General features: G+C 72.3%; 48 protein-coding genes and 2 pseudogenes (1 of these 50 only partly in view). 17 read left to right on the top strand and 33 right to left on the bottom strand.

Going from position 1 to position 56803, the window contains the following annotated elements:
• Nucleotides 1-169, top strand: partial view of a transcriptional repressor gene (locus ABZZ79_RS02235; RefSeq protein WP_356685503.1) — the 3' end only. Its footprint begins 245 nt before the window's first position; only the last 169 of its 414 coding nucleotides appear in the window; the start codon falls outside the window, past its left edge; the stop codon is at nucleotides 167-169.
• 76 nt (nucleotides 170-245) lie between these two features.
• On the opposite strand, the gene ABZZ79_RS02230 is transcribed toward ABZZ79_RS02235, so the two are convergent.
• Complete coding sequence (locus ABZZ79_RS02230) at nucleotides 246-1079, bottom strand: isoprenyl transferase (RefSeq protein ID WP_356685501.1); 834 nt, start codon at nucleotides 1077-1079, stop codon at nucleotides 246-248.
• 19 nt (nucleotides 1080-1098) lie between these two features.
• Nucleotides 1099-1845: a DNA repair protein RecO gene (recO, locus tag ABZZ79_RS02225; RefSeq protein ID WP_356685499.1), complete on the bottom strand. Its 747-nt coding sequence runs from the start codon at nucleotides 1843-1845 to the stop codon at nucleotides 1099-1101.
• Between the two features lie 422 nt (nucleotides 1846-2267).
• Here recO and ABZZ79_RS02220 point away from each other — a divergent pair, with 422 nt between their 5' ends.
• The 7 genes from ABZZ79_RS02220 (at nucleotide 2268) to ABZZ79_RS02190 (ending at nucleotide 10889) form a co-directional block, all read left to right on the top strand.
• Nucleotides 2268-3764, top strand: coding sequence for an alpha/beta hydrolase (locus ABZZ79_RS02220; protein ID WP_356685497.1), 1497 nt, complete (start codon nucleotides 2268-2270; stop codon nucleotides 3762-3764).
• A gap of 159 nt (nucleotides 3765-3923) precedes the next feature.
• Nucleotides 3924-4112, top strand: coding sequence for a hypothetical protein (locus ABZZ79_RS02215; protein WP_356685495.1), 189 nt, complete (start codon nucleotides 3924-3926; stop codon nucleotides 4110-4112).
• 146 nt (nucleotides 4113-4258) lie between these two features.
• A complete protein-coding gene (locus ABZZ79_RS02210; RefSeq protein ID WP_356685493.1) occupies nucleotides 4259-5845 on the top strand; it encodes an ABC transporter substrate-binding protein in 1587 nt (528 codons plus the stop codon).
• A 4-nt stretch (nucleotides 5846-5849) separates the two neighbouring features.
• Nucleotides 5850-6812 carry an ABC transporter permease gene (locus tag ABZZ79_RS02205; protein WP_356685491.1) on the top strand — a complete coding sequence of 321 codons (963 nt, stop codon included), beginning with the start codon at nucleotides 5850-5852 and terminating at the stop codon, nucleotides 6810-6812.
• Nucleotides 6809-8947 (top strand): dipeptide/oligopeptide/nickel ABC transporter permease/ATP-binding protein, encoded by a 2139-nt coding sequence (locus ABZZ79_RS02200; protein ID WP_356685489.1) that lies wholly within the window; start codon nucleotides 6809-6811, stop codon nucleotides 8945-8947. Before ABZZ79_RS02205 ends, ABZZ79_RS02200 begins: the two co-directional genes overlap by 4 nt.
• Nucleotides 8947-9966 carry an ABC transporter ATP-binding protein gene (locus ABZZ79_RS02195; protein WP_356685487.1) on the top strand — a complete coding sequence of 340 codons (1020 nt, stop codon included), beginning with the start codon at nucleotides 8947-8949 and terminating at the stop codon, nucleotides 9964-9966. Before ABZZ79_RS02200 ends, ABZZ79_RS02195 begins: the two co-directional genes overlap by 1 nt.
• Nucleotides 9963-10889 (top strand): dihydrodipicolinate synthase family protein, encoded by a 927-nt coding sequence (locus tag ABZZ79_RS02190; RefSeq protein WP_356685485.1) that lies wholly within the window; start codon nucleotides 9963-9965, stop codon nucleotides 10887-10889. Before ABZZ79_RS02195 ends, ABZZ79_RS02190 begins: the two co-directional genes overlap by 4 nt.
• 15 nt (nucleotides 10890-10904) lie before the next feature.
• Here ABZZ79_RS02190 and ABZZ79_RS02185 read toward each other — a convergent pair whose 3' ends face one another.
• The 6 genes from ABZZ79_RS02185 to leuA form a co-directional block, all read right to left on the bottom strand.
• A complete protein-coding gene (locus tag ABZZ79_RS02185; RefSeq protein ID WP_356685483.1) occupies nucleotides 10905-12092 on the bottom strand; it encodes a sialidase family protein in 1188 nt (395 codons plus the stop codon).
• Between the two features lie 123 nt (nucleotides 12093-12215).
• A complete protein-coding gene (locus ABZZ79_RS02180; RefSeq protein ID WP_356685481.1) occupies nucleotides 12216-12881 on the bottom strand; it encodes a response regulator transcription factor in 666 nt (221 codons plus the stop codon).
• Nucleotides 12878-14044 (bottom strand): histidine kinase, encoded by a 1167-nt coding sequence (locus ABZZ79_RS02175; protein WP_356685855.1) that lies wholly within the window; start codon nucleotides 14042-14044, stop codon nucleotides 12878-12880. Before ABZZ79_RS02175 ends, ABZZ79_RS02180 begins: the two co-directional genes overlap by 4 nt.
• 125 nt (nucleotides 14045-14169) lie before the next feature.
• Complete coding sequence (locus ABZZ79_RS02170) at nucleotides 14170-16239, bottom strand: MMPL family transporter (protein WP_356685479.1); 2070 nt, start codon at nucleotides 16237-16239, stop codon at nucleotides 14170-14172.
• 161 nt (nucleotides 16240-16400) lie between these two features.
• Nucleotides 16401-17099, bottom strand: a complete 699-nt coding sequence (locus ABZZ79_RS02165) for a TerB family tellurite resistance protein (protein WP_356685477.1) — start codon at nucleotides 17097-17099, stop codon at nucleotides 16401-16403.
• Nucleotides 17100-17307: 208 nt separating this feature from the next.
• Nucleotides 17308-19029: a 2-isopropylmalate synthase gene (gene leuA, locus ABZZ79_RS02160; RefSeq protein ID WP_356685475.1), complete on the bottom strand. Its 1722-nt coding sequence runs from the start codon at nucleotides 19027-19029 to the stop codon at nucleotides 17308-17310.
• Nucleotides 19030-19495: 466 nt separating this feature from the next.
• On the opposite strand from leuA, the gene ABZZ79_RS02155 reads away from it, so the two are divergent.
• The 3 genes from ABZZ79_RS02155 to ABZZ79_RS02145 are packed head-to-tail and all read left to right on the top strand — an operon-like array spanning nucleotide 19496 to nucleotide 22230.
• Nucleotides 19496-20566 (top strand): M4 family metallopeptidase, encoded by a 1071-nt coding sequence (locus ABZZ79_RS02155; RefSeq protein WP_356685473.1) that lies wholly within the window; start codon nucleotides 19496-19498, stop codon nucleotides 20564-20566.
• A 20-nt stretch (nucleotides 20567-20586) separates the two neighbouring features.
• Complete coding sequence (locus tag ABZZ79_RS02150) at nucleotides 20587-20853, top strand: protealysin inhibitor emfourin (RefSeq protein WP_356685471.1); 267 nt, start codon at nucleotides 20587-20589, stop codon at nucleotides 20851-20853.
• A gap of 45 nt (nucleotides 20854-20898) precedes the next feature.
• Complete coding sequence (locus ABZZ79_RS02145; protein ID WP_356685469.1) at nucleotides 20899-22230, top strand: GH1 family beta-glucosidase; 1332 nt, start codon at nucleotides 20899-20901, stop codon at nucleotides 22228-22230.
• A gap of 104 nt (nucleotides 22231-22334) precedes the next feature.
• Here the strand turns inward: ABZZ79_RS02145 and ABZZ79_RS02140 are convergent.
• Together ABZZ79_RS02140 and era are read right to left on the bottom strand one after the other, a co-directional pair.
• Nucleotides 22335-22637, bottom strand: a pseudogene (locus ABZZ79_RS02140) (NAD(P)-dependent oxidoreductase); the annotation flags it as partial.
• A 166-nt stretch (nucleotides 22638-22803) separates the two neighbouring features.
• Nucleotides 22804-23757, bottom strand: coding sequence for a GTPase Era (era, locus tag ABZZ79_RS02135; protein WP_356685467.1), 954 nt, complete (start codon nucleotides 23755-23757; stop codon nucleotides 22804-22806).
• 174 nt (nucleotides 23758-23931) lie between these two features.
• Here era and ABZZ79_RS02130 point away from each other — a divergent pair, with 174 nt between their 5' ends.
• The gene (locus tag ABZZ79_RS02130; protein WP_356685465.1) at nucleotides 23932-25257 is read left to right on the top strand and encodes an ammonium transporter; all 1326 of its coding nucleotides are present in this window, start codon (nucleotides 23932-23934) and stop codon (nucleotides 25255-25257) included.
• Nucleotides 25254-25592: a P-II family nitrogen regulator gene (locus tag ABZZ79_RS02125; protein ID WP_356685463.1), complete on the top strand. Its 339-nt coding sequence runs from the start codon at nucleotides 25254-25256 to the stop codon at nucleotides 25590-25592. Before ABZZ79_RS02130 ends, ABZZ79_RS02125 begins: the two co-directional genes overlap by 4 nt.
• A gap of 106 nt (nucleotides 25593-25698) precedes the next feature.
• Here the strand turns inward: ABZZ79_RS02125 and ABZZ79_RS02120 are convergent, their stop codons facing one another.
• The 7 genes from ABZZ79_RS02120 to ABZZ79_RS02090 form a co-directional block, all read right to left on the bottom strand.
• The gene (locus ABZZ79_RS02120) at nucleotides 25699-26052 is read right to left on the bottom strand and encodes a cytidine deaminase (RefSeq protein ID WP_356685461.1); all 354 of its coding nucleotides are present in this window, start codon (nucleotides 26050-26052) and stop codon (nucleotides 25699-25701) included.
• 85 nt (nucleotides 26053-26137) lie between these two features.
• Nucleotides 26138-26497, bottom strand: coding sequence for an MmcQ/YjbR family DNA-binding protein (locus ABZZ79_RS02115; RefSeq protein WP_356685459.1), 360 nt, complete (start codon nucleotides 26495-26497; stop codon nucleotides 26138-26140).
• Nucleotides 26494-27795, bottom strand: a complete 1302-nt coding sequence (locus tag ABZZ79_RS02110) for a hemolysin family protein (protein ID WP_356685457.1) — start codon at nucleotides 27793-27795, stop codon at nucleotides 26494-26496. The genes ABZZ79_RS02115 and ABZZ79_RS02110 overlap by 4 nt, the downstream gene beginning before the upstream one ends.
• A 16-nt stretch (nucleotides 27796-27811) precedes the next feature.
• Nucleotides 27812-28309, bottom strand: coding sequence for an rRNA maturation RNase YbeY (ybeY, locus tag ABZZ79_RS02105; RefSeq protein ID WP_356685455.1), 498 nt, complete (start codon nucleotides 28307-28309; stop codon nucleotides 27812-27814).
• A 13-nt stretch (nucleotides 28310-28322) separates the two neighbouring features.
• Nucleotides 28323-29390 (bottom strand): PhoH family protein, encoded by a 1068-nt coding sequence (locus ABZZ79_RS02100; RefSeq protein WP_356685453.1) that lies wholly within the window; start codon nucleotides 29388-29390, stop codon nucleotides 28323-28325.
• Nucleotides 29391-29725: 335 nt separating this feature from the next.
• Entirely contained in the window at nucleotides 29726-30826 is a 1101-nt protein-coding gene (locus ABZZ79_RS02095; protein ID WP_356685853.1) for a PfkB family carbohydrate kinase, read from the bottom strand.
• Nucleotides 30827-30963: 137 nt separating this feature from the next.
• On the bottom strand, nucleotides 30964-32259 hold the full coding sequence (locus ABZZ79_RS02090; RefSeq protein WP_356685452.1) for a glucarate dehydratase family protein: 1296 nt from the start codon (nucleotides 32257-32259) through the stop codon (nucleotides 30964-30966).
• Nucleotides 32260-32356: 97 nt separating this feature from the next.
• On the opposite strand from ABZZ79_RS02090, the pseudogene ABZZ79_RS02085 reads away from it, so the two are divergent.
• A pseudogene (locus ABZZ79_RS02085) lies at nucleotides 32357-32897 on the top strand (MFS transporter); the annotation flags it as partial.
• 70 nt (nucleotides 32898-32967) lie between these two features.
• On the opposite strand, the gene ABZZ79_RS02080 reads toward ABZZ79_RS02085, so the two are convergent.
• The 10 genes from ABZZ79_RS02080 to hrcA all read right to left on the bottom strand — a co-directional run bounded on the left by ABZZ79_RS02080 (nucleotide 32968) and on the right by hrcA (nucleotide 44035).
• Nucleotides 32968-33957, bottom strand: a complete 990-nt coding sequence (locus ABZZ79_RS02080) for an adenosine deaminase (protein WP_356685450.1) — start codon at nucleotides 33955-33957, stop codon at nucleotides 32968-32970.
• Between the two features lie 46 nt (nucleotides 33958-34003).
• Nucleotides 34004-34912, bottom strand: a complete 909-nt coding sequence (locus ABZZ79_RS02075) for a ribonuclease Z (RefSeq protein ID WP_356685448.1) — start codon at nucleotides 34910-34912, stop codon at nucleotides 34004-34006.
• 6 nt (nucleotides 34913-34918) lie between these two features.
• Nucleotides 34919-35272: a histidine triad nucleotide-binding protein gene (locus tag ABZZ79_RS02070; protein WP_356685447.1), complete on the bottom strand. Its 354-nt coding sequence runs from the start codon at nucleotides 35270-35272 to the stop codon at nucleotides 34919-34921.
• 118 nt (nucleotides 35273-35390) lie between these two features.
• Nucleotides 35391-38621 (bottom strand): S41 family peptidase, encoded by a 3231-nt coding sequence (locus ABZZ79_RS02065; RefSeq protein ID WP_356685445.1) that lies wholly within the window; start codon nucleotides 38619-38621, stop codon nucleotides 35391-35393.
• Nucleotides 38622-38689: 68 nt separating this feature from the next.
• On the bottom strand, nucleotides 38690-39229 hold the full coding sequence (locus ABZZ79_RS02060) for a hypothetical protein (RefSeq protein ID WP_356685443.1): 540 nt from the start codon (nucleotides 39227-39229) through the stop codon (nucleotides 38690-38692).
• Nucleotides 39230-39291: 62 nt separating this feature from the next.
• The gene (locus tag ABZZ79_RS02055) at nucleotides 39292-39684 is read right to left on the bottom strand and encodes a VOC family protein (RefSeq protein WP_356685441.1); all 393 of its coding nucleotides are present in this window, start codon (nucleotides 39682-39684) and stop codon (nucleotides 39292-39294) included.
• Between the two features lie 16 nt (nucleotides 39685-39700).
• Nucleotides 39701-40438, bottom strand: a complete 738-nt coding sequence (locus ABZZ79_RS02050; protein ID WP_356685439.1) for a 16S rRNA (uracil(1498)-N(3))-methyltransferase — start codon at nucleotides 40436-40438, stop codon at nucleotides 39701-39703.
• On the bottom strand, nucleotides 40438-41523 hold the full coding sequence (locus ABZZ79_RS02045; RefSeq protein WP_356685437.1) for a nitronate monooxygenase: 1086 nt from the start codon (nucleotides 41521-41523) through the stop codon (nucleotides 40438-40440). Before ABZZ79_RS02045 ends, ABZZ79_RS02050 begins: the two co-directional genes overlap by 1 nt.
• A 358-nt stretch (nucleotides 41524-41881) precedes the next feature.
• Nucleotides 41882-43018: a molecular chaperone DnaJ gene (gene dnaJ / locus ABZZ79_RS02040; RefSeq protein ID WP_356685435.1), complete on the bottom strand. Its 1137-nt coding sequence runs from the start codon at nucleotides 43016-43018 to the stop codon at nucleotides 41882-41884.
• A complete protein-coding gene (gene hrcA / locus ABZZ79_RS02035) occupies nucleotides 43019-44035 on the bottom strand; it encodes a heat-inducible transcriptional repressor HrcA (RefSeq protein ID WP_356685433.1) in 1017 nt (338 codons plus the stop codon).
• Nucleotides 44036-44213: 178 nt separating this feature from the next.
• On the opposite strand from hrcA, the gene ABZZ79_RS02030 reads away from it, so the two are divergent.
• Together ABZZ79_RS02030 and ABZZ79_RS02025 are read left to right on the top strand one after the other, a co-directional pair.
• Entirely contained in the window at nucleotides 44214-44945 is a 732-nt protein-coding gene (locus tag ABZZ79_RS02030; RefSeq protein ID WP_356685431.1) for an MBL fold metallo-hydrolase, read from the top strand.
• A 94-nt stretch (nucleotides 44946-45039) separates the two neighbouring features.
• Nucleotides 45040-45846 carry a DUF3097 domain-containing protein gene (locus tag ABZZ79_RS02025; RefSeq protein ID WP_356685851.1) on the top strand — a complete coding sequence of 269 codons (807 nt, stop codon included), beginning with the start codon at nucleotides 45040-45042 and terminating at the stop codon, nucleotides 45844-45846.
• Between the two features lie 137 nt (nucleotides 45847-45983).
• On the opposite strand, the gene hemW is transcribed toward ABZZ79_RS02025, so the two are convergent.
• The 4 genes from hemW to lepA form a co-directional block, all read right to left on the bottom strand.
• The gene (hemW, locus tag ABZZ79_RS02020; protein WP_356685429.1) at nucleotides 45984-47216 is read right to left on the bottom strand and encodes a radical SAM family heme chaperone HemW; all 1233 of its coding nucleotides are present in this window, start codon (nucleotides 47214-47216) and stop codon (nucleotides 45984-45986) included.
• A gap of 188 nt (nucleotides 47217-47404) precedes the next feature.
• On the bottom strand, nucleotides 47405-49264 hold the full coding sequence (locus ABZZ79_RS02015) for a SpoIIE family protein phosphatase (protein ID WP_356685427.1): 1860 nt from the start codon (nucleotides 49262-49264) through the stop codon (nucleotides 47405-47407).
• 431 nt (nucleotides 49265-49695) lie between these two features.
• Nucleotides 49696-51570, bottom strand: a complete 1875-nt coding sequence (locus ABZZ79_RS02010; protein WP_356685425.1) for a long-chain fatty acid--CoA ligase — start codon at nucleotides 51568-51570, stop codon at nucleotides 49696-49698.
• Nucleotides 51571-51999: 429 nt separating this feature from the next.
• Nucleotides 52000-53868 carry a translation elongation factor 4 gene (lepA, locus tag ABZZ79_RS02005; protein ID WP_356685423.1) on the bottom strand — a complete coding sequence of 623 codons (1869 nt, stop codon included), beginning with the start codon at nucleotides 53866-53868 and terminating at the stop codon, nucleotides 52000-52002.
• A gap of 229 nt (nucleotides 53869-54097) precedes the next feature.
• On the opposite strand from lepA, the gene rpsT reads away from it, so the two are divergent.
• Entirely contained in the window at nucleotides 54098-54364 is a 267-nt protein-coding gene (rpsT, locus tag ABZZ79_RS02000; RefSeq protein ID WP_356685421.1) for a 30S ribosomal protein S20, read from the top strand.
• 424 nt (nucleotides 54365-54788) lie between these two features.
• On the opposite strand, the gene ABZZ79_RS01995 is transcribed toward rpsT, so the two are convergent.
• A complete protein-coding gene (locus ABZZ79_RS01995; RefSeq protein WP_356685419.1) occupies nucleotides 54789-55187 on the bottom strand; it encodes a nuclear transport factor 2 family protein in 399 nt (132 codons plus the stop codon).
• Between the two features lie 67 nt (nucleotides 55188-55254).
• Nucleotides 55255-56241: a DNA polymerase III subunit delta gene (gene holA / locus ABZZ79_RS01990; RefSeq protein WP_356685417.1), complete on the bottom strand. Its 987-nt coding sequence runs from the start codon at nucleotides 56239-56241 to the stop codon at nucleotides 55255-55257.
• Nucleotides 56242-56803 lie beyond the last annotated feature (562 nt).

The raw sequence follows: 56803 nt of genomic DNA, 5'->3' as shown, positions 1-56803 counted from the left end.
CGAACACCACCATCACCTGGTGTGCCGCTCCTGCGGCAAGGCCGTGGAGGTCGAGGGCCCGGCGGTGGAGTCCTGGGCGGAGGCCATCGCGGCGGAGCACGGCTTCGTGAACGTGGCGCACACCGTGGAGATCTTCGGCACCTGCGCCGACTGCGCGGCCAAGGACTGACCCGCGCCGGACACGACCGGGGGGCGCCCGCACCGGGCGCCCCCCGAGGCGTCTTCCGGCGGGCGCCCCGGGCGCCTCAGGAGAGCCTGCCCTCCATGGCACGCAGTTCCTCGTTCGGGATCGCCCCGCCGAACCGCCGGTCGCGGGAGGCGTATTCCAGACAGGCCCGCCACAGATCACGCCGGTCGAAGTCCGGCCACAGCACGTCCTGGAAGACCATCTCGGCGTAGGCGCTCTGCCACAGCAGGTAGTTGGACGTGCGCTGCTCGCCGCTCGGCCGCAGGAAGAGATCCACGTCCGGCATGTCCGGGTAGTACAGGTACTTGGCGAGGGTCTTCTCGTTGACCTTCGACGGATCGAGGCGGCCCGCCTTCACGTCCTCCGCGAGGGCCTGCGCCGCGTCGGCGATCTCCGCACGGCCGCCGTAGTTCATGCAGAAGTACAGCGTGAGCCTGTCGTTGTCCTTGGTCTGCTCCTGGGCGATCTGGAGCTCCTTGGCGACCGACTTCCACAGCTTGGGCATCCGGCCCACCCAGCGCACCCGGATGCCCAGCTCGTCGAGCTGGTCGCGGGTCTTGCGGATGAAGTCGCGGTTGAAGTTCATCAGGAAGCGCACCTCGTCGGGCGAGCGCTTCCAGTTCTCCGTGGAGAAGGCGTACAGGGAGATCGCGCCGACGCCCATCTCGATGGCGCCCTGGAGCACGTCGAGCACCCGCTCGGCGCCGACCTTGTGGCCCTCGGTGCGCGGCAGCCCGCGCTCCTTGGCCCAGCGGCCGTTCCCGTCCATCACGATCGCCACGTGGTTCGGGATCAGCTCGCCCGGCAGCTTCGGCGGGCGCGCACCGGACGGGTGCGGCTCCGGCGTCCTGTACTCGCGCCTCTGGCGCCCCAGGAACCCGCGTACGACCATGTTGCCTCTCGTCTCTCTCTTACTTTTCCACGTACCGAAGGGAACGCAGCCCGCGCTCCATGTGCCAGTGCAGATAGGCGGAGACCAGCCCGCTCCCCTCCCGGACGTACCGCGGTTCGCAGGCGTCCGCGGTCTCCCAGTCTCCCGTGAGCAGAGCGCCGAGCAGCACCAGCGTCTGCGGCGACGGCACGACGCTACCGGGCACCCGGCAGTCGACGCACACGGAGCCGCCCGAGGCCACCGAGAAGAAACGGTTGGGACCCGGCATCCCGCACTTCGCGCAGTCGCCGAAGCTCGGGGCGTAGCCGTTGACGGCGAGGGAGCGCAGCAGGAAGGCGTCGAGGACGAGGTGCGGGGCGTGCTCGCCCCGGGCGAGCGTGCGCAGCGCCCCGACCAGCAGCAGATACTGCTGCACGGCCGGCTCGCCCTCGTGGTCGGTGAACCGTTCGGCGGTCTCCAGCATGGCGGTGCCCGCGGTGTAGCGGGCGTAGTCGGTGACGATCCCGCCGCCGTACGGCGTGATGGTCTCGCTCTGGGTGCACAGCGGCAGCCCGCGGCCGACGAGCTCGCTGCCGCGGGCGAAGAACTGCACGTCCACGTGCGAGAAGGGTTCGAGACGGGCCCCGAACTTGGACTTGGTCCGCCGCACGCCCCGGGCGACGGCCCGCACCCGCCCGTGGCCGCGGGTGAGCAGCGTGATGATCCGGTCCGCCTCACCCAGCTTCTGGGTGCGCAGCACGATGCCGTCGTCGCGGAACAGACTCATGCGCTCATTCTCCCGTACGCGGACGGCCGCCGGGGCCCGGTGGGCGAAAGCCCGGTTCGGCACAGGCGGCAAGCCCGGGGCCGGCACGCGCGGCCGGGACGAAGCCCAGGTCGGCACGCGCGGCCGGCGGGCCCAGGCTCGGCACGGGCGGCCGACGGGCCCAGGCTCGGCACGGGCGGCCGACGGGCCCAGGCTCGGCACGGGCGGCCGGCGGGCCGAGGCTCGGCACGGGCAGCCGGGGCGAAGCCCGGGCCGGCGCGGGCGGCCGGCGGGCCCAGGTGGTGACGGTGAGTGCCCGCACCCGGGGAAGCCGCGTCACCGGTCCTGGGGGCGACCCCGAGGCCACTGCTGGGGTAAACCCCCCTGGAAAGTGGGTTGTTGCCCGGATGTGACGGGTGAGCGTGATCCACGAGGCTGGGGGCATGAAGAAGTCGACGCGCATCACCGGCATCGTCAGTCTGTCGGCGACCGCCTCCGCGGCGGTACTCGTCCTCGGACTCACCGTCCCCGCGACGGCGACGCCCTCGAAGGCCGCCGAGCCCCTGAAGTGGACGAGGTGCGAGGGCAAGGGCCTCGATCCCCGTCAGCAGTGCGCCACCGTGAAGGTCCCCATGGACTACGCCGACCCCCACGGCAGGCAGATCGACATCGCCGTCTCGCGGCTGTCCAGCGAGAACCCGGCCGCCCGGCGCGGGGCGCTGCTGCTGATCCCCGGCGGCCCCGGCGGGACGAGTATCGACCAGCCGTCGGAGAAGGCCGGGCTGCTGCCGAAGGAGGTCCGGGACGCCTACGACCTGATCGGGTTCGCCCCGCGCGGCATGGCACCCTCCAGCTCGGTCACCTGTGACCTGGAGCCCGCCGACCTCGCGGCGACCAAGCTGCGGCCCTGGCCGACGCCCGACGGCTCGGTGGACGAGAACATGACCGCCGCCCGCCGGATGTCCGAGGCCTGCGCCCGCAACGCCGACGACCTCATCCGGCACATCAGCACCCGTAACGAGGCCCGGGACCTGGACCGCGTGCGGGCCGCCCTCGGGGAGCACAGGATCTCGGCGTGGGGTATGTCGTACGGGACGTATGTCGGCGCGGTATACGGCGAGTTGTTCCCGCACCGCACCGACCGGTTCGTGCTCGACAGCAACGGCGACCCCGATCCCGCGCGGGTCGGCCGCGCCTGGCTCGCCGGGTTCGAGCGGGGCGTGGAGGACACCTTCCCGCGGTTCGCCGCGTACGCCTCGGCGCCGGGCACGCCGCACCGGGTGGCCGAGACCCCGGCCGAGGTGCGGCGCGTGTTCCTGGAGCTGGCCGCGCGGCTCGACCGGGAGCCGCTGCCGTGGCCCGGCGCCAACCCGCCCGTGCTGGACGGCAACGAACTGCGTCAGGCGATGCTCTCCAGCCTCTACGACCCCGACGACTACCCGGTCCTGGCCCAGCTGATCGACGCCGCCCGCGCGGGCGAGCTGCCGCCCGCTCCGGCCGTCCCGCCCGAGGATTTGATGCAGAACGGGACGGCGGTCGCGCTGGGGACGATCTGCAACGACGTGGCCTTCCCGCGCGAGGCCGCCGTGTACCAGAAGGACGTCACCGTCAGCCGGGCGAACTTCCCGCTCACCGCCGGCATGCCGCGCAACGCGATGGCGTGCGCCGCCTGGCCGTTCGCCCCGCAGGAGCCGCCGGTGCGGATCACCGGCCGGGGCCGCTCGTCCTTCCTGCTCGTGCAGAACGAGCGGGACGTCGCCACCCCGCTCAGCGGCGCCCGCAAGCTGCGCGAGGCACTCGGCCGGCGTGCCGTGATGGTCACGGTGAACTCCACCGGCCACGACGTCTACCTGGCCAACGGCAACGCCTGCGGCGACGCCGCGGTCTCCCGCTTCCTGGCGACCGGCGAGCGCCCGGACGGGGACCTGTACTGCCGCTGACGGGCACGGGGCAACTGCGGCGGGAGTCCCGGACGTCGCTGAAGGGTGGGAGATCATCCCGCATCGTGTGGGGCCCTCCGCCGAGGCGGTGGGCCCCCGCCGAGTTCAAGGATGTCGTCAATTACGCGGCCGCGGGCCGGGCTGCCTCCCACCGGGCGGGTGGCCGACAGGACGGGCGCCGGCGGCTACGGCACGAACGACGACGTGCGCATCGCCTGGACCGACCGCGGCGGCCCCCTGATCCTCGCCGTCCAGTCGACCCGGCCCGCCCGAGACGCACCTCGCGTCGACGCCCTGGGCGGCGAAACGGCGTCGCCCCTGGCCGAGACCGTTGTCCGGCCCTCTTGACGGCGCGCGGGACCGGCGCCGTACAGGGGTGGGCGTCGGTCCCGCGAAGCGGGCAGAAGCGCCCGTAACATGACGGACCGGAAGGAAACCGGACGCTTCACCCTCCCGCCGCACGCCCTGCTTCACCTCCCCCTGGAGGAGCCGACGTGGCCCCTGGTGTTCCGGCGCCGCGCCGCCGGTCGCTGCTGCAGTTCGCCGGTGCGCTCGGCGCGCTCGCGGCGGTGCCCGGGTGCGGTCCCGAGTCGACGATCGCCGTCGGCGGGGACGGGACGACGCTGACGGCGGTGATCGGGTACGGCAACGACGGCAGCTGGGACCCGACGCAGACGGCGTCCGCGTTCGCCATGGCGGCGAACAACCATCTCTACGAGGGGCTGGCCGACACCGATCCGGTGTCCCGCGCGCCCTATCCCGCGCTCGCCGTCGCCCTTCCCCCCGATCCCCGGGCCACCCGGTGGCGGTTCGATCTGCGGCCCGGCGCCGTGTTCCACGACGGGCGGCCCGTGACCGCGGACGACGTGGTGTTCGTCTTCGACCGCCTCCTGGACCCGGGCACCCAGACCCTCGTGAAGGGGTTCTTCGCCCCCTGGCTGCGGAGCGTGCGCGCGGTGGGCCCGCGCAGCGTCGAGCTGGTGCTCAAGTTCCCCTTCCCCGAAGGGCTTTCACGGCTCACCCTCGCCAAGGTCATGCCCCGCCACGTGTTCGCGCGGCCCGGTGCCTGGGACGAGGCGATCAAGGGACTCGCGGTCGGATCGGGGCCGTACCGGCAGACGGCCCACCACCCGAGGTCGAACACGGCCTTCGAGGCGTTCGCCGGCTACAACGGCCCGCTGCGGCCGGCGTTCCGCACGATGAACTGGCTGTCGATCGTGGACGCCGCCCCGCGAGTGGCCCGGATCTCCGGCGCGGGCGCGCAGATCGCGGACAACATCCCCTACGCCGACATCGGCCGGCTGCGCGACGACGGGCTGTCGGTGGCGGGCGGGTCCGGGATGAACAACCTGTTCCTTATGTTCAACACCCGGCACGAGCCGTTCGACGACGTACGGGTGCGGCAGGCGCTGCGCTACGCCGTCGACACCGACAAGCTCGTCGAGGTCGCCCTCAAGGGACACGGCACACCGGCGTCCTCGTTCCTGAACGAGGGGCATCCCGCGTACCGGCGGGCCCGCACCGTCTACACCCACGACCCCGACCGGGCCCGCGCCCTGCTCAGGGCGGCCGGGGTGAAGCGGCTCAAGGTCGACATCATGTCGGTGAACGTCAGCTGGGTCGTCGACTGCCTGCCCACGATCAAGGCCTCCTGGGACGCGATCGGGGTGCGCACGACGCTGTCGCCGCAGGAGACGACGGCCGTGTTCACCAAGCTGGACCAGCGGCGCGACTACCAGGTGGTCGCCGCGGCCTCCAACCCCAACCAGTTCGGCCTCGACGCCGACCTGATCATGCACTACAACCACGGCCCGCAGAACCTGTGGATGGGCTACGCCCGCTGGGCCGACGACCCGGTCGCGCGGGGTCTGTTCGCCGACATGGACCGGGCGACCCGCGAACCCGACCCGGAGCGCAAGAAGGCGATGATCCAGGACTGCATCGACGTCGTCGCCGAGCAGGGGGTGCTGTATCCGGTCGTCCACAACGAGTTGATGACCGCGTGGGACCCCCGGCGGCTGACCGGCCTGCGGGCCCAGCCGTACCCGGGGGTCAACCTCCTCCAGGCGAAGTGGGTCTGACCGCATGACGGCCGTCGTACGGATCCTGGCCCGCCGGCTCGCGCTGCTGGTGCCGCTGCTGCTGGGGATCGTGCTGTTCGTGTTCCTGGTGATGCGGTTCTCGGACGTGGACCCGGCGTCCGCGTTCTTCCAGGGCGCGAATCCGACATCCGAGCAGTTGCACGCCTTCCGCGAGGAGCACGGCCTGCTCGATCCGCTGCCGGTGCGCTACGCCCACTTCGTCGACGACCTCCTCCACGGCGACCTCGGCACCAGCGCGCTGACCGGGGCACCGGTGCTGGAGCTGGTCACGACCGCGCTGCCGCTCACCCTCCAGCTGACCTTCCTGGGCCTGGGCATCGCGATGGTGCTGGCGCTGCTCGGCGGAGTGGCCGCGGCCATCCACCGGGACCGGGTGCCGGACCAGCTGGTGCGGGCGGTGTCGCTGATCGGCGTGGCCGCGCCCGGCTTCTGGCTGGCGCTGCTGATGATCCAGTACCTGGCGGTTGAGCTGGGCTGGTTCCCCACCGGCGGTTACATCAACCCGGCCGACTCGGTCACCGGCTGGCTGAGCACGATGGCGCTGCCCGCGCTCGCCCTGTCCCTCCCTGTCGCCGCGCAGCTGACCCGCGTGGTGCGCACCTCGGTGGTGGAGGAGCTGGACAAGGACTACGTCCGTACGGCGATCGGCAGCGGGCTGCCGCCCCGCGTCGTGGTCGGCCGCAACGTGCTGCGCAACGCCCTGGTGAACCCGCTGACCGTGCTCGGCCTGCGGGTCGGCTATCTGCTGGGCGGCGCGGTCGTCATCGAGACGATCTTCGCGCTGCCGGGCATGGGCAAGCTGATGATCGACGCCGTGAAGAACGGCGACCCGGCCGTCGTGCAGGGCGTCGTGCTGACCACCGCGGCCGGGTTCGTGGTGGTGAACCTGGTCATCGACATCCTCTACCTGCTGGTCAATCCGCGACTGAGGGACGCCGGCCCGTGATCACGCGCAAGAGCCTCACCGAGGCGCTCATCCGGCCGGGCGGTGTCCGGCTGCGAGGCTTCAGGCGGCTGTCCGTGCCGTCGAGGGCCGCCGTCTGCCTGCTCGGCGTCGTCGCGCTGAGCGCGGTGTTCGCGCCGCTGCTCGCGCCGTACGACCCGCTCGACCAGCAGCCGCTCACCGACGGCAGCGGACATCCCTCGGCCGCGCACTGGATGGGCCAGGACAGCCTCGGCCGGGACATCCTGAGCCGGCTGATGTACGGGGCGCGCTGGTCGCTCGCCATCGGGCTGGGCGCGACGCTGCTGGCCCTGGTCGTGGGCGCGCTGCTCGGCGCTGTCGCGGCGACCTCCCGCAAGGGCGTGGACGAGACGCTGATGCGCTGCCTCGACGTGGTGATGGCGTTCCCGGGGATCGCGCTGGCGGCGGTCCTGGTCGCGGTGTTCGGCGGCGGCATCACCGTGCTGATCTGCGCGATCGCGTTTCTCTTCACACCGCCGGTGGCGCGGGTCGTGCGGGCGAACGTCCTCGACCAGTACGGCGAGGACTATGTGACGGCCGAGCGGGTGATCGGCGCCCGCACCCCGCACATCGTCGTCCGGCACGTGGCCGTCAACTGCCTGGCTCCCGTCCTGGTGTTCTGCACGGTGCAGGTCGCCGAGGCGATCGTGTTCGAGGCGTCCCTGTCCTTCATCGGCGCGGGGGTACGGCCCCCGGACCCGTCCTGGGGCAGCGTCATCGCCGACGGCAAGAACATGGTCCTGACCGGCGGCTGGTGGGCCACGGTCTTCCCGGGCCTGCTGATGCTCACGACCGTGCTCGCGCTGAACGTCCTGTCCGAGAGCGTGTCGGACGCGTGGGCGGCTCCGGCGGCGGACCGGGGGGTGAACGCCGAGACCGAGGGGAACTCCGGGAACACCGAGCCGCCACCGACGACGCCGGCCGGCCCCGGCCCCGGCCCCCTCTCCCCCCTCTCGCCTCCCTTGCCCCCGCCCCCGCCCCCGCCCCCGCCCCCGCCCCCGCTCCCGCAGAGCGACCGCACAGACCACCACCTCACTGACCACGACCTCACAGCCCACCACCTCACTGACCACACCGGCCTCCTCCCCCTCCCCGCCCTCAAAGCCGCCGCGCAACGGCTCCGGGCCCGCGCCCGCCCGCTCCCCACCGGCGACCCCGTCCTGGCCGTGCGGGACCTCGCCGTCCGCTTCGAGGGGCGGCACCGCGGCGTGGACGTCGTCGCGGGCGTCGGCTTCGAGGTGCGCCCCGGTGAGGTGCTGGGCCTGGTCGGCGAGTCCGGCTGCGGCAAGTCGCTGACGGCGCTCACCGTGATGGGTCTGCCGCCGAAGGGCGCCCAGGTGCGCGGCCGGGTCCTCTTCCAGGGCCGGGACCTGACCGCCGTACCGGCGAAGGCGCGGCGGCGGATGCTGGGCCACGACATGGCGATGGTGTACCAGGACGCGCTGTCCTCGCTGAACCCGGCGATGACCGTGCGGGCGCAGCTGCGGCAGGTGGTCCGGCGGGGCGGCCGCAGAAGCCCGGCCGAGCTGCTGACGCTCGTCGGTCTGGACCCCGGGCGCACGCTGCGCAGCTATCCGCACGAGCTGTCCGGCGGCCAGCGCCAGCGTGTCCTGATCGCGATGGCCCTCTCCCGCGACCCGAAGCTGATCGTCGCCGACGAGCCGACGACGGCGCTGGACGTGACGGTCCAGGCGCAGGTCATGAAGCTGCTGATGCGGCTGCGCGAGGAACTCGGTTTCGCCCTGATCCTCGTCTCGCACGATCTCGCGCTGGTCGCGGAGGTCACCGACCGGATCGTGGTGATGTACGGCGGGCAGATCGTGGAGTCGGGCGTGACGGCCGAGCTGGTCGCGGCACCGGCCCACCCGTACACGCGCGGGCTGCTCGGCAGTGTGCTGTCGCTGGAGTCCTCGGACGAGCGGCTGACCCAGATCAGGGGCGTCGTCCCGGCCCCGGCGGACTTCCCGGCGGGCTGCCGCTTCGCCGACCGGTGCGGGCGGGCCGACGAGCTGTGCCGTGCGACGGTCCCCGTCCCGGTGGGCCCGCCGGCGCACACGGTCGCCTGTCATCACCCCGCGGGGGACCCGACGGCCGTGGAGAGCGAGGCGTTGACCTGATGAGCGCGCTGGCGGAGTTGACGGACGTGCATGTCGTGCACCGGGCGCGCGGCGGCGGCCTGCTGCGCCGGGACCAGGTGTACGCCCTGACCGGCGCGAGTCTGTCGGTCGCGCCGGGCGAGACGGTGGGCGTGGTGGGCGAGTCGGGGTGCGGGAAGTCGACGCTGGCGAAGGTGCTGGTCGGGGTGGAGCGGCCGGTCGCGGGCACGGTGTCCTTCCGGGGGCGCGATCTGTGGGCGATGCCGGCCGCGGAGCGCCGGGCGACCGTCGGGCGGTCGGCCGGGATGGTGTTCCAGGATCCGTCGACCGCGCTGAACCGGCGGCTGCCGGTACGGCGCATCCTGCGCGACCCGCTCGATGTGCACGGGCACGGCGGCGCGGCCGGGCGGGACGCGCGGGTGCGGGAGCTGATGGCGCTGGTGGGCCTGGTGCCCGCGCTGGCGGACGCGCTGCCGGGGAACCTGTCGGGCGGTCAGCGCCAGCGAGTGGCCATCGCGCGGGCGCTGGCGCTGGAGCCGGGCCTGGTGGTGGCGGACGAGCCGACCAGCGCGCTGGACGTCTCGGTGCGCGCGCAGATCCTGAATCTGCTGCTGGATCTGAAGGAACACCTGGGCCTCGCGCTGGTGTTCGTCTCACACGACATCCAGACCGTACGGCGGATGAGCGACCGGGTGATCACGATGTATCTGGGCCGGATCGTCGAGGAGGCCCCGGCGGACCTGGTGGCCGACCGCGCCCGGCACCCCTACACCCGGGCCCTGTTCTCCGCCGCGCCGGGCCTGCTGGCGCCGGTCGAGCCGATCCCGCTGAGCGGCCCGGTGCCGTCGGCGACCCGGCCGCCCAGCGGGTGCCCGTTCCGCACCCGCTGCTGGAAAGCGGACGAGCTGTGCACAACGGTCATGCCGGACTTCTGCCACGCTTCCGGGACAGAACACCGCTTTCGGTGCCACCATCCAGTACAGGAGGACGAGTCGACCCGCGATCTCGTCGCCCAGATCCGCCCCAGGGAGCCCCGATGACCCTGCCCGCCCCGCTGTCCGGTGTCGTACCGCCCGTCTGCACGCCCCTGACCCCGGACGGCGAGGTGGACGTGCCCTCGCTGCGCCGGCTGATCGACCATCTGGTGGCCGGCGGGGTGCACGGCCTGTTCGTGCTCGGATCGACCTCGGAGGCGGCGTTCCTGACGGACCGGCAGCGCCGCCTGGTGGTGGAGACCGCGGTCGACCACGCGGGCGGCCGGATGCCGGTGCTGGCGGGCGCGATCGACATGACGACCGCGCGGGTGGCGGACCATGTCGCCTCGGCCGCCGCGGCGGGCGCGAACGGCGTGGTCGTCACCGCCCCGTTCTACGCCCGCACCCACCCGGCCGAGATCGCCCGCCACTACCGCCTGCTCGCGACCGCCTCCCCGGTCCCGCTCGTGGCGTACGACATCCCGGCCGCCGTGCACTCCAAGCTGCCCGCCGATGTGGTGCTGGAGCTGGCGGCGGAGGGCGTGCTGGCCGGGCTGAAGGACTCCAGCGGCGACCTGGGCGCCTTCCGCGAAGTCCTCACCGGGGCCCGTGGTCTGACCGGCTTCTCCGTGCTGACCGGGTCGGAGGTCGTCATGGACGCGGCCCTGGCGCTGGGCGCCGACGGGGCGGTGCCGGGCCTGGCGAACGTCGACCCGCACGGCTACGTCCGGCTGTACCGGCTGTGCCGGGCGGGCGACTGGGAGCGGGCCCGCTCGGAACAGGAACGGCTGTGCACCCTGTTCCGCATGGTCGGCGTCGGCGACCCCGCCCGGATGGGGCCCAGCTCCTCGGCGCTGGGCGCGTTCAAGGCGGCCCTGCATCTGCGGGGGATCATCGACTGCCCGGCGACGGCCGACCCCCAGATGCCGCTGTCCGAGGGCGAGGTCGAGCGGGTGGGCAAGGCACTGGCCGGGGCCGGGCTGCTGTGAGGGGCTGAGGGGTCCTCAGTACAGCAGCTCGGCCGGGAGCCTGCGGAACTCGATCGTCTCGTACGCGCTCGCCGTCCCCGTCTCGTACAGCACCCCGACCGTGCCCGCGTCGATCCGGACCAGGTCGGAGTAGGCGGCCTTGCGGTCGGACAGGGTGAGCACCTTGGCGAAGGTGCGCCCGCCGTCGGTGGAGCGCCACAGCGCCAGGGCCTGGCGGGTGGTGGGCACCGAGGGTCCGGCGAACAGCAGCGGGGCGCCGGGGTCGCCCAGTTGCAGCACGCTCGCCTGGACCACCGGCACGTCGTTCAGCGTGGGCTGGACGGCGTAGGGCCGCTCCAGGCTCTCGCCGCCGTCGGCGGAGTGGCTGTCCAGCCGGTTGCCGGTGGACAGGCCGTGCTGGTCACGGGCGGAGAAGTAGACCCGGCCGTCGGACAGTTGCGTCGCGCTGGTCTCGTTGGTGTTGGCGTAGCCGTCGTAGGTGTCGTCGACGAAGCCGAGCCGCCAGGTGGCGCCGCCGTCGTCGCTGTAGAGGGAGTGACCGCCGTAGTAGCGGGGCTCCTCACCGGTGTCGCCGGAGCCCGGGGGCGGGGCGGCCGAGTGGTTGGCGGGGACGACCAGACGGCCGGCGTGCGGGCCGCGGGTGAGGGCGACGGCGTGTCCGGGACCGGTGGCGTACCAGCGCCAGCCCGCCGGCTTCACCTGCGCGGTGATCTCCCGCGGCGAGCTGAAGCTGCGGCCGTCGTCCCGGCTGCGCTGCACGAACACCCGGCGGCTCTGCGCGTCAGTGACCTCGCCGCGCATGATCTGCTCCTCGGTCACGGCACCGCTGTTGTACGAGGTGACGAGGACGACGGCGCCGGTCCACGGGTCGACCACGGGCGCCGGGTTGCCCCGGGTGTCGCCCTCCCCCGCGGCCACGACCGCAAGGGGGCCCCAGGTGCAGCCGCCGTCGCGGGAGCGGCGCAGCACCACGTCGATGGTGCCGGTGTCGCCCGCTCCGTCCCGGCGGCCCTCGGCGAAGGCGAGGACCGTGCCGAGGTCGGTGGTGACGGCGGCCGGGACGCGGTAGGCGGCGTAGCCGCCCTGTCCGGCGACATAGGGGACGGACCCCGTGCAGGCGGTCGCGGCGGAGGCGGACACCGGCACCGAGATCGGGCCGAGAAGAACGGAGGCGACGAGGAGGGTACGGCTCAGACGGGTCATCCCTCTCCCTCACGGGTAGCCCAGTGCCCCGACAGGCAACGTTCGCCCCGGGCAAACGCTGCCTGCCGGGGCACTAGATCCCGATGATCGCACGACTCCTGACAGATCGTAGGATTTACCCCTTTATGACGTTCCCGGCGTCACCAGCCCCGACTCGTACGCCACGATGACCAGTTGTGCCCGGTCGCGGGCGCCCAACTTGCCCATGATGCGGCTGACGTGGGTCTTCGCGGTCAGCGGGCTCAGCCCCAGTGCCTCGCCGATCTCGGTGTTGTTCAGGCCGCGGGCGACCAGGGTGAGCACCTCGCGCTCGCGCTCGGACAGGCGCTCGGGGCCGCCCTCGGCGGGGGTGGCGGAGGGGCTGCGCAGGAAGCGGGCGATGAGCCGGGAGGTCGGTCCGGGCGACAGGAGGGCGTCCCCGCCGGCCACCGTGCGGATCGCCTCCAGGAGTTCGGCCGGACGGGTGTCCTTCACCAGGAAGCCGGAGGCGCCCGCGCGCAGCGCCTCGACGATGTGCTCGTCCGTGTCGTAGGTGGTGAGCACCAGGACCCTCACCCCGGCCAGGTCCTCGTCGGCGGCGATCAGCCGGGTGGCCTCGATGCCGTCGAGGTCGGGCATGCGGATGTCCATCACCACCAGGTCGGCGCGCTCGCTGCGGGCCAGTTCCACGGCCTCCCGGCCGTTGCCGGCCTGTCCGACGACCGCCATGTCCTGGGCGGACTCGACGAGCATGGCGAAGGCGGCCCGGACGAGGGTCTGGTCGTCGGCGAGCAGGACGCGGATCGTCACTGGACTCCTCCCAGCGGCAGGACGGCACTGACCTCGAAGCCCTCCTCGGGCAGCGGCCCGGCGTCCACGGTGCCGCCGACGCTGCGGGCCCGCTCGCGCATGCCGACCAGCCCGAAGCCGGGGGTGCCCCCGCCGGCGCCGGCCCCGTCGTCGGTGACGGTGACCCGCAGCGCGCCCTCCCCGGAGCGCACCCCGACCCGGATGCCGAGGTCCTCGCGCCCGCCGTGCCGTACGGCGTTGGTGAGGGCCTCCTGCACGATCCGGTAGGCGGCCGCGCCCACCGCGGGCGGCACGGCGTCGGCATCGACGGCGAGGTCGACCTTGGCCCCGGCGGCCCGCGCGGCCTCCACCAGGCCGTCCAGTCCGCCGAGGCCCGGCAGCGGCTCGCGCCCGTCGGGGATGCCGTGCTCGCGCAGCACCTCCAGGGTGGTGCGCAGTTCGCCGCGGGCGGTGCGGCAGGTCTCGGCGATGTCGTCCAGGGACCTGGCGACGGCCGCGCGGTCCAGGCGGCCGGGGTCGGCGTTCAGCACATGCGCGGCGACGGAGGTCTGCACACCGATCAGGGTGATGGTGTGGGCGAGCAGGTCGTGCAGGTCGCGGGCGATGCGCAGCCGTTCCTCGGCGACCCGGCGGCGGGCCTCCTCCTCACGGGTGCGCTCGGCGCGTTCGGCGCGTTCGACGACGGCGGCGACGTACTGTCGGTAGCCGCGCACGCTGATGCCCGCGAAGACCACGGCGATCAGCCAGCCGGAGACCTTCAGCAGTTCCAGCGCCTTGTGGGTGTTGACGGCCAGCATGATGCTGATCACCACCCCGAGGACCGTCGCGGTGATCAGCAGGGTGTTGCGGGGAGCGCTGGTGACGGCGACGGTGTACAGCGCCACGTACGCGGCCGCGGTCGGCGCCGCGTGGTTGAAGTCGAGGCCGTGGTAGGGCGCGATCAGCGCGACCACGGCGGTCAGCACCAGCAGCGGGTGGCGCCGCCGCCACACCACGGCGACCTGCGCGGCGAGCAGCAGCGTCCAGCCGAGGGCGTCGGGCTGTCGCCCGTCGTGGGTGGTCAGGGCGACGACGACGGCGTGGACGGCGGCCGTCAGCGCGAGGAGGGCGTCGTTGCGCAGGGCGTGCGGGGCCGTGAGCGGGTCACGGTTGATCGCCGCCATGATCCGCTCGCCGACGCGGGGTTTCGAGGCTGCTTCGGGCACGGTCACATCTTCCGTGAGGAAGGCGCCCCTCCGGCAGGCAGGGGCGCCTTCGGGTCATCCGCGGTGCCGCGGGGCGGGGCGGGTCACACGCGTTCCGGCTGGCGCGCGGCGGCCTCGGGCACGGGTGCCCTGGACATCGGCCCCGGCCACCACACCTTGCGGCCGAGGGCCACGCTCGCGCTGGTGACGAGGTAGGTGCGCACCAGGAAGGTGTCCAGCAGGACGCCGACCGCGATGACGAAGCCGAGTTCGACGAGCTGGACCAGGCCCATGTTCATCAGCACCGAGAAGGTCGCGGCGAGGACCAGGCCCGCCGAGGCGATGACCCCGCCGGTGGTGCGCAGCGCGGTGAGCGCGGCCGCCGCGGGTTCGGCGCCCGCCAGGGACTCCTCGCGCATGCGGTGCATCAGGAAGATGCCGTAGTCGACGCCGAGGGCGACCAGGAACACGAAGGACAGCAGCCCGAGTCCGGGGTCGGTGCCGTCGAAGCCGAACACCGGCCCGAACACCAGTCCGCCGAGGCCGAGGGCGGCGCCCCACACCGCGACCACGGCGGCCACCAGCAGCAGCGGGGCGACCAGGGAGCGCAGCAGGGCGATGAGGATGAGCAGGACGGAGACGAGGACGATCGGCACGACCACGAGCCGGTCGCGGGCGTTGGTGTCCTTCAGGTCGAGCTGCTGGGCACTGGGTCCGCCGACGTAGGAGCCGTCGAGCTTCTCGCGCAGTGCCTCGATCGTGCGGGTCTCCGCGGGGGTCTGCGGCGGGGCGGAGGCGAGGACGGAGATCTCCGTCCAGCCCTCGCCGGTGCGGCCCCTGGACGCGCTGTCGACGCCGTCGGTGGCGCGGATCGCGGTGACGGTGGCCTCGGCGCGCCCGGCCGGGGTCATCACGGTGATGGGCTGTGCGGAGCTCTCGGGGTAGGCGGCGGCCAGGGTCCGCATGGCGGCGACGGACTCCGGCCGGTCGACGAAGGAGTCCTCCTGCTTCAGGCTGCTGGGCAGGTTGAGGGCACCGAGGGCGAGCGCGCCGAGCGCCAGGGCGCCGGAGACCAGGACGGTCACCGGGCGGCGGCCGGCCGAGCTGCCCATCGCGGCGAACAGCGAGCGGCGGGCCGTGGGCGTGCTGCCGAAGGCCGGGACCAGCGGCCAGAACACGCGTCGGCCGAGCAGCACCAGGATCGCGGGCAGCAGGGTGAGCATCGCGACGAGCGCGCACAGGACACCCACGGTGCCGAGGGGGCCCATGCCGCGGTTGGAGTTCAGGTCGGCGGCCAGCAGGCACAGCAGTCCGGCGGCGACGGTGCCGGAGGAGGCGAGCACGGCGGGGCCGCAGCCGCGCAGGGCCGCCTTCATGGCCTCGTACGGCCGCTCGATGCGGCGCAGTTCCTCGCGGTAGCGGGAGACGAGGAGCAGGGCGTAGTCGGTGCCCGCGCCGAACACCAGGATCGTCATGATGCCGGAGCTCTGTCCGGAGACGGAGGTGCCGAAGGCCTGGTTGAGGCCGTAGGCGACGCCCATGGACAGATAGTCGGCGACACCGGCGACGACCAGGGGGACCAGCCACAGCACGGGGCTGCGGTAGATGAGGATCAGCAGGACGGCGACGACGCCGACGGTGGTGTAGAGCAGGGGGCCGCCGAGGGAGTCGTAGACCTTGGCGGCGTCGGTGTTCAGTGCGCCGGGGCCGCCGACCTCGACGGTGAGGCCGTCCGCGGAGTGCGCGCTCTCGCGGACGTCCTCGACGAACGCGTCGCGCAGGTCCTCGTCGGAGCCGGGCTCGTTGGTGGCCATGGGGTACATGAGCGTCGCGCCGTCCCCGGCGGGCACGCTCCGCGGGGCGGCGGTCAGCTCGTGCTCGCCGGCGATCCGGGCGACCTGCCGTTCGGCGGTCTCGCGGTCGGCCGGGGTGAGGCCGCCGTCGCGGTGGTAGACGAGCACCAGCTGGGTGGTCTCGCCGCCGGGCAGCTGTTCCTGGAGCTCGGCCACCTTCGTGGAGTCGGCGCTCGCGGGCAGGTAGTCGGTGATCCGGTCGTGCTGCACGTCGGCGAGCTTCGCGGCGAACGGCGAGGCGACGGCGAGCACCCCGATCCACAGCGCGAGCAGCAGCCAGGGCACCGCTCGTCGTCTCGTCTGTGTTGTTGCGGCCCCCATGGATCGGGCCCTCCCTCCGGCACGGATGTCTGGATGTCCTCCAGACTCCCGTCCGGACGGGGCCGGATCGTCGCGCGCGAGGGCGAGTTCGGGGGTACTGCCGGGGGTGACGTGCGGGCCCGCGTACTCCCGGGGGAGTAGGGGAAAGGCGAGGTGCCGGTTCAGGAGGGGGTGCAGGCCACCGCGAGCAGCCGGGTCACCTCTTCGGCCGTGATGGTCAGCGCGGACCCGACCGTGGCGAGGACCTCGCGCTCAGCGGGGGTGTACGGGCCGTCGGCGAGGGCGATGCGGGCGCCCTCGAGGAGGATCGACTCGCGGCCGGCCGGGGCGAGATGCGGGGTGAGCGGGTCGAGGGCCTCGTGGAGCTCTATGGCCAGACCGGGCCCGCAGGGGACGTCGTAGACCCGGCCGGTGTCCGCGGCGAGCGCCTCGACCAGAGCGTTGAGCTGTTCCTCGGTGCAGTCGTCGAAGCCGGCCCGCCGGACGGCCGAGGCGGCGGCGGTCAGGGCGAGCTGGGTGCGGGGTCCGCCGCCCGCGGCCAGCACCGCGAGGGCGACCGTGTGCACGGCGTCCCGGAGCATCGCGGAGAAGCGGCCGGTGGTGGGGTGGTCGAGGACGTCGGTGCCGTAGCGGTGGTGGCAGGCGGCGCACTCCACCGCCGGCCCGGTCTCGCCGCGCGCCACGACGGGCACGCCCAGCACGGTGAAGCGGCGGCGGCCGGTCAGCCGCTGGTAGTTGCGGTCGCCCCCGCAGCCGGGGCAGAAGAACTCTCCGTCGCCCACGGCGGTCCATACGGTGCGGGTGCCCAGGATGCGCGCATCCCTGTCGGCACGGCCGTCTCGTCCCCGTCCTGGCAGCACGTCGCACCTCCGTAGGCCCGCGGCAACGTCGCCGCGCTGGCGTGATGTTAGCCACAGTACGGAGGCGCAGTCAGTACCTGTGACGAGACCGATCCGTGACCTGGGGTCTCACTTGGCCGGTAAACGACGGTGCCCCGCCCGCCGGACGACCGGCGGACGGGGCACCCGAAGCGGCCCGGAACCAGGCTCTGCGGCCGGTCCGGCGAGGTCAGCGGGCGGCGCGGTTCACGGCGGAGACGACCGCCTTCAGCGAAGCGCGCGTCGTGTTCGCGTCGATGCCGATGCCCCACAGGACCTTGCCGTCGATCGCGCATTCGATGTACGAGGCGGCCTGCGCGGAGGCGCCCTCGCTCATCGTGTGCTCCTGGTAGTCCAGCAGGCGTACGTCGATGCCGATGGACTGCAGGGCGTCGAAGAAGGCCGAGATCGGACCGTTGCCGGTACCGGCCAGGACGGTGTCGACGCCGTCGACCGTGGCCTCCACCTTGAGCGTGTCCACGCCGTCGGTGTCGGTGGTCGACTGGCCCGTGCGCACCTGGATGCGGCCCCACGGGTTCTCGGGGTTCGGCAGGTACTCGTCCTGGAAGACCGCCCAGATGTCCTTGGGCGTGACCTCGCCGCCCTCGGCGTCCGTCTTGGCCTGGATGAGCTTCGAGAACTCGATCTGCATCCGGCGGGGCAGGTCCAGCTTGTGGTCGTTCTTCAGGACGTAGGCGATGCCGCCCTTGCCGGACTGCGAGTTGACCCGGATGACCGCCTCGTAGGAGCGGCCGACGTCCTTGGGGTCGATCGGCAGGTACGGGACCGCCCACTCGATGTCGTCGACGGTGACGCCCTTGGCGGCCGCGTCGGCCTCCATCGCGTCGAAGCCCTTCTTGATGGCGTCCTGGTGGGAGCCGGAGAAGGACGTGTAGACCAGGTCGCCCACGTACGGGTGGCGCGGGTGGACCTCCATCTGGTTGCAGTACTCCCACGTACGACGGATCTCGTCGATGTCGGAGAAGTCGATCTGCGGGTCGACGCCCTGGGAGAACAGGTTCATGCCCAGGGTGACCAGGTCGACGTTGCCGGTGCGCTCGCCCTGTCCGAACAGGCAGCCCTCGACGCGGTCGGCGCCGGCCATCAGGGCCAGCTCGGCGGCGGCGACGGCGGTGCCCCGGTCGTTGTGCGGGTGGATCGACAGGACGACGTACTCGCGGCGGGACAGGTTGCGGTGCATCCACTCGAAGCGGTCCGCGTGCGTGGAGGGCGTCGAACGCTCGACGGTGGCGGGCAGGTTGAGGATGATCTCGCGGCCCGGACCCGGCTGGTAGACGTCCATCACCGCCTCGCAGACCTCCAGCGCGAAGTCCAGCTCGGTGTCGGTGAAGATCTCCGGGCTGTACTGGAAGCCGAACTCGGTCTCCGGGCCCAGCAGCTTCTCGGCGTACTCGACGACCAGGCGGGTGCCGTCGACGGCGATCTGCTTGATGTCGTCCTTGGAGCCGCGGAAGACGACCCGGCGGAAGACGGGCGCGGTGGCGTTGTACAGGTGGACGGTCGCCCGGCGGGCGCCCTTCAGGGACTCCACGGTCCGCTCGATCAGGTCCTCACGGGCCTGGGTCAGTACGGAGATGGTGACGTCGTCGGGGATCGCGCCGGGCTCCTCGATGATGGAGCGCACGAAGTCGAAGTCGGTCTGGCCGGAGGCGGGGAAGCCGACCTCGATCTCCTTGTAGCCCATCTTGACCAGCTGGTCGAACATCCGGCGCTTGCGCTCGGGCGACATCGGGTCGATCAGGGCCTGGTTGCCGTCGCGCAGGTCGGTGGAGAGCCAGCGGGGGGCGGTGGTGATCCGCCGGTTCGGCCAGGTCCGGTCGGAGATGTCGACCTGCTCGTACTGACCGTACTTGTGGACCGGCATCGTGCTGGGCTGCTGGCGGTTCGCCATGAGTGCGGGGCTCCTCTTGGTGTCCGGTTGGTGTCCGGATGGACGGCCGACACGCAACGCGAAGCTCCGCGGGGAGGGAGTCGACCTGAACTACAGGCCCTCGCCGCGGCAGCTAAGAAGAAGCAGCCCGAAACGCATGATGCGCAGCATGCTAGCCGAGTACTCCCGGTTGCGGCGGTGTGTATCAGTATGCGGGACCGGCCGGTCGATTCGGACAAAAGGTGCGCCACATCACGCCCGCCGCCCGGCCGCCCCAGGGTCGCGGGGCAGTGCCGATGCGCGGCTCCACCGCGAGGGCGCGACCCGCCGGCCCGCCGCCCCAGGGTCGCGGGGCGGTGCGCGACCGGCAACAGTCGACCCGCGGCCGATAGCACAGAGCAACCACCCCGACCCCCCGCATCCCCACATTTCACCAATCATGGTTGCAGGTAGTGACAGTCGGCTCACCCGGTGCAAGGGTTCCGGCATGACGACGAACGGGGGCTTCGAGCCCGTCTTCTGCACCATCGTTCCACCCCACGTCCTCGACCGGCTCGCCCGCGCCGAGGATCCCGCGCTCGCCGGACCCGCCCGCCGGACCCTCCAGCGCGACGCCTTCGAACGCACCCAGCGCCGCCTGACCACGGTGATCGGTGCGCCCGCGATCGCCGCGCCGGCCGAGGCGGAGACCGGGAAGCCGCACCGCACGATCCACGACGCCCGGCACCGGACGAACCTGCCCGGCAAGAAGGTCCGCGCCGAGGGCCAGGAGCCCGGCAAGGACGCGACCGTCAACCGCGCCTACGCGGGACTCGGCGCCACCTTCGAGCTGTTCCAGAAGGCCTTCGCGCGCGACTCGATCGACGGCAACGGCCTCCCGCTGGACGCCACGGTCCACTACGACGAGGACTACAACAACGCCTTCTGGAACGGCGAGCAGATGGTGTTCGGTGACGGGGACGGGGAGATCTTCCTCGACTTCACCATCCCCATCGACGTCATCGGCCACGAACTCGCCCACGGCGTCACCCAGTACACCGCGAACCTCGCCTACTTCGGCCAGTCCGGCGCCCTCAACGAGTCGCTGTCCGACGTCTTCGGCTCGCTGATCAAGCAGTACACCCTCGGCCAGAGCGCCACCGAGGCCGACTGGCTGATCGGCGCGGGCCTGCTCGCCGAGCGCGTCACCGGCACGGCCCTGCGCTCGATGAAGGAACCGGGCTCCGCCTACGACGACGACGTCCTCGGCAAGGACCCGCAGCCCTCCACCATGGACGGCTACGTCCACACCGGCCGCGACAACGGCGGCGTGCACATCAACTCCGGCATCCCCAACCACGCCTTCTACCTGGCCGCCACCGCCCTCGGCGGCAACGCCTGGGAGCGGGCCGGGCAGATCTGGTACGACGTGCTGACCGGCGGCCGGCTGACCGAGGACGCGCAGTTCGAGGACTTCGCGGGCCTCACCGTCGAGGCGGCCCGGGACCGCTACCACGAGGGCGACGAGCTCCAGGCCGTCACCAAGGCCTGGGAGCAGGTCGGCGTGCGCACGCCGTAGTTCCGTACTAGACAGGAACCATGCGGATTCTCGTGCGGCGCACAGGAGGTTTCGGGGGCATCGAGCGGCATGCCGAGGTGGACACCTCGGGCCGCGCCGACGCCCACGAGTGGCAGGCCCTGGTCGACAGCGCGCTGGCGGACGGCCGGGGCACGCCCCCGGTCGGCGTGCCCGACGGGTTCAGCTACCAGATCACGGTGGACGGGAAGACCGTGTACTGCGCGGACCCACGGCTCACCGACGACCAGCGCAGCCTGATCAGCAGGGTGCTCAAGGAAGGCGCGTAGCGGTTCCTCCCGCCTGCCCGTTGACTTCCGTTACCGGCGGTACGGATGATCCGGCGCATGGCGACTCAAGAGCGCGACCCGATGCCCCGGTTCCCGGCCGGCTTCCTGTGGGGCGTGTCGACCTCGGCCCATCAGATCGAGGGTGCCGCGGACCTGCGCGGCCCCTCCGTCTGGGACGAGTTCACGGCCGTACCGGGCCGGGTGAAGGACGGCTCGACGGCGGCCGTGGCCTGCGACCACTACCACCGCTACCGCGAGGACGTGGCGCTGCTGGCCGGGCTGGGCGTGGACGCGTACCGGTTCTCCGTCTCCTGGCCGCGGGTGAACTCCCCCGGCGGCCTGGACTTCTACGACCGGCTGGTGGACGAGCTGTGCGCGGCGGGGGTCCGCCCGGTGCCGACCCTCTTCCACTGGGACCTGCCGGTCACGCACGACTGGCTGGAGCGGGACACGGCCACGCGGCTGGCGGAGTACGTGTCGGTCGTCGCCGACCGGCTGGGCGACCGCGTGCGCAAGTGGATCACCCTCAACGAGCCCGCCGAGCACACCCTTCTGGGCCATGCCCTCGGCGTCCACGCCCCGGGCCGGCAGCTGCTGTTCGACGCCCTGCCGGTCGCCCACCACCAGCTCCTCGCGCACGGCCTGGCCGTCCAGGCCCTGCGCGCGGCCGGCGCCTCGGACATCGGCATCGCCAACTCCCACGGACCGACCTGGCCCGCCTCCCGTGACGAGGCGGACCTGGAGGCGGCCGGCTTCTACGACCTGCTGCTGAACCGCCTCTTCGCGGACCCGGTCCTGCTCGGCCGGTACCCGGAGGGCATCGCCGAGTCGATGCCGGGCGACGTGGCCGCCGACCTGAAGGTCATCGGGGAGCCGGTCGACTGGTACGGCGTCAACTACTACGCCCCGACCCGGGTGGGCGCCCCCCAGGGCACGGAGATCGACTTCGGCGGTGTCCGGATGCCGGCCGAACTCCCCTTCTCGGTACGGGAGATCGAGGACGTCCCGAGGACGGACTTCGGCTGGCCGGTGGTCCCGTCGGCACTCACCGAACTGCTGACGGACTTCCGCGACCGCTACGCCGACCGCCTCCCGCCCGTCGTCATCACCGAGAACGGCTGCTCCTACGAGGGCCTGGACGACCAGGCCCGCATCAGCTACCTGGACGGCCACCTCCGCGCCCTGCACCGCGCGATCGAGGCGGGAGTCGACGTCCGCGGGTACTTCGTGTGGTCCCTGCTGGACAACTTCGAGTGGGCGGAGGGCTACGAGCGCAGATTCGGCCTGGTCCACGTCGACTACGCAACCCGGACCCGAACCCCGAAGGCGTCCTACACCTGGTACCGGAACACGCTCCAGGAACAGCGCCCCGCTTGAGGGGCGCGGGGAACCGCGCTCGCTTCCAGGGGCGCGGGGAACCGCGCGACAAGCCCCGATGAAGCGGCGGACGCCACTTGAGGCAAGGGGTCACCGCAAAGGCGCTACAACGCCCCCGCGTCCCGAGCCGCGTACACACTCGGATACAACGGCCGGTACCCCAGCTCCCGCCGGATCCGCCCGGTGGACAGCATCCCGCGCCAGGGATCCGGATCCACCTGCTCGTACAGCGCCTCCGGCATCCCCACCCCGTTGAGCTGATGCAGCTCGACCGCGGTCACGGGAGCGTCGTCGGCGACGTTGTACACCCGCCCGCCCGCACCAGGAGCATGCAGCATGCGCAGCAGCGCCTGAGCCACGTCCGCATGATGCCCCATGTGCAGCCGCTGCGCGGCGGCCCAGTTCGCCTTCGCCTTCGCCGCGCTGCTGCGCACGGCGCAGATCCGAGGCCGTGGACGTGATCGTGATCGTGATCGTGGCCACCGAACACCGCGGTCCCCGGCCCCGACTTCGTGTCCCCGACCCGGCGGCCCGCGGAACCCGGGCCGCCCGAGGCGCCTCGGGTGCCGGCCCTCAGAACCCCAGTCGCCGCAGCTGCTTGGGGTCGCGCTGCCAGTCCTTGGCGACCTTCACATGCAGGTCCAGGAAGACCGGCGTGCCGAGGAGGGCCTCGATCTGCTTGCGGGACTTGATGCCGACCTCCTTCAGGCGCTTGCCCTTGGGGCCGATGATGATGCCCTTCTGGCTGGGGCGCTCGATGTAGACGTTGGCGTGGATGTCGAGGAGGGGCTTGTCGGCGGGGCGGTCCTCGCGCGGGAGCATCTCCTCGACGACGACGGCGATGGAGTGCGGCAGCTCGTCGCGCACGCCCTCCAGCGCGGCCTCGCGGATCAGCTCCGCGATCATGACCTGCTCGGGCTCGTCGGTGAGGTCACCCTCGGGGTAGAGGGCGGGACCCTCGGGCAGCATCGGGATCAGCAGGTCCGCCAGCAGGTCGACCTGCTTGTTCGCGGTCGCCGACACCGGGACGATCTGCGCCCACTCGATGCCCAGCTCCTTGCCCAGCTGGTCGATCGCGATCAGCTGCTCGGCGAGGGACTTGGAGTCGACGAGGTCCGTCTTCGTGACGATGGCGACCTTCGGGGACTTCTTGATCCCCGCCAGCTCCTTCGCGATGAAGCGGTCACCGGGGCCGATCTTCTCGTTCGCCGGGAGACAGAAGCCGATCACGTCGACCTCGGCCCAGGTCGTCCTGACCACGTCGTTCAGCCGCTCGCCCAGCAGGGTGCGCGGCTTGTGCAGCCCGGGGGTGTCCACCAGGATCAGCTGGGCGTCCGGGCGGTGCACGATCCCCCGTACCGTGTGCCGGGTCGTCTGCGGCTGGTTGGCGGTGATCGCCACCTTCTGCCCGACGAGAGCGTTCGTGAGGGTGGACTTGCCCGCGTTGGGCCGTCCCACGAAGCACGCGAAACCGGCCCGGTGTACTGCCTCGGCCGGCTGTTCGGATGACTGGGTGCGAACGCTCATGCCGCCCATTCTCCCTGATCCCCGAAGCCGCGCCGCACCACCGGCGCGAAGGCCCGGTCCGTACGACGTCCACGGTGAGGTCCCGGAAACCCGTCGGCAACGAAACGTCACGGAAACACATCTGTACGCGACCGGAAACCGACAGCGGTGAATCTCTGACGCAACCCCCACCCGTTGGAGACGACCGTGACCACCCTTGCCGCAGCGCACGTCGACACCGGCGACACGGCCTGGCTGCTCGCCGCCACCGCCCTCGTCCTGCTGATGACCCCGGGCCTGGCCCTGTTCTACGGGGGCATGGTCCGCGCCAAGAGCGTTCTCAACATGCTGATGATGAGCTTCGTGTCGATCGCGCTGGTCACGGTCGTGTGGCTGGCGGCCGGCTACTCGCTCGCCTTCGACGAGGACGCGGGCGGCGGGCTCATCGGCGGCCTGGAGCACCTCGGCATGGCGGGCCTCGGCCCGGACAGCGTCCAGGGCACGGTCCCCACCGTGCTCTTCGCCACCTTCCAGCTCACCTTCGCGATCATCACGGCCGCGCTGATCAGCGGTGCCGTCGCGGACCGGACCAAGTTCGGGGCGTGGCTGGTGTTCGTGCCGGTGTGGGCGCTGCTGGTATACGTCCCGGTCGCCCACTGGGTGTGGGGTCCGGGCGGCTGGATCGTCGCCGAGCTGGGCGCGCTGGACTTCGCGGGCGGCCTGCCCGTGGAGATCACCTCGGGCGCCTCGGGCCTCGCCCTGTGCCTGGTCCTGGGCCCGCGGCTGGGCTTCAAGAAGGACGCCATGCGCCCGCACAACCTGCCCATGGTGGTGCTGGGGGCCGGTCTGCTGTGGTTCGGCTGGTTCGGCTTCAACGCGGGCTCGGCCCTGGGCGCCAACGGTCTGGCCGCCGCCGCCTTCCTCAACACCCTCGCCGCGGGCTGCACGGGCCTGCTGGGCTGGCTGTTCGTCGAGCAGAGGCGCGACGGCCACCCCACCACCCTGGGCGCCGCCTCCGGCGCGGTCGCCGGCCTGGTGGCGATCACGCCGTCCTGCGGCTCGGTGTCCCTGCTCGGCGCGCTCGTCGTCGGCCTCGTCGCCGGTGTCGTCTGCTCCTACGCCGTGAGCTGGAAGTTCAAGTTCGACTACGACGACTCCCTCGACGTCGTCGGTGTGCACCTGGTCGGCGGTGTCGTCGGCACCCTGTTGATCGGCGTCTTCGCGGTGGAGTCCATGACCGGTGGCGCCGAGGGCCTGCTCCACGGCGGCGGACTCGGCCAGCTCGGCAAGCAGCTCGTGGCGGTCGTCGCCGTCGGGGCGTACGCCTTCGCGGTCACCTACGGCCTCGCCAAGCTGATCGACAAGGTGCTGGGCTTCCGGGCCGACGAGGACCAGGAGCACACCGGCCTGGACCTTACGGTGCACGCGGAGACCGCATACGATCACGGCGTCCTGGGGCACGGCGCCCCGGTCGCCCACTCCGTCGTCCCCACCGCTCAGAAGGTCAGGCCCCAGGCATGAAGCTCATCACCGCGATCGTCAAGCCGTACCGCCTCGACGAGGTGAAGAACGCCCTTCAGGAGCTCGGCGTGCGGGGCCTGACCGTCACCGAGGCCAGCGGTTACGGCCGGCAGCGCGGCCACACCGAGGTCTACCGCGGCGCCGAGTACCAGGTCGACCTCGTGCCCAAGGTCCGGATCGAGGTCGTCGTCGAGGACGCGGACGCCGACGACGTGATCGACGCCGTCGTGAAGGCCGCGCACACCGGCAAGATCGGCGACGGCAAGGTGTGGGCGCTGCCGGTCGACACGGTCGTGCGGGTGCGCACCGGCGAGCGGGGCCCGGACGCGCTCTGAGCCGGAACCGTCCCCGGGGGGCACGTGCCCAGGGGCGCGGGGAACCGCTCGAACCACCACGACGAACCCCGCGACCGGACCCTCACGCCGGCCCCCGTCGCCCCGCTCAACCCGCGGTCAAGGACACCCGCACGGCTCCGTCCAGCCCCGCGACCAGCACGGGCGTCCCCGCACCACCAAGGTCACGCACGGCGGCCAGGTCCTGGTCGGACACGGACTCGCCGGCCGTCACCACGGCAGCGGCCTCCAGCGACTTCGCGCCGGACGCGACGGCCATCGCCACCGCGGTGCGCAGGGCGCTGAGCTTGAGCGAGTCCAGCTCGACGGTCCCGGCGACATAGGTCCGACCGGTCTCGTCGCGGACGGCCGCGCCCTCCGCCACACCGTTGCGGGCGCGCGCCGAGCGCGCCAGGGTGACGATCTTGCGGTCCTCGGGGTCGAGCGCGTTGCTGTCGGTCATGGGTCGAGGATACGTAGCCCCGCGAAGCTCACCCCGCGACGGGGTACATCGCCAGGCTGTCCGACGGGAATGTGCCGGACCTGCCCTAGGGCCGGTCGAGGCGGAGGCGGTCGGCTCGGGGCAGGCCCGCGACGACGAGGTCGTAGGAGTCCTCGATGAGCTCGCGGACCATGCCGTCGGGCAGGTCGCCGTCGACGGTCACCGTGTTCCAGTGGCGTTTGTTCATGTGGTAGCCGGGGACGATCAGGCCCTCGTGCTCGGTGCGCAGCCGCAGGGCGTCCTCCGGGTCGCACTTGAGGTTGACCGTCAGGGGCCGCGCGCCCAGGTCGGTGAGGGCGAAGAGCTTGCCCCGGACCTTGAAGACGGAGATCTCCGGGCGGAACGGGAAGTCCTCCACCGCCGCGTTGAACGACAGACAGAAGGCGCGCAGTTCCTGGGGCGTCACTCCGGTCGCTCCTCGGGGGGCGCGACCGGTGCGACCGGCTCCACCAGCACGGTCACGATCTTGTTGCGGCGGCCCGCCGAGGACTCCGCGGTCAGCCGGAGCTCGCGCCCGTCGGGCAGCTCGACCGTCGAGGAGGCACCGGCGATGGGCACCCGGCCGAGGGCCTTGGCGAGCAGACCGCCGACGGTCTCCACGTCCTCGTCGTCGTACTCCTCCAGGCCGTACAGCTCGCCGAGGTCGGTGATGTCGAGGCGGGCGGTGACCCGGTGGCGGTCCTCGCCGAGGTTCTCCACGGGCGGCAGTTCCCGGTCGTACTCGTCGGTGATCTCGCCGACGATCTCTTCCAGGATGTCCTCGATGGTGACGATGCCGGCGGTGCCGCCGTACTCGTCGACGACGACGGCGACGTGGTTGCGCTCCTTCTGCATCTCGCGCAGCAGGTCGCCCGCGTTCTTGGTGTCGGGCACGAAGAACGCCGGGCGCATCGCGGTCGACACCAGTTCGGACTCGGCGTCGCGGCTGATGTGCGTCTTGCGGGCCAGGTCCTTCAGATAGACGATCCCGACGATGTCGTCCTCGCTCTCGCCGGTCACGGGTATCCGGGAGAACCCGGAGCGCAGGGCGAGGGTGAGGGCCTGGCGGATGGTCTTGTAGCGCTCGATGACGACGAGGTCGGTGCGCGGCACCATCACCTCGCGCACCAGGGTGTCGCCGAGCTCGAAGACGGAGTGCACCATGCGGCGCTCCTCGTCCTCGATGAGGGACTCCTGCTCGGCGAGGTCGACCAGCGCGCGCAGCTCGGCCTCGGAGGCGAACGGGCCACGGCGGAAGCCCTTGCCGGGGGTGAGGGCGTTGCCGATGAGGATCAGCAGCGACGGGATCGGGCCCATCACCCGGGCCAGCGGCAGCAGCACGTACGCCGCCGCCGTGGCGGTGTTCAGCGGGTGCTGGCGGCCGATGGTGCGCGGGGACACCCCGACGGCGACGTACGACACCAGGACCATGACCGCGATGGCGACCAGCAGGGCCTCGGCGGTGGAGTCGAACTCCGCCAGGCATGCGTAGGTGACCAGGGCGGCGGCGGCCATCTCGCAGACGACGCGGACCAGCAGCGCCACGTTGAGGTAGCGGGTGGGGTCGGCGGCCACCTGCGCGAGCCGGGCGCTGCCGCGGCGGCCGGACTTGACGGCCTCGTCGGCGCGGAAGCTGGAGACCCGGGCGATGCCGGCCTCGGCGCAGGCGGCGAGCCAGGCGACGACGACCAGCAGGATCGCGCCGAGAACGAGTTGAGGACTCATGGACGGCTCGACCGCTCTACGAGACGGTCGGCGCGGGGGACGGGCCGCTCAGGCCCTTCTCCTGCCGCCAGCCGTCCACGATGGCCGCCTGGAGGCCGAACATCTCGGCCTTCTCGTCGGGCTCCTCGTGGTCGTAGCCGAGCAGGTGCAGCACACCGTGGACGGTGAGCAGCTGGAGCTCCTCGTCCATGGTGTGCTGCGTGTCCGCCTCGGCGCCCTGCTTGGCGGCGACCTCCGGGCACAGCACGATGTCGCCGAGCAGGCCCTGCGGGGGCTCGTCGTCGTCCTTGCCGGGCGGCCGGAGCTCGTCCATGGGAAAGGACATGACATCGGTGGGCCCGGGCAGGTCCATCCACTGGATGTGCAGCTGCTCCATGGCGTCGGCGTCCACGACGATCACCGAGAGCTCGGAGAGCGGGTGGATGCGCATCCGTGCGAGTGCGTAGCGGGCGATGTCGAGGATCGCCTGCTCGTCGACCTCGGTTCCGGACTCGTTGTTGACGTCGATCGACATGGTCGTGCTCGGTCTACTTCCCCTGGTGCCCGGCCTTGCCCCGGCCGCCCTTGTGCGCGCCGTTCTCCGTGCCGTGCTGACTGTCGTAGTACTCGTACGCGTCGACGATACGGCCCACCAGCTTGTGGCGGACGACATCCTGCGACGACAGCCGGGAGAAGTGGACGTCCTCGACGCCGTCCAGGATGTCCTGGACCTGGCGCAGGCCGGACTTGGTGCCGCCCGGCAGGTCGACCTGGGTCACGTCACCCGTGATCACGATCTTCGAGTCGAAGCCGAGGCGGGTGAGGAACATCTTCATCTGTTCGGGGCTGGTGTTCTGGGCCTCGTCGAGAATGATGAAGGCGTCGTTGAGGGTGCGTCCGCGCATGTAGGCGAGCGGCGCGACCTCGATCGTCCCGGCGGCCATCAGCCTCGGGATGGAGTCGGGGTCGAGCATGTCGTGCAGCGCGTCGTAGAGCGGGCGCAGATAGGGGTCGATCTTCTCGTAGAGGGTGCCGGGCAGGAATCCCAGGCGCTCGCCCGCCTCCACCGCCGGGCGGGTCAGGATGATGCGGTTGACCTGCTTGGACTGCAGGGCCTGCACGGCCTTGGCCATGGCGAGGTAGGTCTTGCCGGTACCGGCGGGGCCGATGCCGAAGACGATCGTGTGCTTGTCGATCGCGTCGACGTACCGCTTCTGGTTGAGGGTCTTGGGTCGGATGGTCCGGCCGCGCGAGGACAGGATGTTCTGCGTGAGAACCGAGGCCGGGGTCTCCTCCGGGCCTTCGCCGTTCTCGCTCGCCCTCAGCATGGCGATCGAGCGTTCCACTGCGTCCTCCGTCATCGGCTGCCCGGTGCGAAGCACGAGCATCATCTCGTCGAACAGGCGCTGAATCAGGGCGACTTCCGCCGCGTCGCCGACCGCGCTGATCTCATTGCCCCGGACGTGGATGTCGGCCGCCGGGAAGGCCTTCTCGATCACGCGCAGGAGGGAGTCTCCGGACCCCAGCACGGTGACCATCGGATGCTGGGCGGGGACGGTGAACTGTGCTCGTGCCTGCCCCTGCGCGGGGCTGTGAGCTGTGGGTGTCTGAGTCATGGGCCGGCTCTGTAGGCCTGCTTTTCCTCCTCTTCACGGCCGCGTGGCTGAGGGCGGCCTCGCGGGTTCAAGGGTACGCCGAGGGGCCGACATCGCCGTAGGCCTTTTCACGGGGCGCGGTGCGCTTGCCGCGCGTCTGGAGGGGGTGGCTCGTGGTGCGTGGGGTGGGTGCGGGCCGTCGCGGGCTCTTCGCGCGGTTCCCCGCGCGCGGGTCGTCGCGGGCATGCGTGCCGCCCGGGGCGGCACGGGTGGGCGCGGCGGCACCTCGTCACGCCGAGTCGCGCACCGCCCGGATCCTTTGGCTCTGCCTCGCCGCCGCGGGCACCGCGCACCGTTCACGTCGATCTGCCGAAGCCGATGGTGGGGACGGCTCGGCGCAGGGGCCAGGGGCGTACGCAGTCGTCGGGGACCAGGGGGTCCAGGAAGGCGTAGCGGCGGAGGGCGGCGGGGTCCTGGTCGTCCAGGGACTGGACCTTGCGCCACCAGGCGGCCAGCTCGCTCCAGCCCGGTGCCGACAGCGAGCCGCCGAACTCCTGCACGGACAGCGCGGCCGTCAGCCCGGCGAAGGCCAGCCGGTCCGCGAGCGGCCAGCCCGCGAGGGTGCCCGTGACGAAGCCGGCCACGAAGACGTCCCCCGCCCCGGTCGGATCGAGCGCCTCGACGGCGATGGCGGGGACCTCGGCGCTCTCCCCCGTACGCCCGTCCACGGCGTACGCCCCCTCCGCCCCGAGGGTCACCACGACGACGGGAACGTACGAGGTCAGGGCATGCGCGGCCGCGCGGGGGCACCCGGTGCGGGTGTACCGCATGGCCTCCTGCGCGTTGGGCAGGAAGGCCTCGCAGTGCTCCAGATCCGCCAGCCCCGCGAGGTCCCACGCGCCGGTGTCGTCCCAGCCGACGTCGGCGAACAGCCGTGTCCCCTGCGCCGCGGCCTGCGCGATCCAGGGCGCCCGTCTGCCGGGGGTGAGGGAGGCGACGGCGGCCCGCGCCCGGGGCGGGCAGTCCGGCGCGGGCTCATCCGGCGGCGGCTCGTGGCCGTGGGAGACCATCGTGCGCTCCCCCTCGTAGGCCATGGAGACGGTGACCGGCGAGTGCCAGCCCGACACCGTCCGCGACGAGGCGAGGTCGATCCCCTCGCCCTGTTCCAGCGCGTCCCAGCAGTACTCCCCGTAGTGGTCGTCGCCGAAGGCCGCCGCGAGGGAGGTGCGCAGCCCGAGCCGGGCGAGGGCGGTGGCCATGTTGGCGACGCCGCCGGGGCTGGAGCCCATGCCCCGCGCCCAGGACTCGGTGCCGCGCACGGGCGCGGAGTCCAGCCCGGTGAAGATGATGTCGAGGAAGACGGTGCCGGTGAGGTAGACGTCCCACGGCGGGTCCGCGGGCGTCCGCAGCCCGGCGAGCGGGTCGACCTGGGACCTGCGGTGCGGTCCCTGTCCCATGGACACCTCGGACGCGATCACGATGGCGCTCCTGACACCTGGCGGACACATGGTGTGGATTCAGGCCAGTGTGCACCACATCGCCCGGGGCGGGCCGTCGGCACCGCACCGGCACCGGCACCACCACGGTCACGGTCCTACCAGCGCGGCACCCCGGGCGTCACCCACCCCGGCCGGGCCACCCGCATCGCCGCCGTGTCGTCGCGGTCGCGCAGCCGGCCGTCGTCCGCCAGCCAGCGCCGGTGCAGGAAGTCCAGCCGGTCGCGGTCGAGTTCGACGCCGAGGCCGGGCGCGTCGGATACCGCGACCCGGCCGCCGGTGAAGCCGATCCGTTCGGTGAGGACGTCCTCGGACTGCCAGGGGTAGTGCGAGTCGCAGGCGTGGCGCAGTCCGGGCAGGGTGGCCGCGACCTGGGTCATGGCGGCCAGGCTCATGCCGAGGTGGGTGTTGGAGTGCATGGACATCCCGACGCCTAAGGTGCGGCACACGGCGGCCAGGTGCTGCGTGTTGCGCAGCCCGCCCCAGTAGTGGTGGTCGGAGAGCACGATCCGCACGGCACCCCGGCCGAACGCCTCGGGGATCTCGTCGAAGGTCGTCACGCACATGTTGGTGGCGAGCGGGACGTCGGTGCGCGCGGCGACCTCGGCCATCGCGGCGGTGCCGAGCGCCGGGTCCTCCAGGTATTCCAGGACGTCCCGCAGGGCGTCGGCGACCTTCACGGACGTCTCCACCGACCAGGCCCCGTTGGGGTCCAGCCGCAGCGGCCGCCCGGGGAACGCCCCGGCGAGGGCGCGCACGGCGGCGACCTCCTCGTCGGGCGGCAGGACACCGCCCTTGAGCTTGAAGGACGTGAATCCGTGGTGCTCGGTGAAGCGGCGGGCCTGCTCGACGATCCAGGCGGGGTCGAGGGCCGCGCCCCAGTCGTCGCGCTCGGCCGGGACGCCCTCCGGATGGGCGGCCCACTTGTAGAACAGGTAGGCGCTGTACTCGACGGAGTCGCGCAGTCTGCCGCCGAGCAGGGCGTGCACGGGCAGCCCGAGCGCCTTGCCGAGCGCGTCGAGACAGGCGACCTCGAAGGCGGAGACGACGGACAGGCGGAGTTTGCCGGCGGTCTGGACGCCGCGCAGCCCGCCGACGTCGACGGAGTCGTCGACCCGCGTCGCGTCCACCCCGACGCTGTCCACCAGTGTGAACAGCCCGTTGAGGTCGTCGACCCGGTGCCCGGGCAGCAGCGCGGCCGTCGGCCGGGCGAGTTCCAGGTACTTGGTGTCGCCGTAGGTCTCCCCGACGCCGGTGGTCCCGTCGTCCGTCACGACCTCGACGATCAGGCGTGGCGTGTACGGCTGGTGGACGCCCTGGGTGTTGAGCAGCGGCGGGTCGGCGACCAGGACGGGCGCGAGGCGGACCTCGGCGACGGTCGGGACGTGGGCCACGGGGCGACCTCCAACGGCCGGAGCAAGCCATGTATGTGAATCAGGGATGTGTATGCGAACAGCGACCGCGTTTATACCCACCCCCTTGCCAGTCAGCGTCAGCGGCCGTATCGGACTGACCCAGGCCCATCTCACCGAGGCGGCCGTCGGCGCGGTCTTCGCCGTCGCGCTCGGCGCCGGACTGCTCGGCGTCCTCGGCGCCGGGGCACTCGGTCCCCGGCTCGGCCGCGCCCTGCCCGTCGGCGCCGGTACGGTCCTGATCGCCGGGTGCATCGTGGTCAGCGCCTCCGCCACCGACCTGCCCGCCTTCGCGCGCGGGCGGCGAGATCGCCTGGAACGCCTGCTACCCGATCGTCCTGTCGTATCTGATCGGCCTCGCCGCCTCCCTCGACCCGCGCGGCCGCTGGGCGGTGTTCGCCGGCTCGGCGTCCTCGCTGGGCACGGCCGCGGGCCCGCTGGCCGGCAGTCTGCTCTCCGCGCAGGCCGGCTTCCCGGCCATGGGCGCGATCCTGGCGGCCGGACTGCTGTTGATCGCCGTACCGCTGACGGTGGTCGCCCTGCGGGCGGGCCGCCGGCCGCTGCCCGTGGTCGAGATCCCCGTGGAGAGTCCCACCCCGCGGACGACGACGGCCGCATAGATCCTGCGGAACGACGGCCGCGTAGAACCCACGGAACGGCAGCCGTCCAGGGCCCGCGGACGGCTGCCGCCTAGAACTCGTACGCCTCGACCTCCGCGAGGTAGCGCGCCCTGAGCTCCTCGTCGTCCTCCAGGAAGGAGGCGAGGAAGGAGTTGCGCGCCAGCCGGCGCAGGGCGTCGTCGGTGAGGTGCAGCTCCCGGCGTACGGCCGTGTAGTTGTCGCCCGCGTAGCCGCCGAAGTAGGCGGGGTCGTCGGAGTTCACCGTGCACAGCAGGCCCGCGTCCAGCATCGCGGGCAGCGGGTGCTCGGCGAGCGCGTCGACCGCGCACAGCCGGACGTTGGACAGCGGGCACAGCGTCAGCGGGACACGGTCCCGGACCAGGCGTGCCACCAGAGCCGGGTCCTCCATGCAGCGCAGCCCGTGGTCGACGCGCTCCACGCCGAGCACGTCCAGCGCCTCGGTGATGTACTCCGGCGGGCCCTCCTCGCCCGCGTGCGCGACCCGGCGCAGCCCGAGCGCGGCGGCCGCCTCGTACACCGCGCGGAACTTCACCGGCGGATGGCCGACCTCGGCCGAGTCCAGCCCCACGCCGGTGATCAGGTGCAGATAGGGCTTCGCCTCGTCCAGCGTCCGCAGCGCGGACTCGGCGGACTCGTCGCGCAGGAAGCACATGATCAGCCGGGTGGAGACGCCGTGCTCGTCCTGGCTGCGCTCCAGCCCCCGCCACAGCCCCTCGACGACCGTGCCCATGGACACGCCGCGCGCGAGGTGGGCCTGCGGGTCGAAGAAGATCTCCGCGTGCCGCACGCCCTGCGCGGCGGCGCGCGCGAGATAGGCGTCGGCGAGGTCGGCGAAGTCCCGCTCGGTGCGCAGGACCGCCATCATCTCGTAGTACAGGTCCAGGAAGGTCTGGAGGTCGTCGAACCGGTACGCCTCACGGAGCGCGTCCGTGTCGGCGTACGGCAGTGTCACGCCGTTGCGCGCGGCCAGCTCGAAGGCCAGCTCCGGCTCCAGCGTGCCTTCGATATGGAGGTGCAGTTCCGCTTTGGGGAGGGGCATTACGGCATCGTACGGCCGCCTCACCGTCGTTTCGGAACCGCCACGGCTAGCGGCGCTTGGGCAGGGGCACCCGCAGCAGATCGTGCGCCACGGTCAGCTCGCCCTCGAACCCGGCCGAGCGCGCCTGGCGCTCGAACTCTCCCCCGGGGTCGGAGTAGCGCTGGCTGAAGTGGGTGAGCACGAGATGCCGTACGCCGGCTTCCCGGGCCACCCGCGCGGCCTGGCCGGCGGTCAGATGGCCGTGGTCCACGGCGAGTTGCCCGTCCTCGTCGAGGAACGTCGACTCGATGACCAGCATGTCGCAGTCCTCGGCGAGCGCGAACGCCCCGTCGCACAGCCTGGTGTCCATGACGAACGCGAACCGCTGTCCGCGCCGCACCTCGCTGACCTCCTCCAGCGGCAGGCCGTTCAGCACCCCGTCGCGCTGGATACGGCTCACGTCCGGGCCCTTGATACCGTGCGCGGCCAGCCGTTCGGGCAGCATGCGGCGGCCGTCGGGCTCGATCAGGCGGTAGCCGAAGGACTCCACGGGGTGGGAGAGCAGGCGGGCCTCCAGCCGGTAGCCGGGCGTCTCGGCGATGACGCCGTCCCGCGCCACCGGAGCCTCGGTGAGCCGGACCGTCTCGCGGTAGGCGGTGGAGTGCCGGAGCCGGTCGAAGAAGTGGCGGCCGGACTCCGGGAAATGGGCGGTGACCTCGTGCGGCACCTGGTCGAGGTTGATGCGCTGGATCACCCCGGCCAGACCCAGCGAGTGGTCGCCGTGGAAGTGGGTGACGCAGATCCGGTTCAGGTCGTGCGCGGCCACCCCGGCGTGCAGCATCTGGCGCTGGGTGCCCTCGCCGGGATCGAACAGCAGGCCCTCGCCGTCCCAGCGCAGGAAGTAGCCGTTGTGGTTGCGATGCCTGGTCGGGACCTGGCTGGCGGTGCCCAGCACCACCAATTCACGGACGGACACGGTGACTTATCCCGGGGGCCACTGCATGCCGCGGCCGCCCAGGACGTGGGCGTGGGCGTGCCACACCGTCTGGCCCGCGCCGCTGCCCGTGTTGAAGACGATGCGGTAGCTGTCCAGCTTCTCCTCGTCCGCGACGGACCGGGCCTCGCGCAGGACGTCCGCGGCGATCGCCGGTTCCGCGGCGGCCAGTTCGGCGGCGTCGGCGTAGTGGACCTTGGGGATCACCAGGACGTGGGTGGGGGCCTGGGGGTTTATGTCGCGGAAGGCGACCGTGGTGTCCGTCTCGCGCACGATCGTCGCGGGGATGTGCTTCGCGATGATCTTGCAGAACAGGCAGTCTTCCTGAGCTTCGCCCGCCATGCGGCTCCCTCCGGGGTAGGGCGGTTGACGTGACGCATCGTATCGTCGTCGTCCGCGGGTTCGTCGTCGTTGATCGCGCCCACGCGGCGGAGCCGCGCACCGGCCCGGCCCCGCGCCCCTACGGGCTGTCCGGCGAACCCTGGTCACCCACGGTCGGCGGCGTTTTCGGCGGCTGGGTCTCCAGGGCTGCCAGGGCCAGTCGGATCGCCTCGTCGAGCTGGGTGTCCCTGCCCGCCGCCCAGTCCTGCGGGCGCTGGACCACCTCCACGTCCGGGTCCACACCGTGGTTCTCCACGCCCCAGCCGTAACCCTCCAGCCAGAAGGCGTACTTGGGCTGGGTGATGAGCGTGCCGTCCACCAGGCGGTAGCGGCTGTCGATGCCGATGACCCCGCCCCAGGTGCGTACGCCGACGACCGGGCCGAGGCCTAGCGCCTTGATCGCGGCGTTGACGATGTCGCCGTCGGAGCCGGAGAACTCGTTGGCCACGGCGACCACCGGGCCGCGCGGGGCGTCCTGGGGGTAGCTGTAGGGCCGCATGCCGCGGGGGACGGCCCAGCCGACGATGCGGCGGGCGAGCTTCTCCACGACGAGCTGGGAGGTGTGGCCGCCGCGGTTCTCGCGCAGGTCGACGACGAGTCCCTCGCGGCCCACCTCCACCCGCAGGTCACGGTGGATCTGCGCCCAGCCGGGGGCCTGCATGTCGGGGACGTGGAGGTAGCCGAGCCGGCCGCCGGAGACCCGGTGGACATGGGCCCGCCGGTCGGCGACCCAGGCGTGGTAGCGCAGGGGCTCCTCGTCGGCCAGGGGGACCACCACGGCGTGGCGGGGGTCGCCGCCGCCCGAGGGGGCGATGGTCAGTTCCACCGGCCGGTCCGCCATGCCCACGAGGAGGGGGGCGGGGCCGGTCACCGGGTCCACCGGCGTTCCCGCCACCGCGACGACGGCGTCTCCGGGACGCACGGCCACGCCCGGGGCGGCCAGCGGGGAGCGGGCCTCGGGGTCCGAGGTCTCGGTGGGCAGGACGCGGTCCACCCGCCAGGTGCCGTCCTCGTGGCGGGAGAGGTCCGCGCCCAGCAGGCCCTGCCGGTCGCCGCCGCCGTGGCCGCCGCCCGGGACGACGTAGGCGTGGGAGGTGCCCAGTTCGCCGTGCACCTCCCACAGCAGGTCGACGAGGTCGTCGTGGGTGGCGACACGGTCCAGGAGGGGGCGGTAGCGGTCCAGGACGGCGTCCCAGTCGACGCCGTTCATGTCGGCGCGCCAGAAGTGGTCACGCATGATGCGGCCGGTCTCGTCGAACATCTGGCGCCACTCGGCGGCCGGGTCGATCATGCGGCGGACCCGGCCGAGGTCGACGGTGATGTTGGAGTCGCTGTCGGCGTCGGAGGAGGCCCGCCGGTCGCTGGGGACGACCTTGAGGTGCCCGTCGGTCCACAGCAGGACCCGCTTGCCGTCGCCGCTGACCGCGAAGTGGTCGGCGTCGGCGGCGAGATGCTCGACGCGCTGCTCGGCGAGGTCGTAGCGCTCCAGCTCGGTGTGCGGGTCGGGCGCGTCGGGCGTGGCCCGGGAGACGCCGAGGACACCGCGCACGGGGTGGCGCAGCCACAGGACGCCGTCCTTGGCGGCGCGCAGGTTGGAGTAGCGGGCGGCCTCCACCGGGAAGGGCACGATGCGGTCGGCGAGGCCGTCGAGGTCGATGCGGGTGGCGGGGGTGCCCTCGCTGTCGGGGGTCTCGTCCTTGTCGGACACCTCGAAGGGGCGGCCGTGCCGCTGGGGGCCGAACGGTGAGGGCGTGGTCGCGGCGAGGGTGATCAGGTGCGGGCGCGAACCGGTGACGAAGGCCAGGTCGAAGACGTGCTCGTCGTAGACCGGGTCGAAGGAGCGGGTGGACAGGAAGGCGAGGTGCCTGCCGTCCAGGGTGAAGGCGGGCGCGTAGTCCTGGAAGCGCAGCGGGGTCGCCTCGGTGACCGTCAGGTCGGTGGTGTTGGCGAGCTTGAGCTGGCTGAGCGGGTGCGGGCCGGGGTGGGACCAGGCGAGCCAGCCGGAGTCGGGCGAGAAGGCGAGGCCGGACACGTCGCCGTGCTCGCTGCGGTCGAGCTCGCGGACCTCGCCGCTCTCGCGTTCCACGAGCAGCACGCGTCCGTCGTGCGCGGCGACCGCGGCACGGGTGCCGTCCGGGGCCATGGCGAGGCCCAGGACCCGGCCCAGCCGGCCGGCCGCGATACGCCGCGGGGTGGTGCCGGGGGCGGGGCCGGTGGCGGGCGCGAACTCCAGGGCGTCCTCGCCCTCCGCGTCCGTCACCCACACCGCCCATTCCTCGCCCTCGACGCGGAAGGTGCGCGGCAGCCGGGCGCGGACGCCGGGTTCGGCGGCCAGGGCACGGGTGGGGCCCGAGCGGTGGGTGACCCAGTGGACCGCGCCGCGTACGCTCACCGCGCTGCCGCGGGCGCTGTGGTCGGGGGCGGCGGAGCCGAACCAGCGCCCCGCGTCGACCGTGTGGGGCTGCCGGTCGGTGCGCTGACCGCCGAGCCGGATGTCCAGGCGGCGCGGCTCGGCGCCCTCCAGGTCGTCCAGGAGCCACAGTTCGCCCGCGCAGGCGTAGACGACGCGGTGGCCGTCGCTCGTCGCGTGCCGGGCGTAGAAGCCGTCGACGGGGGTGTGGCGGCGCAGGTCGGAGCCGTCGGCGAGGGAGGAGTACAGCGCGCCGGTGCCCTCGTGGTCGGAGAGGAACGCGAGGCGCTCGCCCACCCAGCAGGGGTGCTCGATGTTGCCGTCGAGGTCCTCGTGCAGCCGGACGAACTCGCCGCTGTCGTCGCGGTCGATCCACAACTTGCCGGCGGTGCCGCCCCGGTAGCGCTTCCACCAGGCCGCCTCGCGGCCCATCGGCGCGGACAGCAGCACGGTGGCCGGGCCGAACGCCGCATCGCCGACGGGGCCGTACGGCAGGATTTCGGCCGGGCCGCCGTCGAGCGGGACGGCCCGTGCCCAGGTGCGGCGCAGGGTGGCCTGGCCGTGGGTGCTGAGCGCCAGGACCCGGCCGTCCGGGGTCCAGCCTCGCACCTGGGTCTTCGTGCTGCCCCAGTACGTCAGCCGCCGGGCGGGTCCGCCGTCGGCCGGGGCGACGTGCACCTCGGGGGCGCCGTCGCGGTTGGAGGTCCAGGCGACGGTGGTGCCGTCGGGCGATATGCGGGGCATGCTCACCGGCATGTTGTCGGCGCTGACCCGCCACGCCCGGCCGCCGTCGAGCGGCGCGATCCAGACGTCGTCCTCGGCGGTGAAGGCGACCGACTCGCCGTGCAGGTGCGGGAAGCGGAGGTAGGCCGACGGGGCGGAGTCTGCGGTCTGCGTCACGCGATCAAGCGTATGCAGCGGGGGCGTCCGGGGCTGGCGGTTTGGATCACTTGGTCTTTTCCCGGGGCCTACTTGCCCTGAACCGGGCGGCACTGCGGGTAGTTGTCGCACCAGACGGTCTGGGTGACGGTCACCGTGACGGCGGGACCGGGCGCCTGGCCCGAGGGCGGGGTGGGAGCGGCGTCGCAGTCGCCGAGCCCGTTCACGCGGAACACCTGCCGGCCGTCGATCCTCGCGGTCAGATCGCCGCGCACGCACGCCCCGTCGACTGCGCGGGTCACCCTGCCGTCGACCGTGATGTCCTTGCCGTCGCCGGTCTCGCCCTCGCAGTGGACGGTGGCCACGTCGTCCTGTGTCGCGGAGGGCGAGGCGCTGTCACCGCCGTCCACCTCGGCCGTGCAGTTGAGCCGGCGCACGTCCGCCTGCTGCCGCTCCAGCTCGCGGGTGGCCAGCTGGTCGGTGGTGAACGAGACCGTGGCCGAGCTCAGGCCCGCCGGGTCGCACGCCGCCACCCCGCCCGCGGTGATCACCGCCAGCGCCAGCGCGGCCGCGCCCCGCTCGATCCGCCGCCGTCGCCCGCCCTGCCAAATGCGTCGCAATGCCCCCATGGAGGACAGCTTGCCACTGCCCCGCCTGTCGCGGTAGTGCGCATACGGCCACGCGTGCACGGTCATCCGCGCAGCAGCAGCCACTCCTGAAGCTCCACCAGATTGCCCTCGGGGTCCTTGAGATGGGCCACGCGCATCCGGTCGGTCATCGGGGCCGGGCCGTGCAGGAGTTCGGCGCCACGCCCGGTGACCTGCTCGCAGTACGCGTCGAGGTCGTCCACCCGCAGCACCACCAGGGACCGGTGCCCGCTCGCCGCGTCGCCCAGTTCGCCCAGCACCTCGGCCATCATCGCCCGGTCCTGGAGCGCGATGCCCGCGGAGCCGGTGGCGGGGCTGAACTTCTCGTACGGCCCCTCGGCCGCGCCCGACTGGGGCTTGAGGCCGAGGACGTCGGCGTAGAAGCGGTAGCAGTCGGCGAAGTCGGTCACCAGCAGCCGCACCTGGGCGAGTTCCATGGTGTTCCCTCCGTCCTCAGGACCAGCGGCCCGTCCGGCCCAGCAGCAGGGCCGCCGCCGCGGTCCCGGCGGTCGATGTCCGCAACACCGTACGCCCGAGGACGTACGGCTTCGCGCCCGCTTCCGCGAAGAGCGCCAACTCCTCCGGGGACACACCCCCTTCGGGGCCGACGACCAGCACGATCTCGCCCTCGGTGGGCAGTTCGGCGGTGGCGAGGCGTTCCTCGCCGCTCTCGTGGAGCACGGCGGCGAAGTCGGCTTTGGCGAGAAGTGCCGCAACCTGCTTGCTCGTCGCCGCGTCCGCGACCTCGGGGAAGCGCACCCGGCGGGACTGCTTGCCCGCTTCACGGGCGGTGGCCCGCCACTTGGCGAGCGCCTTCAGCCCGCGGTCGCCCTTCCACTGCGTGATGCAGCGGGAGGCGGCCCACGGCACGATCGCGTCGACGCCGGTCTCCGTCATGGTCTCCACGGCGAGTTCACCGCGGTCGCCCTTGGGCAGCGCCTGCACGACGGTGATCCGGGGCTGCTCCACCGGCTCCTGGCGTACGGGGGCGAGCTCCACCACCAGCCGGTCCTTGCCCTCGGCGGCCTTCACCACGCCCTCGGCCCAGCGTCCGAACCCGTCGGTGAGCACCACGTCCTCGCCGGACCGCAGCCGCTTCACCGAGACCGCGTGCCGTCCCTCGGGGCCGTCGAGCACGAACTCGCGTCCCGCGCCGTCGAGCCGGTCGACCACGAACACCGGAGCCGTCATCAGAGCGCACCTCCTTGGGCCGGAAGGTCCGACAACGCTGTCCGGGCCGCCGCGAGTTCCCCTGCCAGGACCTCCACCAGCCGCCCGGCGGGCAGCTCCCGCGCCATGCGGTGGCCCTGTCCCGCCCACAGCGACATCGCCTGGGCGTCGCCCGCCTTCGCGGCCGCCTTGCGCAGCGGGGCGGTGAGGTGGTGGACGTCGGGGTAGGCGGCGGGGGCGTAGGGGCCGTGCTCGCGCACGAAGCGGTTCACCAGGCCGCGGGCCGGGCGCCCGGAGAACGCCCGGGTGAGCTCGGTGCGTACGTAGAGGGGGTCGGTGAGCGCCTGTTTGTGCAGGACGTGCGCGCCGGACTCGGGGGTGGCGAGGAACGCGGTGCCGAGCTGGGCGGCGCTCGCGCCCACCGCGAGCAGGGCGGCGATCTGGCTGCCCCGCATGATGCCGCCGGCGGCGACGATCGGCAGGGCGACGGCCTCGCGGACCTGCGCGACGAGGGACAGCAGGCCCGTTCCGGCCCGCTCCGCCCCGGGCAGGTCGCGGTGGGTGCCCTGGTGGCCGCCGGCCTCCACGCCCTGCGCGATCACCGCGTCGGCGCCGGCCCGCTCCACCGCGAGGGCCTCCTCGACGGTGGTCGCGGTGACGAGCGTGAGGGTGCCGACGCGGCGCAGGGCCACCAGGGCCTCCGGGGTGGGCACGCCGAAGTGGAAGGAGACCGCCGGGACCGGGTTGTCCAGCAGGACGGCCAGCTTGGTGTCGTAGCCGTCGTCGCGGCCGCTGTCGGGGTCGCCCAGCTCGGTCTCGTACCAGGCGGCCTCGCCGGCGAGCTGGTGGGCGTAGACGTCGACCGCGGCGGGGTCGGGGTGTTCGAGAACCGGCATGAAGAGGTTCACGCCGAAGGGGCGGGAGGTCAGTCCGCGCAGCTGCTTGATCTCCTGGTACATGCCGTCCACCGTCTTGTACCCGGCGGCCAGGAACCCGAGCCCTCCGGCGTCGGACACGGCGGCGGCGAGCTGCGGCACGGAGATGCCGCCCGCCATCGGGGCCTGCACGATCGGAAGCGGGAGGAGATCGGTCAGCGCGGAGGACATGCCCGCATGTTGTCACGTCCTTCGAACAAGTCCGAATCGGGACTTCCGGGAGGCATAGACCTTTGGCACGGGTGGCTTTCGCGTGTTCGTGAAAGCCACCCGAGCCGTACGGAGGGGCCGTCCGGCGCCTGTGGGCCGGCCTTCGTTGAAGGCATCCTTCGACCGCGAGAACGGCCCCCGCTGGCCGGGCTGACCGCACCCACCCGGGGCCAACCCCCGGACCCCCGGACAGCCGGCCCCACACACCTCAGCGACCGTTGAAAGCATCCTTCAACCGCGAGAACAGCCCTTGCTGGCCGGGCTGACCGCACCCACCCGGGGCCAACCCCCGGACCCCCGACAGCCAGCCCCACACACCTCAGCGACCGTTGAAAGCATCCTTCAACCGCGAGAACAGCCCTTGCTGACCGGGCTGAAACTGTCCCTGGGGGCGTTCCTCGCCGCGCAGCTTGGCCAGCTCGCGCAGCAGGCGCTCCTGCTCCGGGTCGAGCTTGCTCGGGGTCTGGACCTCGACGTGGACGATGAGGTCGCCGCGCCCGCCGCCGCGCAGGTGGGTGACGCCCCGGTTGTGCAGCGGGATCGACTGGCCGGACTGGGTGCCGGGCCGGATGTCGACCTCCTCCATGCCGTCGAGCGTCTCCAGCGGCACCTTGGTGCCCAGGGACGCCGCGGTCATCGGGATGGTCACCGTGCAGTGCAGGTCGTCGCCGCGCCGCTGGAAGGTCGAGTGCGGCAGCTCGTGGATCTCGACGTAGAGGTCACCGGCCGGACCGCCGCCGGGGCCGACCTCGCCCTCGCCGGCGAGCTGGATACGGGTGCCGTTGTCGACACCGGCCGGGATCTTCACGGTCAGGGTCCGGCGGGAGCGGACCCGGCCGTCGCCGGCGCACTCCGGGCACGGCGTCGGCACGACGGTGCCGAAGCCCTGGCACTGCGGGCAGGGCCGCGAGGTCATGACCTGGCCCAGGAAGGACCGGGTGACCTGGGAGACCTCACCGCGGCCGCGGCACATGTCGCAGGTCTGCGCGGAGGTGCCCGGCGCCGCGCCCTCACCGCTGCAGGTGGTGCAGACGATGGCCGTGTCGACCTGGATGTCCTTGGTCGTGCCGAAGGCGGCCTCGTCGAGCTCGACCTCGATCCGGATCATCGCGTCCTGGCCGCGCCGGGTGCGCGAACGCGGGCCGCGCTGGGACGCCGTACCGAAGAAGGCGTCCATGATGTCCGAGAAGTTGCCGAAGCCACCCGCGCCGAAGCCGCCCGCGCCGGCCCCGCCGGACTGCGAGAGCGGGTCGCCGCCGAGGTCGTAGACCTGCTTCTTCTGCGGGTCCGACAGCACCTCGTAAGCGGCGTTGATCTCCTTGAACCGCTCCTGGGTCTTCGGGTCCGGGTTGACGTCCGGGTGCAGCTCGCGCGCGAGCCGCCGGAAGGCCTTCTTGATCTCATCCTGCGACGCGTCGCGGCGCACGCCGAGAACGGCGTAGTAGTCCGTGGCCACTTACGACTCCGCCAGGATCTGTCCGACGTACCGTGCCACTGCGCGTACCGCTCCCATCGTTCCCGGGTAATCCATGCGGGTCGGGCCGACCACGCCGAGCTTGGCGACTGCCTCGCCGCCCGAACCGTAGCCCACCGACACCACCGACGTGGAGTTGAGTCCCTCGTAGGCGTTCTCGTGACCGATGCGCACGGTCATGCCCGAATCCCCCGCCTCGCCCAGGAGCTTGAGGAGCACGACCTGCTCCTCCAGGGCCTCCAGGACGGGGCGGATGGTGAGGGGGAAGTCATGTCCGAAGCGGGTCAGATTGGCGGTGCCGCCGATCATCAGCCGCTCCTCGGTCTGTTCGACGAGCGTCTCCAGGAGGGTGGAGAGGACCGTCTGGACCGTGCCGCGGTCCTCCGGTTCGAAGGCCTCCGGAAGATCCTGCACCAGCGGCGGCACATCCGTGAAGCGCCGGCCCGCCACCCGGCTGTTCAGCCGCGCGCGCAGATCCGCGAGCGAGGACTCGCCGAACGGCGCCGGGCAGTCGACCATCCGCTGCTCGACCCGGCCGGTGTCGGTGATCAGCACCAGCATCACCCGGGCCGGTGCCATCGACAGCAGCTCGACGTGCCGGACCGTGGACCGGGTCAGCGAGGGGTACTGCACGACGGCCACCTGCCGGGTGAGCTGCGCGAGCAGCCGCACCGTGCGGGCCACGACGTCGTCGAGGTCGACGGCGCCGTCGAGGAAGTTCTGGATCGCCCGCTTCTCGGGCGCGGTGAGCGGCTTGACCTCGGCGAGCTTGTCGACGAAGAGCCGGTAGCCCTTGTCGGTCGGGATCCGCCCGGCGCTGGTGTGCGGCTGCGCGATGAAGCCCTCGTCCTCCAGGGCCGCCATGTCGTTGCGCACGGTCGCCGGGGAGACGCCCAGGTTGTGGCGCTCGGTGAGGGCCTTGGAACCGACCGGCTCCTCGGTGCCGACGTAGTCCTGGACGATGGCGCGCAGCACCTGGAGCCTTCGTTCACTGAGCATCGCGCACACCTCCAGCAGTCGTCACCCTGGCGCTCGGTCCCTCTGGTTTCCCCGCCTGGCACTCGGAACATACGAGTGCCAGCCTCCCCGGCCCAGTGTACGGCCGTCGGGTGGCCCCCCGGCAAGACAGGTCCCGTACGACCGTGCCCCGCGCGAGGGTCACCGTTAGCGTCGCGGTATGACGGTGACTTGGGAAGAGCTGGGGTGGGAGCGGCTGGCCGCGGGGGTGGGCCGGTGCCGCCTCCCGGTGTGGGACTGCACGGCGGGGCTGGTCCTCGGCGAGGGCGCCGCGCTGCTGATCGACGCGGGTTCGAGCCTGTCCGAAGGGAATCTGCTGGGGACACAGGCGCAGTGGCTGTCCGGCCACGGTGTGACCCATATCGCGCTCACCCACCCCCACTTCGACCACGTCTTCGGCGCGGCGGCGCTCCCGGACGCGGAGGTCTTCGGCGCGGTGGGCGTGGACGGGGCGCTGACCGGAACCCGCGCGGGCGAGGAGCTGCGCGCGGACGCGGTCCGCAACGGTCTGGACGCGCGGACGGCTCAAGAGGCCTCGGCCGCGCTGACCGCGCCCCGCCATCATGTCTCCGGCGAATGGACCCTGGACCTGGGCGGCGGCCGCCAGGTCCTGCTGGCCAACGTCGGCCCCGGCCACACGGCCCACGATCTCGCGGTCCTGGTCCCCGGCTCCCCCGAGGTCGTCTTCTGCGGCGACCTGGTCGAGGAGTCCGGCGATCCGCAGGCGGGCCCGGACGCGGTGCCCTCCCGCTGGCCCGACGCGCTGGACCGGCTTCTCGCCCTGGGCGGCGCGGACGCGCTGTACGTCCCCGGTCACGGGGCGGTGGTGGACGCCGCCTTCGTCCGGCGGCAGCGGGACGAGCTGGCGCGACGATTCGGCGTGTCGCCCTGACGGGGCCGGAGCTTCTCCTATCGTCATCCGAATGCGCCCACCCGTCTCCCGCCCCCGCCCTTCCGACGAGGGTCCTTCGGGCCCGCGCCCTCGGGTGTACTCCGCCGACCTGACCCCTCCGTGGAAGAGGCCCCGGCCGGTTCCCGAGGTCCCGGCCGAGCCCGGCCTGGTGGTCGAGGAGCCCGGCACCGGCTTCTGCGGCGCGGTGATCCGCTGCGAGGCGGGCACGGTGACCCTGGAGGACCGCTTCGGCAAGCACCGGGTGTTCCCGCTGGAGCCGCGCGGCTTCCTGCTGGAGGGGCGGGTGGTGACGCTCGTACGCCCGTCCTCCGCTCCCGTACGCGCCGCCCGTACCGCGTCCGGTTCGGTGGCCGTCCCCGGTGCCCGCGCGCGGGTGGCCCGCGCCGGGCGGATCTACGTCGAGGGCCGCCACGACGCCGAGCTCGTCGAGAAGGTCTGGGGCGACGACCTGCGCGTCGAGGGCGTGGTCGTGGAGTACCTGGAGGGCGTGGACGACCTGCCGGCGATCGTCGCGGAGTTCGCCCCCGGCCCGGACGCCCGTCTCGGTGTGCTGGTGGACCACCTGGTGCCGGGCTCGAAGGAGTGGCGCATCGCGCGGGAGGTCACCAGCGAGCACGCGCTGGTGGTGGGCCATCCCTACATCGACATCTGGGAGGCCGTGAAGCCGTCGTCGCTGGGGATTCCGCGGTGGCCCGGCGTCCCGCGCGGGCAGGACTGGAAGACGGGCGTGTGCCGGGCCCTGGGGTGGCCCTCGGACAACACGGGCGCGGTGTGGCAGGCGATCCTGAAGCGGGTGGGGTCCTACCGGGACCTGGAGCCTGAGCTGCTGGGGCGGGTGGAGGAGCTGATCGACTTCGTCACGCACGGCGGTGAGGCCTGACGCGCTCGTCGGCGGTCCCACGCTCGTCCACGGCGGTCGTCTCCGTGGCCCTCCGACCGTCACGTGCTTCTGGCGGCAGCCTACGAACCGGGGCAGAGGCGAACCCCGGTTCCGGGGCGATTCACCCGCCGGGGTGATCAGTCCACCAGGTCCCGCACGACGGCGTCCGCGAGCAGCCGTCCTCGCAGGGTCAGGACCGCCCGGCCCTCGTCGTACGGCCCCTGCTGGAGCAGTCCGCCGGACAGGGCGCGGCGGGCCGCGCCCAGGCCGTCCTCCTTCAGCAGGTCCAGGGGGGCGCCCTCGCGCAGACGCAGCTCCAGGAGGATGCGCTCGACCCTGCGGTCCTCGTCGCTCAGCAGCTCGCGGCCGGCTCCCGGTGAGCGGCCTTCGGCCAGCGCCGCGGCGTACGCCCCCGGGTGCTTGACGTTCCACCAGCGCACGCCGCCCACATGGGAGTGCGCGCCGGGGCCCGCGCCCCACCAGTCGGCGCCGCGCCAGTAGAGCTCGTTGTGCAGACAGCGGGCGGCTTCGGAGGTGGCCCAGTTGGAGACCTCGTACCAGTCGAAGCCCGCCTCCGAGAGCACCTGCTCGGCGATGAGGTAGCGGTCGGCGTGGACGTCGTCGTCGGTCGTCGGGACCTCGCCGCGCCGGATGCGCCGGGCGAGCTGGGTGCCCTCCTCGACGATCAGGGCGTAGGCCGAGACATGGTCCGGGCCCGCCCCGAGGGCCGCCTCCAGCGAGGCCCGCCAGTCGTCGTCGGACTCGCCCGGGGTGCCGTAGATCAGGTCGAGGTTGACGTGCTCGAAGCCCGCCTGTCGCGCCTCCGCGACGCATGCCTCGGGCCGGCCGGGGGTGTGGGTACGGTCCAGGACCTTCAGCACGTGCTGCCGGGCGCTCTGCATGCCGAAGGAGACCCGGTTGAAGCCGCCCTCGCGCAGGGCGCTCAGATAGGCGGGGTCCACCGACTCCGGGTTGGCCTCCGTGGTGACCTCGGCGTCGGGTGCCAGGCCGAACTCGTCGCGGATCGCCCCCAGCATCCGTACGAGATCGTCGGCGGCCAGCAGGGTCGGCGTACCGCCGCCGACGAAGACCGTACGGACCTCTCGCGGGTCGTCGCCGAGCACCTTGCGGGCGAGCCGGATCTCGTCGATCAGGGTCTCGGCGTAGTTGTCGCGGGAGGCGAGCACTCCGCCGGTGCCACGCAGCTCGGTCGCGGTGTAGGTGTTGAAGTCGCAGTAGCCGCAGCGGGTCGCGCAGTACGGGACGTGCAGGTAGAAGCCGAGGGGCCGGTCGGCGGACCCGGCGAGCGCGGACGCGGGCAGCGCACCGTCGGCGGGGAAGGGCTCGCCGTCGGGAAGTGCGGAGGGCATGTCCTCCAGTGTCCCCCATGGCCGGGCCGGCTCGGTTCCGAGCGGTCGGGGCCGGGTTCGGGGCCCGGCAACCGTGCGGGTCCGGGGCTGGTCCAGGGCTCGTCCGGGGCTGGTCGGGGCTCGTCCAGGGCTGGTCAGGGCTGACCCGCGGCTGACCCGCGGCTCGTCCGGGGGGCCTGAGGCCGGTCTCAGGTCCGGGCCTGTTCGGCCTGGAGGACCAGCAGCGCCAGGTCGTCCTCCGGCGGCTGGTCCCCGAAGGCGTGGACCAGCCGGCGGATGCGTTCCGCGATCAGCTCGGCCTCCAGGCCCGCGCAGCCGGCGAGTGCGGTCGCCAGGCCGTCGCCGTCGTCGAACTGGCGTGAGCCGTCGCGCCGCTCGGTGACCCCGTCGGTGACGCACAGCAGGCTGTCGCCGGGCCGCAGCGCGAAGATCTGGCTGGTGTACCTCTCGTCCTCGATGACCCCGAGCAGGGTCTGCGGCCGCGCCACCGTACGGACACCGCCGTCCGAACCGAGCAGCAGCGGCAGCGGGTGCCCGGCGGAGGCCAGGGTGCAGCGGACGCCGCCGTCGAAGGGGACGAGCTCGCCGAACAGGAGCGACAGGAAGCGGGTCTGGGGTCCGTCCCCGGGCGCGGACGGGCCCACCAGGGCGCGTGCGGCGGCGTCGGCGACCTCGGTGGCGTCGTCGAGGAGCAGCTGGTTGAGGCGGTCCAGGACGTCGGCGACGCGGTAGCCCTCGCGGGCCAGCAGCCGCAGCCAGGGCCGGGCCAGGCCGATGACGACGGCGGCCTCGGGGCCCTTGCCCTGGACGTCGCCGACGGCGAAGCACCAGCGTCCGTCGCCGGCCGGGAAGAGGTCGTAGAAGTCGCCGCTGGGGCCGCCCTTGTCGCACGGCTCGTAGACCAGCGCGCTGCGCACCCCGGGGATGTGGGCGACCGCGCCGGGCAGCAGGCCGCGCTGGAGCACGGCGCTGATGGTGGCCTGGCGGGCGTACTGCCGGGCCGCGCCGATCGCGAGCGCGACCCGGCGGGCCAGATCCTCGACCAGCCCGGTGATCTCGTCCGGGAAGCGCCGGATTCCGGCGCGGCCGATGACGAGCGTGCCCAGCGGGCGTCCGCCGGCGATCAGCCGGTAGGCGAGCGCCGAGCCGTGCGGGGCGCCGGGCGCGAGGGCTGCGGCGGGCCAGGGGTGGCCGACGGGCCCCGACCGCAGGCCGTCGGGCGGGCGGGGCGGTTCCTTCTCCAGGACGCGGCGCAGCTCCTCGATCCGCTCCTCGCAGCCGTGCCAGACCCGCCCGAGCCGCGCTCCGGGCGCCCCGCCGCCCTCGCTCCAGCCGCGCCCGGTGACCTCGTCCTCCAGCCAGATCGCGCACCAGTCGGCGAGGCGCGGCACGATCAGCTGCCCGGTCAGCGCGGCCACCAGGTCCTCGTCGAGCTGTCCGGCGAGCAGATCGGATGCCTCGGCGAGGAAGGACAGCGCGCCGCGGCCGAGCCAGTCGCCGTCGTGGTCCTCGCGCGCGACCTCGGGGGCGAACAGGGTGACGGCGTCCAGGGCGCTGTCCGGATCGGGCTCGCAGCCGCCCGCGTCCTCGGCACCGAGCCGCGCCCAGACGGTCTTGGCCCCTCGGCGATAGGTGACGCCCCAGCTCTCGGCGAGCCCCGCGACGAGCCTCAGTCCGCGCCCGTACTCCTGGCCGTCCCCGGGGACGTCGGCGGGTGGCCGGGCCGGGTGGCGGTCGCTGACCTCGACGACGAGGGCCGCGCTGTCGGGCTCCAGCCGGCAGGCCAGCTCGACGTCCGTCCCGGCGTGCACCACGGCGTTGGTGACCAGCTCGCTGACCACGACCAGGGCGTCACCGGCCAGCCGCTCGCCGAGCAGGTCGGCCCCCGGCACGCCGAGCTCCGTCCACTGACGGAACGCGCCGCGCGCCAGCCCCCGCGCGGCCGCGGGCGCGAGCGGTCCCCCGCTCACCGTCGTACGGAAGCGGGGGTCACCGGGCCGTGCGGACGCAGGGGGAACGGTCTCCCGTTGCACCGGAATGGCCCCCATGGACGTCTCCCGAGCAGTAGGACGAATGCACATCTGTCGCCCGCCACAGTGACAGAAAGACCCCGCCCATAAGCAACGAGTCACCGATTCACGCCGCCCCGACCAATATCCGTGCTACGGTGCCAGACCCTCAAAACGGACACAGAGCACCACGCAACACCACCCCAAGGCGGCGCGGGCAACTACGCAACGCCTCGAAGGGGCACGAGGAACGGCGCAACGCCTTGAAGGGCGCGGGGAACGGCGCAACGTCTTGAAGGGGCGCGGGGAACGGCGCAACACCTCACAGAGACGCCGGGAACTGCACAGCCCAGCGACGCCGCAACGCCCCAAAAAAGGGGCGCGGGGAACTGCGCGACAAGCCACAACGCACACCGCACCCACCGAACAGCCCCCGCCAACCCCACCCTCCGCGCAACACCCCGCCGCGGTTACGCCTCCCGCGCCCCCACGTACATCTCCTCCAACAGATGCGAGTACTCCCGCTCCACCACCGGCCGCTTCAGCTTCAGACTCGGCGTGATCTCACCGTGCTCCACATCGAGGTCCCGCGGCAGCAGCCGGAACTTCTTGATGGTCTGCCAGCGCTGCAGCCCCGAGTTGAGCTGCTGGATGTACCCCTCGACCATCTCCACCGTGGCCGGCGCCACCACGATCTCGGCGTACGACTTGCCCTTCAGCCCGTTGTCCTCGGCCCACCCGGTGATCGCGGCCTCGTCGAGCGCGATGAGCGCGGTGCAGAAGTTCCGGTCGGCCCCGTGGACGAGGATATTGGAGACGAACGGGCAGACCGCCTTGAACTGCCCCTCGATCTCCGTCGGCGCGACGTACTTGCCGCCGGAGGTCTTGAAGAGGTCCTTCTTGCGGTCGGTGATACGCAGATAGCCGTCGGGGGACAGCTCACCGATGTCGCCGGTGTGGAACCAGCCGTCCGCCTCCAGCACCTCCGCGGTCTTCTCCGGCAGCCCGTGGTAGCCCTCCATGACACCGGGACCGCGCAGCAGGATCTCGCCGTCGTCGGCGATCCGCACCTCGCAGCCGGGCAGCGGCTTGCCGACCGTGCCGGTGCGGTAGGCCTCGCCGGGGTTGACGAAGGACGCGGCGGAGGTCTCGGTGAGGCCGTAGCCCTCCAGGATGTGGATGCCGGCGCCCGCGAAGAAGTAGCCGATCTCGGGCGCGAGGGCGACCGAGCCGGAGATGCAGGCGCGCAGCCGGCCACCGAAGGCCTCGCGCAGCTTGGCGTAGACGAGCGTGTCGGCGACCTTGTGCTTGGCGGCGAGGCCGAAGGGCGCCTTCGCGGTGCCGGTGCGGCGGAAGTTGTCCTGGGTGACCTTGGCGTACTCGCGGGCGACCTCGGCCGCCCACTGGAAGATCTTGTACTTGGCGGCGCCCCCCGCCCGGGCCTTGGCGGCGACGCCGTTGTAGACCTTCTCGAAGATGCGGGGCACGGCCGCCATGTAGGTCGGCTGGACGATCGGCAGATTCTCGATGATCTTGTCGACCCGGCCGTCGACGGCGGTGACGTGGCCGACCTCGATCTGGCCGGAGGTGAGCACCTTGCCGAAGACATGGGCGAGCGGCAGCCACAGGTAGTGCACGTCGTCCGGGCCGAGCAGGCCGGTCGCGGCGATGGCCTTGGCCATGTACGACCAGTTGTCGTGCGGCAGGCGTACACCCTTGGGGCGGCCGGTGGTGCCGGAGGTGTAGATGAGGGTGGCAAGCTGGTCGGCGGTGATCGCCGCGACCCGCTCCTTGATCAGCCCGGGGTCCTGCTCCAGCCGGGCGGCGCCGCGGCTCTCCAGGTCGGCGAGGGAGAGCACCCCGTCGCCGGTCTCCACGCCCTCGGTGTCGATCACCACGACATGGGTGAGCTCGGGCAGGTCGCCGCGCTTCTCCTGGGTCTTGGCGAGCTGCTCGGCGTTCTCCGCGATCAGCACCCGGCTGCCGGAGTCGGCGAGGATGAACGCGGCCTCGTCGGCGTTGGTCTGCGGGTAGATGGTGGTGGTCGCGGCTCCGGCGCACATGATGCCGAGGTCGGCGATCAGCCACTCGATGCGGGTGGCGGCGGCGAGGGCGACGCGCTGCTCGGGCTGCACGCCGAGCTCGATGAGACCGGCCGCGACGGCGTAGACCCGTTCGGCGGCCTGCGCCCAGCTCAGGGACTTCCACTCGTCCGGGCCCTGCCCGGCGGTGGACGGCACCGGGTAGCGGTACGCCTCGGCATCGGGCGTGGCGGCCACGCGTTCCAGGAAGAGAGCCGCGACGGACGGCGGACGGTTCTCGATCAGAATCTGTGTGTCGCTCACGACATCCTCCGGGGCCCGCGACAATGCGGCTGGCTCAGGGCGGCTAGCGCCAACACTGCGGCTTGGTTCTCACTCACGAGTCCTTGTTTAACTCGCGAGTAACTATCGAGCAGGGACAGGTTAGAGCCCGATCGGCTCCCGCGTAAGGGTGTGCGGCCTGTCACTTCCTACAGACACGTACCCGCCGGTCGGTCGGACACGAACGTCTCGGTCCCGCGAAGACGTGCCCGACGCTCCGGCGACGACGTGCCTGGTCGTCCCGCGAAGACGTACCCGGTTGTCCCGCGAAGACGTACCTGATCGTCCCGCGAAGACGTACCCGGTGACCTTGCCCGAGGCGCGCTCCGACGCGCGTGAGGCCCGCCGTACTTTCGTACGACGGGCCTCCCGATGCCGGCGTCCGCCCAGCCCGGCGGCCGTGACCGCCGGTTACTTCTTGGGCTTGCCCGACCCCGCGCTGTCATCGCTGGAGAGAACCGCGATGAAGGCCTCCTGCGGCACCTCCACGGAACCCACCATCTTCATCCGCTTCTTGCCTTCCTTCTGCTTCTCCAGCAGCTTCCGCTTACGGGAGATGTCACCGCCGTAACACTTGGCGAGGACGTCCTTGCGGATGGCGCGGATGGTCTCGCGGGCGATGACCCGCGAGCCGATGGCGGCCTGGATGGGCACCTCGAAGGCCTGCCGCGGGATCAGCTCGCGCAGCTTGGCGACGAGCCGCACCCCGTACGCGTACGCGGCGTCCTTGTGGGTGATCGCCGAGAAGGCGTCCACCTTGTCGCCGTGCAGCAGGATGTCGACCTTGACCAGGCTGGAGGTCTGCTCGCCGGTGGGCTCGTAGTCCAGCGACGCGTAACCACGCGTCTTCGACTTCAGCTGGTCGAAGAAGTCGAAGACGATCTCGGCGAGCGGCAGGGTGTAGCGGATCTCCACCCGGTCCTCGGAGAGGTAGTCCATGCCGAGCAGGGTGCCGCGCCGGGTCTGGCACAGCTCCATGATCGAGCCGATGAACTCGGTCGGGGCGAGGATCGTGGCGCGTACGACGGGCTCGTACACCTCGTTGATCTTGCCCTCGGGGAACTCGCTCGGGTTGGTGACGATGTGCTCGGTGCCGTCCTCCATGACCACGCGGTAGACCACGTTGGGCGCGGTGGCGATCAGATCGAGGCCGAACTCGCGCTCCAGCCGCTCCCGGATCACGTCGAGGTGCAGCAGGCCGAGGAAGCCGACCCGGAAGCCGAAGCCGAGCGCGGCGGAGGTCTCCGGCTCGTAGACCAGCGCGGCGTCGTTGAGCTGGAGCTTGTCCAGCGCCTCGCGCAGCTCGGGGTAGTCCGAGCCGTCCAGCGGATACAGACCGGAGAAGACCATCGGCTTCGGGTCCTTGTACCCGCCGAGGGCCTCGGTCGCGCCCTTGGCCTGGCTGGTGACGGTGTCACCGACCTTGGACTGGCGGACGTCCTTCACACCCGTGATGAGGTAGCCCACCTCACCGACACCGAGGCCGTCGGCGGGCAGCATCTCGGGCGAGTTGGTGCCGATCTCCAGCAGCTCGTGGGTCGCGCCGGTCGACATCATCCGGATCCGCTCACGCTTGTTGAGCTGACCGTCGATGACACGGACGTACGTGACCACGCCCCGGTAGGAGTCGTAGACCGAGTCGAAGATCATCGCGCGGGCGGGGGCGTCCTTGACGCCGACCGGCGCAGGGATCTCGGCGACGACCTTGTCGAGCAGGGCGTCGACGCCGAGGCCGGTCTTGGCGGACACCTTGAGCACGTCGCTCGGGTCGCAGCCGACCAGGTTGGCCAGTTCCTCGGCGAACTTCTCGGGCTGCGCGGCCGGCAGGTCGATCTTGTTGAGCACCGGGATGATCGTGAGGTCGTTCTCCATCGCCAGGTAGAGGTTGGCGAGGGTCTGCGCCTCGATGCCCTGGGCGGCGTCGACGAGGAGGACGGTCCCCTCACAGGCGGCGAGCGACCGTGAGACCTCGTAGGTGAAGTCGACGTGCCCGGGGGTGTCGATCATGTTGAGGATGTGCGTGTGACTCTTGTCGTGGGTGGGAGCCCACGGCAGACGCACGGCCTGGGACTTGATCGTGATGCCGCGCTCGCGCTCGATGTCCATCCGGTCGAGGTACTGAGCGCGCATCTGCCGCTGCTCGACCACACCGGTCAGCTGGAGCATCCGGTCGGCGAGTGTGGACTTGCCGTGGTCGATGTGCGCGATGATGCAGAAGTTGCGGATCAGAGCCGGGTCGGTACGGCTTGGCTCGGGCACATTGTTAGGGGTCGCGGGCACGCAGGGTCCTGTCTCTTGAGGCGCCTTGTGCCTCGGGTCGGATCGATACGTAGCCTCCATGGTCCCATGGGCGGCGACCGGCGGCTGGTTTGGGCTGGCCGCGAGACCACTGGTAGCCTGGGTGGCTGTGTCTCATGCCCTCTCAGCACGAGGCACGTCATCAAAAATCACTCGGTACGGGATCCGGAATCACTCCTGGTCCTGTGCCTGAACCTGAAAAGGCTCATTCGTGGCGAACATCAAGTCCCAGATCAAGCGGATCAAGACCAACGAGAAGGCGCGACTGCGCAACAAGTCCGTCAAGTCTTCCCTGAAGACCGCGATCCGCAAGGCCCGCGAGGCTGCCGCCGCGGGTGACGTCGAGAAGGCCACCGAGTACCAGCGCGCCGCTGCGCGTCAGCTCGACAAGGCCGTCTCCAAGGGCGTCATCCACAAGAACCAGGCCGCCAACAAGAAGTCGGCGCTTGCTTCCAAGGTCGAGTCCCTCAAGGGCTGAACCCTTCTGATCTGACGGATCTCCGACCTGTCTCGGAGATCCCTTCGCCGGAAGGACCCAGGGCGGGCCCTCTCTATCCGCCCCCGACCGGCACCCCGGAGCGGCGCGCGGCCTGCGTTCGCCACGCGGGCGCTGCTCCTTCTAGCTCGAACCCGCTTGATCCGAAGGCCCCGGCCTTCCGCCCTTCCCCAGGGCGGGAGTCGGGGCCTTCGGCGTGAGATCGGCGCCTACGGTGAGGATCTGGGGATCTGGGGATCTGGGCTTTCGGCGCGAGCGGGGTGGGCCTTTCGGCACGGGGGCGCGTGCGGCTCGGCTCGGCTGGGCTGGGCTCGGCTGGGCTGGGCTGGGCTGGGCTGGGCTGGGCTGGGCTGGGCTGGGCTGGGCTGGGCTGGGCTGGTGGGGCTACCGGCGGGGCGGCCGGCGCTCACATCCAGAACTGGTCGTTCTCCTCCATGTCCGCCACACACTCGTCGAGGTCGCTGATCTTCTCTCCGACGATCCGGAAGATGATGCCGCCCATCTGGTCGATGTGCTTGCCGTTCCGGTCCGCGGTGGCGTGGTGCACGGACATGACGTGCCCACGGCCGTCCACGAACAGGTTGCGCAGCTCGACCTTGAACGTGCCGCCCGTCTCCGAGTACAGCCGGGCGTAGTAGTCGTTGAGGACCGCGTCGATCCCCTTGTAGTCCCCGGAGAGCGGGTTGGAGCCGGGTACGTGGTGCGTACAGTCCCCGGTCATCATCCCGCGCAGTGCGTCCATGTCCCCGCGCTGGAAGGCCTCGTAACCCTCGCGGACGAGCTTGGCGTGCGAGTGCTCGGTCATGGCGATCGCCACCTTTCCGTGTCCGCCGACAGACGGCTGACACGGTCGATTCTCCTCCCCCGCGCGGCTACCGTCCTCTGGAGCGGGCGGCCCGCGCGATGGCCACGACCGCCTTCTCCAGGGCGTACTCCGGGTCGTCCCCGCCGCCCTTCACACCCGCGTCCGCCTCGGCCACCGCCCGCAGCGCGACGGCCACGCCGTCCGGGGTCCACCCCCGCATCTGCTGCCGCACCCGGTCGATCTTCCACGGCGGCATGCCCAGCTCCCGCGCGAGATCGGCGGGCCGGCCGCCCCGGGCGGAGGACAGCTTGCCGATGGCCCGCACCCCCTGCGCCAGCGCGCTGGTGATCATCACCGGGGCCACGCCGGTGGCCAGCGACCACCGCAGCGCCTCCAACGCCTCGGCCGCCCGCCCCTCCACGGCCCGGTCCGCGACGGTGAAGCTCGATGCCTCGGCCCGCCCGGTGTAGTACCGCCCGACCACCGCCTCGTCGATGGTCCCCTCCACATCGGCGACCAACTGCGACACGGCGGAGGCCAGCTCCCGCAGATCACTGCCGATGGAGTCGACCAGCGCCTGACAGGCCTCGGGCGTGACGGACCGCCCCTTCGCCCGGAACTCCTGCCGCACGAAGGCCAGCCGGTCGGCCGGCTTGGTCATCTTGGGGCAGGCCACCTCACGCGCCCCGGCCTTGCGCGCCGCGTCCAGCAGACCCTTGCCCTTGGCGCCGCCCGCGTGCAGCAGCACCAGCGTGATCTCCTCGGCGGGCGCCCCGAGGTAGGACTTCACGTCCTTGATCGTGTCGGCGGACAGATCCTGCGCGTTGCGCACGACCACGACCTTGCGCTCCGCGAACAGCGACGGACTGGTCAGCTCCGCCAACGTCCCCGGCTGCAACTGGTCCGGGCTCAGATCCCGCACATCCGTGTCCGCGTCGGAGGCCCTGGCAGCGGCCACCACCTCCTGCACGGCACGATCGAGCAGCAACTCCTCCTGCCCCACGGCAAGCGTCAGCGGGGCAAGCGGATCATCATTCGCAGCATTCCTGGCCATCGCGCCAAGCATCCCATGACCCACTGACAACGGGGACGGAGAGCGGAGGACGGAGAGCGGGCGGGGAGAGCGGGGGCAGGGCCGGGGGCCCCGACGCGGAGGGCGAAGGCGGAGGTCGGGGGTGGGTCCTGGAGGTCGGGGGTGGGGGCGGGGGCGGGGGCGGGGCCGGGGGGTGGGCCCTGACGCGGAGGTCGGGGGTGGAGATCGCGCGGGGAGGGGGCCTGACCCGGAGGTCGGGGCTGGGGGCGGCGGCCGAGGCCCTCACGCGGAGGCCGGGACCTGGGCCCGGAGGTCGGATCCCGGCACGCCCGGGCTGCGTGGGTGGGCCCTGACGCGGAGGTCGTGGCCGGGGACGGCAGACGAGGCCCTCACGCGGAGGCCGGGGCCGGGGGACGGCGGCCGAGGCCTTCACCGGGAGGTCGGGGCCGGGGCCCGGAGGCCGGATCCCGGCACGGCCGGGCTGCGCGGGTGGGCCCTGACGCGGAGGTCGTGGCCGGGGACGGCAGACGAGGCCCTCACGCGGAGGCCGGGGCCGGGGGACGGCGGCCGAGGCCTTCACCGG

The organism is Streptomyces sp. NPDC006458 (assembly GCF_040612135.1).
Classification (GTDB): domain Bacteria; phylum Actinomycetota; class Actinomycetes; order Streptomycetales; family Streptomycetaceae; genus Streptomyces.
This window is presented reverse-complemented; position numbering and strand designations above follow the sequence as displayed.

Bases quoted from the DNA above. Each gene is read 5' to 3' on its own strand.
- ABZZ79_RS02230 (WP_356685501.1), bottom strand. From the start codon at position 1,079: ATGGTCGTACGCGGGTTCCTGGGGCGCCAGAGGCGCGAGTACAGGACG.
- recO (WP_356685499.1), bottom strand. From the start codon at position 1,845: ATGAGTCTGTTCCGCGACGACGGCATCGTGCTGCGCACCCAGAAGCTG.
- ABZZ79_RS02220 (WP_356685497.1), top strand. From the start codon at position 2,268: ATGAAGAAGTCGACGCGCATCACCGGCATCGTCAGTCTGTCGGCGACC.
- ABZZ79_RS02205 (WP_356685491.1), top strand. From the start codon at position 5,850: ATGACGGCCGTCGTACGGATCCTGGCCCGCCGGCTCGCGCTGCTGGTG.
- ABZZ79_RS02195 (WP_356685487.1), top strand. From the start codon at position 8,947: ATGAGCGCGCTGGCGGAGTTGACGGACGTGCATGTCGTGCACCGGGCG.
- ABZZ79_RS02190 (WP_356685485.1), top strand. From the start codon at position 9,963: ATGACCCTGCCCGCCCCGCTGTCCGGTGTCGTACCGCCCGTCTGCACG.
- ABZZ79_RS02185 (WP_356685483.1), bottom strand. From the start codon at position 12,092: ATGACCCGTCTGAGCCGTACCCTCCTCGTCGCCTCCGTTCTTCTCGGC.
- ABZZ79_RS02175 (WP_356685855.1), bottom strand. From the start codon at position 14,044: ATGGCGGCGATCAACCGTGACCCGCTCACGGCCCCGCACGCCCTGCGC.
- ABZZ79_RS02170 (WP_356685479.1), bottom strand. From the start codon at position 16,239: ATGGGGGCCGCAACAACACAGACGAGACGACGAGCGGTGCCCTGGCTG.
- leuA (WP_356685475.1), bottom strand. From the start codon at position 19,029: ATGGCGAACCGCCAGCAGCCCAGCACGATGCCGGTCCACAAGTACGGT.
- ABZZ79_RS02155 (WP_356685473.1), top strand. From the start codon at position 19,496: ATGACGACGAACGGGGGCTTCGAGCCCGTCTTCTGCACCATCGTTCCA.
- ABZZ79_RS02150 (WP_356685471.1), top strand. From the start codon at position 20,587: ATGCGGATTCTCGTGCGGCGCACAGGAGGTTTCGGGGGCATCGAGCGG.
- ABZZ79_RS02145 (WP_356685469.1), top strand. From the start codon at position 20,899: ATGATCCGGCGCATGGCGACTCAAGAGCGCGACCCGATGCCCCGGTTC.
- era (WP_356685467.1), bottom strand. From the start codon at position 23,757: ATGAGCGTTCGCACCCAGTCATCCGAACAGCCGGCCGAGGCAGTACAC.
- ABZZ79_RS02125 (WP_356685463.1), top strand. From the start codon at position 25,254: ATGAAGCTCATCACCGCGATCGTCAAGCCGTACCGCCTCGACGAGGTG.
- ABZZ79_RS02120 (WP_356685461.1), bottom strand. From the start codon at position 26,052: ATGACCGACAGCAACGCGCTCGACCCCGAGGACCGCAAGATCGTCACC.
- ABZZ79_RS02110 (WP_356685457.1), bottom strand. From the start codon at position 27,795: ATGAGTCCTCAACTCGTTCTCGGCGCGATCCTGCTGGTCGTCGTCGCC.
- ybeY (WP_356685455.1), bottom strand. From the start codon at position 28,309: ATGTCGATCGACGTCAACAACGAGTCCGGAACCGAGGTCGACGAGCAG.
- ABZZ79_RS02100 (WP_356685453.1), bottom strand. From the start codon at position 29,390: ATGACTCAGACACCCACAGCTCACAGCCCCGCGCAGGGGCAGGCACGA.
- ABZZ79_RS02095 (WP_356685853.1), bottom strand. From the start codon at position 30,826: ATGGGACAGGGACCGCACCGCAGGTCCCAGGTCGACCCGCTCGCCGGG.
- ABZZ79_RS02080 (WP_356685450.1), bottom strand. From the start codon at position 33,957: ATGCCCCTCCCCAAAGCGGAACTGCACCTCCATATCGAAGGCACGCTG.
- ABZZ79_RS02070 (WP_356685447.1), bottom strand. From the start codon at position 35,272: ATGGCGGGCGAAGCTCAGGAAGACTGCCTGTTCTGCAAGATCATCGCG.
- ABZZ79_RS02060 (WP_356685443.1), bottom strand. From the start codon at position 39,229: ATGGGGGCATTGCGACGCATTTGGCAGGGCGGGCGACGGCGGCGGATC.
- ABZZ79_RS02055 (WP_356685441.1), bottom strand. From the start codon at position 39,684: ATGGAACTCGCCCAGGTGCGGCTGCTGGTGACCGACTTCGCCGACTGC.
- ABZZ79_RS02050 (WP_356685439.1), bottom strand. From the start codon at position 40,438: ATGACGGCTCCGGTGTTCGTGGTCGACCGGCTCGACGGCGCGGGACGC.
- ABZZ79_RS02045 (WP_356685437.1), bottom strand. From the start codon at position 41,523: ATGTCCTCCGCGCTGACCGATCTCCTCCCGCTTCCGATCGTGCAGGCC.
- hrcA (WP_356685433.1), bottom strand. From the start codon at position 44,035: ATGCTCAGTGAACGAAGGCTCCAGGTGCTGCGCGCCATCGTCCAGGAC.
- ABZZ79_RS02030 (WP_356685431.1), top strand. From the start codon at position 44,214: ATGACGGTGACTTGGGAAGAGCTGGGGTGGGAGCGGCTGGCCGCGGGG.
- hemW (WP_356685429.1), bottom strand. From the start codon at position 47,216: ATGCCCTCCGCACTTCCCGACGGCGAGCCCTTCCCCGCCGACGGTGCG.
- ABZZ79_RS02015 (WP_356685427.1), bottom strand. From the start codon at position 49,264: ATGGGGGCCATTCCGGTGCAACGGGAGACCGTTCCCCCTGCGTCCGCA.
- ABZZ79_RS01995 (WP_356685419.1), bottom strand. From the start codon at position 55,187: ATGACCGAGCACTCGCACGCCAAGCTCGTCCGCGAGGGTTACGAGGCC.
- holA (WP_356685417.1), bottom strand. From the start codon at position 56,241: ATGGCCAGGAATGCTGCGAATGATGATCCGCTTGCCCCGCTGACGCTT.